Origin of the sequence: Oceanicella actignis (genome assembly GCF_008124525.1) — a bacterium.
Taxonomy (GTDB): Bacteria; Pseudomonadota; Alphaproteobacteria; order Rhodobacterales; family Rhodobacteraceae; genus Oceanicella; species Oceanicella actignis.
In genome coordinates, this window is record NZ_VNHJ01000001.1 from 1 (window position 1) to 57671 (window position 57671).

The following is a 57671-nucleotide window of genomic DNA, read 5'->3' on the forward strand; positions in this document are numbered from 1 at the left end:
GCTGGCGCCGGGCCTGGAACGAGGTCATCCCGTTCCTCGATTACCCGCCCGAGGTCCGCAGGCTGATCTACACGACGAATGCCATCGAGGCCTTGAACTCGAAGATCCGGCGCGCCGTCCGCACCCGGGGCCACTTCCCCAGCGACGACGCTGCGGCAAAATTGATCTATCTGGCGCTAAATGCTACATCGACCGAGTGGAAGCGTTCCGTACGCGAATGGCACGCTGTCAGATCTCAGTTCGCCATCATGTTCGAAGACCGCTTTCCAATGGCCTGACAAATGACGTCAGAGCACAAAATATCTGACAGTCTCCGGCCATCAGACTGCCGCCCGGCGGCGCTTGCGCCGGCCGCGCTTGAGCGTCCTGCGCGCGTCACACGGTCCTTCTGGGCAAGCTGCGCGGGCTTCTTCTTCCAGTCTTCCGGCGCGCCGCCGCCCTTCACGATCGCCCGCTCATCCTCAGTCACCCGCTGGCGCGGGGAGGCGACGATCGAGGCATCGACGATCTGCCCGCTCATCGCCAGATGCCCCGCCGCGCGCAGATGCGCGTCAAATCGCGCGAACAGCCGCTCGACCGCCTTCGCCTGCACCAGAGCCTCGCGAAAGCGACAGGTCGCGTTCGCCGCGGCGCTCGAATCCGTGGCGCGCCGCGCGGCTCACCATCAGGAACTTTGTCGCCGTCATCGATCCCGAGGCCCTCCAAAGCTGCGCCGGTCGAGGATCTGGAACTCCGCCTGTGCGTCCGACAGGTTGGAAAGCGCCTGAAGGACGAGCGCCTTGAACAGTGAGGCCCCGAACGCCATCGGTCCGAGCGAGGGGCCGAACACAGCGTCCATCGGCGGCCGCCCGCCCTTCCTCCCGTCAGACCGCTTCAGCGCCGCATCGAGTTGGGGCCGGAACAGCTCGAAAGCCACCACCGCCGCCAGCCGCTCCAGCGGATCAGCGACCTTCGACAGCGCCGCATGCCGGTCGTCGAGATCGAAGAACCCGCGCTGATCCGCCATCAAGACGCTCCCGTTTTCGCCAGGGCCGGTGAATCACAAGCATCGCCGAAGGGCGAGGGGCCTGCAACGGTGTTCGAATGGCAGCAAGGCAAGGGAGCAACAGTTCCGCCGGCGGGCGTGGCGAGCATCGCCCCTGGCACAAATTTGCGCTGTCGCAGCGCCATGCTTCTGCAAATCCGACCAAGTTTTGGGCATTCTTGCGAAATCTGACTATTTTTAAAGCAACTTCCAGATTCTCTCCAGCCTGTGTGTCGGCGCTGCCTTGCCTGCTCGGGACGCTCCGTTAAGGCTTGGGCCATGGACCGCCCCATGACCGTCATCGTAGTCGAGAGTCACCGCGATCGCGCGCTTGCGATCGTTGATGCGCTGAAAGATGCCGACGACTGCGAGGTCATCGTGATCGGCAGCGACAGCGGACTGGCGCGCAAGATTGCGGCCCATGATCCTGATGTCGTGCTGATCGATGTCCACGACCCCAGCCGCGACAAGATCGAGGAACTGACGCTTGCCTCGGGGCCGTTGGACCGGCCGGTTGCGATGTTCGTGCCGAATGCGGCATCGGCCCTGGCGCGCGCCGCCGTCGAGGCCGGCGTGTCGGCCTATGTCGTCGATGGCATGGCCCCCGAACGGCTGCGCCCGATCCTCGAAGTCGCCATCGCCCGCTTTCAGGTCATGCGCCAGATGCGCGCGGAACTGGAGCAGACGCGACGCGCGCTCGAGGAGCGCAAGATCATCGACCGCGCAAAGGGCCTGTTGATGAAATCCCGCGGCATCGGAGAGGACGAGGCCTATGCCCTGCTGCGCAAGACCGCGATGGACCAGAACCGCCGCCTTGCCGATGTGGCGCAGGCCCTGATCACGGCGGCGGAGCTGTTGTCATGAAACCCGTTGTCCTGCGCGCAGCCTATGTCCCCCTGGTCGATGCCGCGCCGCTGATCGTGGCCGAGGCGATGGGCTTCGCCGCCGCCGAGGGTCTGCAGCTGGACCTGGTGGCCGCGCCCTCATGGTCTGCGGCACGGGACATGCTGATCCTGGGGCAGGTTGACGCCGCGCATCTCCTGTCTCCGATCCCGGTGGCCGGGGCGCTCGGCCTTGGCGGGGTCCGGGCCGAGCTGGCGGCGGTCTCCGTTCTGTCGGTGAATGGCGACGTGATCGGCGTGTCGCGCCGGATCGAGGAGCGCCTGCGCGCAGACGGCTTTGCCTTCGATCTGAACGATGCGCCGGCCACGGCCCGGGCGCTTGCGCGGGCCGCGCCGGGCGGACGCCTGCGCATGGGTGTGCCCTTTCCCTTTTCGATGCACCGGATCCTGCTGGACCTGTGGGCGCGCGGGACAGCGCTGGCCGACATTGCCTTCGACATCCGCACCGTGCCGCCCCCCCTGATGCGGCGCGCACTGGCCGATGACGAGATCGACGCATTCTGCGTCGGCGAGCCCTGGGGATCGGTCGCGGTCGAATCGGGCGTGGGCGCGCTGGTCCTGGCGGGCCGCGCCATCTGGGCCTTCGCACCCGAAAAGGTCCTGGCCATGCGCCGCGACCGAGCCGAGGACCCGTCGCGCAATGCGGGCGCGCTCATGCGTGCGATCTGGGCGGCGGGGCGCTGGCTGTCCCGGCCCGACAGCCGCGATGCGGCCGCGGCGCTCATGGCCCGCCGCGCCCTGATCGACGTGCCCGCCGAACTGATCGAGCGCGCCCTGTCGGGCCAGCTGACGATCCTGCAGACCGGCCAGCAGCGTCACGTCCCCTCATTCGTCGAGTTTCACGCGGGGCTGGCAACCTTTCCCTGGCGCAGCCAGGCGCGCTTCATCGCCGACCGGCTGGCCATCCTGCACGGGCTGGACCGGGCCGAGGCGCGCGATGTCGGCGCGCGGGTGTTCCGGACCGACCTGTATCGCCAGAATCTGGGCCCCATGGGCATCGACCTGCCCGGCGCGTCGGAAAAGGTCGAGGGCGCCATCGCGCATCCCACGCCCGTCGCTTCGCGGCGCGGGGGCATCACGCTTCTGCCCGACCGCTTCTTCGATGGACGCATCTTCGACCCCGCCCTGCCCGAATCCTAGGGGGTGTTGCGGCGCGGCATTCTCCTGTTGCATTGCGGCAAGATTCGCGGCAGCATGATCTCAAATCCGAACTGCAACGGCGCAGTCGGGATCCGCTTCTCCCAAAGTCGGGAAAACCCTGAGCAAGGCCGCTCGCCCCTGCCATGTCCGGCAGGATGGCACGCGGCCTTTTGGTGTTTTGCCCGGCGTCTTTCCCGCCGGGCGAGGGAAGGACGACATGAAACACATCGTGAAATCGCTGCGACTTGCCGTTGGACTGACGGTGCTGGCCATGCCGGGCGCCCGCGCCGAAACGCTGGATGTCGAGAAGGACGAGCTGAAATTCGGCTTCATCAAGCTGACCGACATGGCGCCGCTGGCCATCGCCTATGAGCTGGGCTTCTTCGAGGACGAGGGGCTTTACGTCACGCTCGAGGCGCAGGCCAACTGGAAGGTGCTGCTCGACGGCGTGATCTCGGGCGAGCTGGACGGGGCGCACATGCTGGCCGGCCAGCCGCTTGCCGCGACGATCGGCTATGGCACGCGCGCGCATATCGTCACCCCCCTGTCCATGGACCTGAACGGCAACGCCATCACCGTTTCGAACGCGGTCTGGGAAGAGATGAAGCCGCATCTGGCGCTGGACGACCAGGGCCGCCCGGTCCACCCGATCCCGGCAAGCGCCCTGAAACCGGTGGTCGAACAGTTCCGCGCTCGGGGCGAAGAATTCCGCATGGGCATGGTCTTTCCGGTGTCGACCCACAACTACGAGCTTCGCTACTGGCTGGCCGCCGGGGGCCTGAATCCGGGCTTCTATGGCCCGAATGACGCCAACGGCACCATCGGGGCCGATGTGCTGCTGTCGGTGACGCCCCCGCCGCAGATGCCCGCCACGCTCGAGGCCGGCACGATCCACGGCTATTGCGTGGGCGAGCCATGGAACCAGCAGGCGGTCTTCAAGGGCATCGGCGTGCCGGTGATCACCGATCACGAGATCTGGCGCAACAATCCCGAAAAGGTGTTCGGCCTGACCGCCGAATTCGTCGAGAAATACCCGAACACCACGCTGGCCATCACCAAGGCGCTGATCCGCGCCGCCATCTGGCTGGACGAGAACGACAACGCCAACCGCGCGAAGGCGGTCGAGATCCTGGCGCGGCCCGAATATGTCGGCGCCGACGCCGAGGTCATCGCCAACTCCATGACCGGCTTCTTCGAGTTCGAATCCGGAGACCGGCGGCCAGCGCCGGACTTCAACACCTTCTTCCGCCATTACGCGACCTATCCGTTCTATTCCGACGCGATCTGGTACCTGACGCAGATGCGCCGCTGGGGCCAGATCCCCGAGGCCAGGCCCGACGCCTGGTATGACGAGGTCGCGCGCGAGGTCTATCGACCCGACATCTACCTGCAGGCCGCGCGCCTGCTGGTCGAAGAGGGCAAGGCCCGGCCCGAGGACTTTCCCTTCGACGGCGACGGCTACCGGCCGCCCACCCCGGCCGCGGACATCATCGACGGCATTCACTTCGATGCGCGCCGGCCCAACGCCTACATCGACAGCCTTCCGATCGGCCTGAAGGGCGACCAGCGCGTGACTGGCAGCCGGATCGAGGGCTGAGCCGCCGCGGCACGGCCCCCGCCCGTCCCGAGACAGACATCCAGGGATACCAGAGACATGAGCACCTCCGACCCCACCTTTGCCGCCGGCGCGCGCGCCCGGACGCTTGACCGCATCGCGCGGATCGACACCTGGCTGCGCCCGCTTGGACTGGGCTGGGTGACGCCGATCCTGCGCGCCTGCGCCGGCGACGATCCCGCCCGCCAGATGCGCGCCCTGTGGCGCCAGCTGGGCGTCCCGGCGGCGGCCATCATCGCCTTTCTTGCGCTGTGGGCGGCCGCCGCGCCGCGCGTGCAGACCTCGCTGGGGGCGATTCCCGGCCCTGCGCAGGTCTGGCAGGCGGCGGTCGGCTTGCACGAGGAGGCCCGCCGCGAGGCCGAGAAGGAAGCCGCGTTCCTCGCCCGTCAAAAGGAACGCAACGCCCGCCTGATCGCCGAGGGAAAGGCCGACAAGGTCAAGATCCGCGCCTATACGGGCCGCCCGACCTATTACGACCAGATCCTGACCTCGATCGTCACCGTCTTCACCGGCTTCGCGCTTGCCGCCGTCGCGGCGGTTCCGCTTGGCATCCTTGCCGGCCTGTCGCCGACGGCCAACGCGGCCATGAGCCCGCTGATCCAGATCTTCCGCCCGGTCAGCCCGCTGGCCTGGCTGCCCATCGTGACGATGGTCGTCTCGGCGCTCTATGCCACGAATGACGGGGTCGTGGCCAAATCCTTCATCGTATCGGCGGTGACGGTGACGCTGTGCTCGCTGTGGCCGACGCTGATCAACACCGCGCTTGGCGTGGCGCAGGTCGATCGCGACCTGGTGAATGTCTCGCGCGTGCTGAAGATGACGACCCGCGACAAGATCACGCGCCTTGTCCTGCCCTCGGCGCTGCCGCTGATCTTCACCGGGCTGCGGCTCAGCCTGGGCGTCGGCTGGATGGTCCTGATCGCGGCCGAGATGCTCGCCCAGAACCCGGGCCTGGGCAAGTTCGTCTGGGACGAGTTCCAGAACGGCAGCTCGCAGAGCCTTGCGCGCATCATGGTGGCGGTGCTCACGATCGGCCTGATCGGCTTCGCGCTCGATCGCGTGATGTTCGCGCTGCAATCGATGTTCACCCATTCCGAGACACGCTGAGGAGAACGCCATGCTGGAACTTCACGGAATATTCCACGGCCATGGCAGCGGGCCCACGCGGGTCGAGGTGCTGCGCGACGTCAACCTGAAGGTCGAGGCGGGCGAATTCCTTGTCATCCTTGGCTTTTCCGGCGCCGGCAAGACGACGCTGATCAACCTGATGGCGGGGCTCGACCGGCCCTCGGCCGGGCGGGTCGCCTTCCGTGGCGCCGAAGTCACCGGACCGGGCCCGGACCGGGCGGTCGTCTTCCAGAACTATGCGCTGATGCCATGGCTGAGTGTCGCGGAAAACATCGCGCTGGCCGTGAAGGCCGTGCGTCCCGACCTGTCCCGGGACGAGCGCGCCGCCAGGGTCGAACGGTATGTCCGCCTCGTCGGACTGACCCATGCCGCGACTCGCCGCCCGGCCGAGCTGTCGGGCGGCATGCGCCAGCGGGTCAACCTGGCCCGCGCGCTGGCCATGGATCCCGAGATGCTGCTCATGGACGAGCCGCTCTCGGCGCTGGACGCGCTGACCCGCGCCCGCCTTGCGGGCGAGATCGAAAGCATCCGCGCGGCCGACGCCAAGACCTGCGTCCTGGTCACCAACGACGTGGACGAGGCCATCCTGCTGGCCGACCGGATCATCGTGCTCAAGCCCGACGGAACGCTGAGCGCGCCCTTTGCCGTGGACCTGCCTCGCCCCCGCGACCGCGGCGCCATGAATACCGACCCCGCATTCCGCGACCTGCGCGGCCGGATCACCGGCTATCTGATGGAATGCAACCCTCTGTCGCGTGGCGCGGACAGCGGGCGGCGTCTGCCATCGGTGGCGCCGCTGCATGGCCGGCCCGCCCCGGCCAAGACGACGCTGCCGGCCGCCGTGACGCGCGCCGCGGCCAGCCCCAACAACGACCGCTACCTGGAATTCTCGCAGGTCAACAAGGTCTATGCCACGCCGCAGGGTCCGCTGACCGTGGTCGAGAATTTCGATCTGCGGCTGAGGAAGGGCGAATTCGTCAGCCTGATCGGCCATTCGGGCTGCGGCAAGTCCACGGTGCTGACCATGGCGGCGGGGCTGAACGACATCTCGTCCGGGGGGATCATCCTCGACGGGCGCGAGGTCGCCGGCCCCGATCCCGAACGGGCGGTGGTGTTCCAGTCGCCGTCGCTGTTCCCCTGGCTGACCGCGCGCGAGAACGTCGCCGTGGGCGTGGACCGCGTCTATCCCGACGCCAGCCGGGCCGAACGCCAGGAGGTGGTGGAATGCTACCTGGAACGCGTGGGGCTGGCCGACGCCATGGACCGGCCCGCGGCGCAGATGTCGAACGGAATGCGCCAGCGCGTCGGCATCGCGCGGGCCTTCGCCCTCAGCCCCAAGCTTCTGCTGCTGGACGAGCCCTTCGGGATGCTCGACAGCCTTACCCGCTGGGAGCTGCAGGAAGTGCTGATGGAGGTCTGGGAGACGACCGGCGTCACCGCCATCTGCGTCACCCATGACGTGGACGAGGCCATCCTGCTGGCCGACCGCGTCGTGATGATGACCAACGGCCCGCGCGCCACGATCGGCCGGATCCTCGACATCGACCTGCCCCGCCCGCGTTCGCGCCGCACGGTGATGGCACATGCCGGCTACTACGATCTTCGACAGGCCGTGCTCGATTTCCTGCGCGATTTCGAGCACGGGCGCCAACCGCAACAGACGGACCGCGCAGGCGGCGCGGCCATGGCAGCGGAGTGACCCCCATGAAACGGAAACTTGTCGTCATCGGCGCCGGCATGGCTTCGGGCCGGATGCTGGAACATCTGACCGAAGACGCGCCCGAAGCCTTTGACATCACCCTGTTCAACGCCGAGCCGCGCGGCAACTACAACCGCATCATGCTGTCGCCCGTGCTGTCGGGCGAGAAAACCTATGCCGAGATCGTCACCCATGACGACGCCTGGTATGCCGAACGCGGCATCGCCTGCCGCTTCGGCGAGCATGTCACCCGCATCGACCGGGCGCGCAAGGTGGTGATCGGCCAGCGCGGCGAGGCGCCCTATGACCGGCTGGTGATCGCCACCGGTTCGGCCCCCTTCATCATTCCCGTGCCGGGACGCGATCTGCCCGGCGTCGTCACCTATCGCGACCTTGACGACACCAACGCGATGATCGAGGCGGCAAATCGGGGCGGCGCGGCCGTGGTGATCGGCGGCGGGCTTCTGGGGCTCGAGGCCGCGGCCGGGCTCAAGGCGCGCGGCATGGAGGTGACGGTGGTGCATCTGATGGGCCACCCGATGGAGCGCCAGCTGGACGAATCCGCCGGCTACTTGCTGCAGAAGGATCTGGAATCGCGCGGCATCCGCGTGCTGACGCGGGCCGCGACCAAGGCAATCATCGGCAAGGGCCGGGCCGAGGCCGTCCTGCTCGAGGACGGCCGGACCCTGCCCGCAGACCTCGTGGTGATGGCCGTGGGCATCCGCCCCGAGACCCGGCTGGCCGTGGACGCGCATCTGTCGGTCGCCCGCGGGATCGAGGTGGACGCGGCGATGCGCACATCGGATCCCGACATCCTGGCGCTTGGCGAATGCGTCGAGTTCGACGGCCATCTCTTCGGGCTCGTGGCGCCGCTCTACGATCAGGCCCGGGTCGCCGCCGACACCCTTCTGGGCCGCGAGGCGCGATTCGTCGTGCGCGAGGTCGCGACCAAGCTGAAGGTGACGGGCGTGAACCTGTTCAGCGCGGGCGACTTCGCCGAGCGCGAGGGGCGCGAGGACATCGTTTTCCGCGACCCCGGCCGCGGCATCTACAAGCGGCTGGTGATCGAGAATGACCGGCTGATCGGGGCGGTCATGTATGGCGACGTCGCCGACGGCAACTGGTTCTTCGGCCTGATCCGGGACCGCACCCCCATCGAGGCGATGCGCGAGACGCTGATCTTCGGCCCCGCCGCCGCGCAGGGGGGCGGCGCGCAGGACCCTCTGTCAGCCGTTGCAGCCTTGCCGCCTGAGGCGGAGATCTGCGGCTGCAACGGCGTGTGCAAGGGTGCGATCCAGGCCGCGATCGAGGGCGGCGCCACCGATCTGGGCACGCTGCGCGCCCGCACCAAGGCCAGCGCCTCGTGCGGCAGCTGCACCGGGCTGGTCGAGCAGATGCTTCAGCTTTGCCTTGGCGAGGATTTCAAGGCGCCGACCCGCCAGCCGATCTGCGGCTGCACCGACCTGACCCACGAAGAGGTGCGGCGGCTGATCAAGACCACCCCGCTCAAGAGCCAGGAAGCCGTGTGGCAGGAGCTGGGCTGGAAGACGCGCAACGGCTGCCATGTCTGCCGCCCGGCGATCAACTACTACCTTCTGGCCGACTGGCCGCTGGAATACCGCGACGACCCGCAGTCGCGCTTCGTCAACGAACGCCGGCACGCCAACATTCAGAAGGACGGCACTTTCAGCGTCGTGCCGCGCATGTGGGGCGGGCTGACCAACCCGCGCGAGCTGCGCGCCATCGCCGACGTGGCCGAGAAATACGCCATTCCCACCGTCAAGGTGACGGGCGGCCAGCGCATCGACCTTCTGGGCGTGCGGGCCGAGGATCTGCCCCGCGTCTGGGCCGATCTGAACGCGGCCGGGCTGGTCTCGGGCCACGCCTATTCCAAGGGGCTGCGCACTGTGAAGACCTGCGTCGGCTCGGAATGGTGCCGTTTCGGCACGCAGGATTCCACAGGGCTCGGGGTGCGGCTGGAAAAGCTGCTGTGGGGGTCGTGGACGCCGCACAAGGTCAAGCTGGGCGTCTCGGGCTGTCCGCGCAACTGCGCCGAGGCGACCTGCAAGGATGTCGGCATCGTCTGCGTCGAATCGGGCTTCCAGATCGGCGTCGGCGGCGCGGCGGGCATGGATGTGAAGGCGACCGAGCCGCTGGCCCAGGTCGCGACCGAGGACGAGACCGTCGAGATCGTCACCGCCTTCGTCCAGCTGTATCGCGAGAACGCCCGCTATCTTGACCGGCCCTACAAGTGGCTGGCCAGGGTCGGGCTCGACTGGGTGCGCGCCCGCGTGGTCGAGGACCGCGACGAGCGCGCCCGCCTCATCGAGCGTTTCGAGATCTCGCAATCCGTCTATCGCAAGGATCCCTGGGCCGAGCAGGTGCGCCGTCATGCCGACGACTTCGCGCCGCTCGCCGATCTGAGACTGGAGGCCGCCGAATGAGCTGGATCGACATCGGCCCGATCGAGGCCATCCCACTGCGCGGCGCGCGGCGCGTGCGCACGCCCCATGGCTGCGTCGCGGTGTTCCGCACCGACGCGCAGGAGGTGTTCGCCGCCTCGGCCGCTTGCCCCCATCGCGGCGGCCCGTTGGACGAGGGCATCGTGCACGGCACGCGCGTGACCTGTCCGCTGCACAACTGGGTCTTCGACCTGACCACCGGGCAGGCCGTGGACGAGGACGCCCGCATCGACACTTTCCCCGCCCGGATCGAGGCCGGACGGGTGCTCATCGACCTGACCCGCCTGGCGAACCGGGCGGCCTGAAGCGAAAGGAAACATCCGATGTCCTATGTTCCTCCCGCCGAACTGGCGCGCAAGATGATCGAGGCCGGCGAAGCCAAGGTGCACATGTCGACCAAGGACACGCTGATCCGGGCCTACATGGCGGGCGCCATACTGGCGCTGGCGGCGGCCTTCGCCGTCACGATCGCCGTCAATACCGGCCAGTTCCTGATCGGGGCGCTGTTGTTCCCGGTCGGCTTCTGCATGCTCTACCTGCTGGGCTACGACCTTCTGACCGGCGTCTTCACGCTGGTGCCGCTGGCCTGGATCGCGCGGCGGCCGGGCGTGACGCTGCGCGGACTTCTGCGCAACTGGGGGCTGGTCTTCATCGGCAATTTCGCCGGCGCCATAACCACCGCGGTCTTCATGGCGATCATCCTGACCATGGGCTTCACGCAGGAACCCGACGCCGTGGGCCAGAAGCTGGGCCATATCGGCGAGGCGCGCACGCTGGGCTATGCCGCGGCGGGATTCGGCGGGATGCTGACGCTGTTCGTGCGGGCGGTGATGTGCAACTGGATGGTCTCGACCGGAGTGGTCGCGGCGATGATGTCGGACTCGGTCTCGGGCAAGATCATGGCGATGTGGATGCCGATCCTGGTGTTCTTCTACCTGGGCTTCGAACACTCCATCGTGAACATGTTCCTGTTCCCAGCCGGCATCCTGCTGGGGGGCGAATTCACGTGGGCCGACTATTTCCTTTATAACGAGATCCCCACCGTTCTGGGCAATCTGGTGGGCGGCATCACCTTTGTCGGGGCGATGATCTACGCCACGCATTATCGCGGCGGGCAGGGCGCGGCTGGGCGCGGGACCGCCGCGACCCCGCAACCGGCCGAATGAAGGCGGGGGCCCCGATGACCGCCGATCCGCGCTTCACGACCCCGGCCGTGCGCTCGACCTGCCCCTATTGCGGAGTCGGCTGCGGGGTGCTGCTGGCGCCCGACGGGGCGGGCGGGCTGACGGTGCGCGGCGACCCCGATCACCCGGCCAATCGCGGCGCGCTGTGTTCCAAGGGCGCCGCCCTGGCCGAGACGGTCGGACTCGGGGGGCGGCTTCTGACACCGCGCGTCGGGGGCCGCGCCGCCGACTGGAAAAGCGCGCTGGATCACGTCGCGCGCCGCCTCGGCGAGATCATCGCACGCCACGGGCCGGACTCGGTCGCCTTCTATCTGTCGGGCCAGATGCTGACCGAGGATTACTACGTCGCCAACAAGCTGATGAAGGGCTTCATCGGCTCGGCCAATGTCGACACGAATTCGCGGCTGTGCATGTCCTCGACCGTGGCCGGCCATCGCCGCGCCTTCGGCGCCGACACGGTCCCCGGCGCCTATGAAGACATCGACGAGGCCGATCTGGTCGTGCTGGTGGGCTCGAACCTGGCCTGGTGCCATCCGATCCTGCATCGCCGGCTGATGGCCGCCCGCGCGGCGCGGGGCACGCGGATCGTCGTGATCGATCCGCGCCGCACGGCAAGCTGCGAGGACGCGGATCTGCACCTGCCGATCCGCCCCGGCGCCGATGTCGCGCTGTTCAACCGGCTTCTGGCCGAAAGCGCTGACCGCGGCGCGACGGACGCCGAATTTCTGGTCCATGTCGAGGGGGCCGAGGCCGCCATCGCCGCGGCCCGGGCCGATCGCGCCGATACCGGCCTGACCGAGGCGCAGATCCGCGCCTTCTGCGACATGTGGATCGGCACGACGCGGGTCGTGACGATCTTCAGCCAGGGCGTGAACCAGTCCAGCTCGGGCACCGACAAGGTCAACGCGATCATCAACTGCCACCTGGCGACCGGACGGATCGGGCGGCCGGGCATGGGGCCGTTTTCGGTCACCGGCCAGCCCAACGCCATGGGCGGACGCGAGGTCGGCGGCCTTGCCAACATGCTGGCCTGCCACATGGCGCTTGAGAACCCCGCCCATCGCGCGGCCGTCGCCCGGTTCTGGAACGCGCCCGGCCTCCTGCCCGAGCGGCCGGGACTGAAAGCTGTCGAGATGTTCGACGCCGTGGCCGAGGGCCGCATCCGCGCGATCTGGATCATCCATACCAACCCGGCCGCGACCATGCCCGACGCCGACCGCGTGCGCGCGGCGCTGACGGCCTGCGACCTGGTCGTGGTCAGCGACATCACCGCGCAGACCGACACGGCGGAATGCGCCGACGTGCTGCTGCCCGCGCTGGCCTGGGCCGAGAAGGACGGCGCCGTGACCAATTCCGACCGCACGATCAGTCGGCAGCGCCCGGTCCTGCCCGGTCCGCGCCTGGCCCGCGCCGACTGGGCGATCCTTGCCGATATCGGCCGCCGCCTTGGCTGGCGCGAGGCTTTCGGCTGGGACCGTCCGGCGCAGATCTTCCGCGAACACGCCGCGCTGTCGGGAATCGCCGGGGGCTTCGGGCTGGATTTCGACATCTCGGGCCTGGCCGGGATCAGCGACGCGGAGTATGACGCGCTTGCGCCCACACGCTGGCCCATCTCGGCGGCGCAGCGCGGCGGGCGGTTCTATGGCGACGGGCGCTTTCACCACGCGGATGGCCGCGCCCGCATGGTGGCGCTGACCAGTCGCCCGCCCGCCGACATGCCGGACGCGGAGCGGCCCTTCGTGCTGAACACGGGCCGCGCGCGCGACCACTGGCACACGATGACACGGACCGGCCGCAGCGCGCGCCTGTCGGCCCACATGGCCGAGCCCTGGCTTGACATCCACCCCGAGGACGCGGAGCGCCTTGGCCTTGCCGCGGCCGGGCTGGCCGAAGTGACCAGCGCGACGGGCCGCGCGGTTCTGCGCGTGCGCCTGAACGACGGCCAGCGGCGGGGCGAGGTCTTCGCCCCGATCCACTGGACCGGCCAGACCGCGCCGACGGGCCGCGTCTCGGCGCTTGTCGCGGGGCGGTGCGACCCGGTATCAGGCCAGCCCGAATCCAAGGCCACGCCGGTCGCGATCAGGCCCTTTGCCGCGCGCTGGTTCGGCTTCGCCGTCTCGACCCGGCCCTTCCGCCCCGATTGCGCCTACTGGGCGTTGGCGCGGAGCGCAGGCGGCTGGCGGGCGGAACTCGCCGGAACGGAACCCGTGGCCGACTGGCCGGCCGAGGCACGGCGCCTGTTCGCGCTTGCCGACGCCGATCTGGCCGAAAGCGCGGATCGCGCGCGGGGCGCGTGGCGCGGGGCGCTGACGGAAAACGGACGCCTGGTCGCGGCGCTTTTCGTCGCATCACAGCCCGTCGCCCTGATGCGCGATCACGTCGCCGCCTGCATGGGGCAAGAGGCGCCGCATGTCCTGACCGGCATGGCGCCCGCGGACGCGCCCGACGATGGACCGGTGGTCTGCGCCTGCCTCGGCGTGGGGGCGAACGCGATCGCGCGGGCCATCTTGGACGGGGGCCTGTGTTCGGTTCCGCAGATTGCGGCAGCGACCGGCGCGGGCACGAATTGCGGCTCCTGCCGGGCTGAGATCGCCGCGCTGACCGAGCGCCTGAGCATTCCCCGCCCCGCCGCAGCCGAATAGCCGCCCGATCCGCCCGCGCGCCGGCCACGCCAGCGCACGAGAGGCAAGCTGCACCGATCCCTCCGGAGGCCGATGGCGGCCCTCGCGGGTTGTTCCGGGCCTTGATGCCGTGGCCGGGTATTCCCTGGTGCCATGGCTCTGCTGCACAAATCCGCTGAACGCCGAGGTTCCCATTTCCCCGGACGGACTTATCTCACAGCTTCCGTGACGGGTATGCCGGGCGCGGTGTAGCCGTTCAGGACGGGGATGCGGACCTGGAGCTCGGCGACCTGTCGGTCGAAGTCGCGCGCCATGAGCCGCTGGCCCAGCAGTTCGACACCGTGCATCTTTGTCGCGACGCGGCTCCGGCGGTGGTATCCGCTCCATCGTCGCCAGGGTGCGCGACCCAGGTATTTCGCCGCGCGCAGGGCCTCGTTTCGCGCCACGGCTCCCGCGGTGATCGTCGTCCCGGGCTTCGTGTTCTTGCGGGGCGGGATGACGGGATGGGCGTCGCGGTCAGCGATGGCATCGTGGCATTTGCGTGTGTCGTAGGCCCATCTGCCGTGACGCTGCCGATTTCCTGGTCCGCCGGGATCTGGCCGAGCAGGTCGGGCAAAACCGGTGCATCACCAATGTGGCGCCCCGTGATCTCAACAGCCCGGATCTCCAGCGTTTCCTCGTCGATCCCGAGGTGAATCTTGCGCCAGACGCGACGTTTGGGACCGCCATGCTTGCGTGCGTGCCATTCGCCTTCGCCCTCGACCTTGATGCCGGTGCTGTCCGCTGCCCGGCAGGGTATTGCGCAGCAATGCCCGAGAGGGATCAGCAGGTGGAGCGGCCCCTTGGAACCGCGATACGGGATATTGACGGCCAGCGTCTTCTGGCGGCGCGACAGCGTGCTGTAGTCGGGCGCCGTCCAGTCGAGGCCAACCAGTCGCAGCAGACTTTCGACGAAGCCGGTTGTCTGCCGGAGCGCCATCCCGAACAGCACCTTCATCGAAAGGCACGTCTGTATAGCGGCGTCGCTGTAGATCTGCTGGCGGCCGCGCCTGCCTGTCGGCGCGCCATCTCAGCTCATCTCAGGGTCGAACCAGATCGTCAGCGAACCCCGGCGCTTGAGCGCTTCGTTATAGGCTGGCCAGTTCCTGGTCCTGTAGGTTTTGGGTGTAGGTCTGCTCATGCATCCCAGCTACCACGCTGGATTCACGAGATGAATACCTCGCGCGATTTGTGCAGCAGAGCCCCTGCGAGGCCTACATCGCCAGCCAGCGCTCCGAGGGCTGGGTGCGGGTAGCGGACCGCTATTACGACGGCGGCATCTCGGGCGGCACGCTGGAGCGGCCCGGCCTGCAACGGTTGATTGCCGACACCGAGGACGGGCTGGTTGACGTGGTCGTCGTCTACAAGATCGACCGCCTCAGCCGCTCGCTCGCCGACTTCGCCAAGCTGGTCGAGGTGTTCGACCGGATCGACGTGACCTTCGTCTCCGTCACGCAGTCCTTCAACACCACCACCTCTATGGGCCGGCTGGCGCTGAACATCCTGCTCTCCTTCGCCCAGTTCGAGCGCGAGGTGACCGCCGAACGCATCCGCGACAAGGTCGCCGCCTCTCGGCGCAAGGGCATGTGGATGGGCGGGGTGCCGCCCTATGGTTACCGGGTGGAGAACCGCAAACTGGTGATCGACGACGAGCGCGCCGAGCATGTCCGCTGGATCTTCGCCCGCTTCCTCGAGATCGGATCAGGGACAGAGCTTGCGCGCGAGGTGGAAAAGCGCGGTCTGCGCCCCCAAGGGCCACCGGATCGACAAGAAGTTCCTCTACCGGATGCTGAACAACCGCGCATACATCGGCGAGGCGGTCCACAAGGGCGAAAGCTACCCCGGCGAGCACGACGCGATCATAGACCGCGAGACGTGGGAGGGCGTCCACGCCATCCTGCAGGAGAGCCCTCGGAAGCGCGCAGCCCGCACCCGCGCGGAGACGCCGGCGCTCCTGAAGGGGCTTCTGTTCGGGCCAGACGGCGCTGCGTTCTCGCCCAGCCACACGCGCAAGGGCGACCGGCTCTACCGGTATTACGTCAGCCAGGCCGTGCTGAAGCACGGCGCGGGATCGTGCCCGGTTGGCCGCGTGCCCGCGGGCGATATAGAGACCGCCGTCATGGACCAGCTCCGCGCCGTGTTCCGCCAGCCCGAGATCGTGGCGGGGACGTGGAAAGCGCCAAAGGCACAGGACAGTGGCATCACCGAGTCCGACGCCCGCGCGGCCCTGCAGCAACTCGACCCGCTGTGGGACGAACTCTTCCCGGCCGAGCAGGCGCGGATCGTGGCGCTGCTGATTGAGCGGATCGACATTGGCACCGAGGGGCTCGACATCCGGCTGCGGGTGGATGGGTTGCGCGGTCTTGCGCGCAAGATGCTCGCGGGCGGGAGGGAGGAAGCCGCATGAAACCGGCCGCCACGCCCGACACCATCACCCTGCACGTCCCGTTCCGCGTCGTCAAACGCGGCGGGCGGAAGGAAGTGCAACTCCCCGACGGCGCGCCGGTGCAGCGCCGGACCGACAACACCCTGATCAAGGCACTGGCGCGCGCCTTCCGCTGGAAGCGCACGCTGGAATCGGGCGAGTTCAACACCATCAACGAACTCGCCGAGCACGAGGGCATCGCCCCTTCCTACACGACCCGCGTCTTGCGGCTGACGCTGCTCGCGCCTGACATCGTCGCGGCGATCCTGGATGGCCGGCAGGGGCCGGAGGTGACGCTCGGGCGATTGTTGGAGCCGTTTCCGGTAGAGTGGGAGGTACAGCGCTTGCGAGTTCCTCTGTAATTCTTATACAGCACCAATCTTAGTTGACTCGGTCTAGATTTACCTCTATTCCTCTGTAATTTGCCTAACAGAGGATTCCGCATGCGGCTCTCCGAGCTATCTGACATTCACTCCGGATACACCGCGCGCGGCAGACTCGTGCCGCAGGCTGATGGCGGCACTCCCGCACTGCAGCTGCGCGACGTGAGCGCCAATGGCGATATCCCGGCCGCGGACCTGCGGCGGTACGACTTGGGCGAGCTTCCCGACCGATACTTCGTCACCGGGGGAGAGGTGGTATTCCGTTCGCGCGGCGAGCCCAACACCGCCGTCGCCATCCCCGACGACGTGCCCGAACCCATCGCCGTCATCGTGCCGCTGGTCGTCATCCGCCCCGACCGCGCGCGCATCCTGCCAGACTACCTCGCCTGGGCCATCAATCAGCCGGTCGCGCAGCGTGCGCTTGGGGCGGGGGCGCAGGGGACCAGCCTGAGAATGATCCCAATGCGCGCGCTGGAGCGCCTCGACATCCCGGTGCCGGATCTCCACGCGCAACGGCGGATCGTCACGCTCAGCGCACTGGCGGCGCGCGAAACGCAACTCTTGCAGGACCTCGCCGAAAGACGCACCCAATACATGAGCGCCATTCTTCAACAGGCCGCCCGCGCCGCCGAACACAAGGACATTGCCCGATGACCGACCAGATCACCCAGGACCAGGTGAACAACGCCGCATGGGCTGCCTGCGACACCTTCCGCGGCGCCGTCGATCCGGCGCAATACAAGGACTACATCCTGGTGATGTTGTTCCTGAAGTACATCTCGGACCTCTGGAACGACCACGCCGAAGCCTACCGAAAGCAATACGGCGAGGACGAAGTTCGCATCCGCCGCCGCCTTGAACGCGAACGCTTCATCCTGCCCGAGGGCGCCAGCTTCTACGACCTCTACGGGCAGCGGAACGAGCCCAATATCGGCGAGCTCATCAACATCGCGCTGGAGCGGATCGAGGACGCCAACCGCGCCAAGCTCGAAGGGGTCTTCCGCAACATCGACTTCAACTCCGAGGCCAATCTCGGCCGCCCCAAGGACCGCAACCGCCGCCTCAAGAACCTGCTCGAGGATTTCGCCAAGCCCGAGCTCGACCTCCGCCCCAGCCGGGTCAACGAGGACATCATCGGCGAATGCTACATCTACCTGATCTCGAAATTCGCCTCGGACGCCGGCAAGAAGGCGGGCGAATTCTACACCCCCGCGCCGGTCTCGCGCCTTCTGGCGAAACTCGCCGCCGCCAAACCCGGCAACACCATCTGCGATCCGGCCTGCGGCTCGGGCTCGCTCCTGATCTGGGCCAGCCAGGAGGTCGGCTCGGAAAACTACGCCCTTTTCGGGCAGGAGGTGAACGGGGCGACCTGGGCGCTGGCGCGGATGAACATGTTCCTGCATGCCCGCGACGCCGCCCGCATCGAATGGTGCGACACGCTCAACAGCCCCGCGCTGGTCGAGGGCGATCACCTGATGCGCTTCGACGTGGTGCTGGCCAACCCACCCTTCAGCCTCGACAAATGGGGCCACGAGAATGCCGAGGCCGACCCCTGGGGCCGGTTCTGGCGCGGCATCCCGCCCAAATCCAAAGGCGATTATGCCTTCATCACCCACATGATCGAGACCGCCAAGCGCCAGTCCGGCCGGGTGGCGGTGATCGTGCCCCATGGCGTGCTGTTCCGCGGCGGGGCCGAGGGGCGCATCCGCGAGAGGCTCATCGAGGAAAACCTGCTCGATGCCGTGATCGGCCTGCCCGCCAACCTCTTCACCACCACCGGCATTCCCGTCGCGATCCTGGTCTTTGACCGGGCGCGCGAGGAAGGCGGCGCGCGCGAGGATGTGCGCGACGTGCTCTTCATCGACGCCAGCCGCGAGTTCACCCCCGGCAAGAAGCAGAACCTCTTGGAGGACGCGCATATCGAGAAGATCGTGCGGACGTATCGCGAGCGCGCCGAGGTCGAGCGCTATTCGCACCGGGCAAGCCCCGACGAAATCGCCGTCGAGAACGACTATAACCTCAACATCCCCCGCTATGTGGACACCTTCGAGCCGGAAGAGGAAATCGACGTGGCCGCGGTGCAGAAGGAGATCGACCGGATCGAGGCCGAACTGGCCGAGGTGCGGGCAAAGATGGCGGGCTATCTGCGGGAGCTGGGTGTTGATGCGTGAGGGGTGGCGGGAGGTGCAACTCGGGGAGCTGATCGATCCCAATCGTCCCATCACCTATGGCGTCGTTCAGCCCGGCGAGCACGATCCAAACGGCATTCCTTTGGTAAGGGGGGGAGACTTCTCGTTTGGATGGAAGCCGATTGACGATTATCGAAGGGTTTCTCCGGCTATCGAACGGGCATTTTCGCGTGCTCGGCTCAGAGCGGGAGACTTGGTCATAACGATCAAGGGCGATGTCGGGACCGCTGCGATCGTTCCCGATTTTCTCGAAGGCGCGAATATAAGCCAAACAAATGCGCGGATTGCGGTCAATCCATCAAAGGCACTCGCCGAAATCGTGCTTGCATTTCTCCAATCTCGCGAGGGAAGACGACAGATTTCGGCGGTTACGCAAGTCGGCGCACAGCCGGGCCTCATCTTTCGGGACATTCAAGGATTGCGGCTGTGGCTCCCCCCGCTCCCCGAACAGCGCAAGATCGCCGAGATCCTGCGGACCTGGGACGCCGCGCTGGAGGCCCTCACCACGCTGCGCACCGCCAAGGCGCGGCGGTTCGAGGGGCTGCGGGACAAGCTCGTGGCCGCGGCAAGTCGCGTTGGTCGTCCCGCTCTGTTCGGCGACTTCCTGACCGAAAGCCGCGAGCCGGGAACAGACGGCGCGACAGCACGCAAGATTTCCGTTCGACTCTACGGGAAAGGAGCCGTCGAAAAAATCGACACGCGCGGCGGGAGCACCAGCACACGCTACTATCGGCGCAAGGCCGGCCAACTGATCTGGAGCAAGCTGGACTTCCTCAACGGCGCCTTCGCGCTTCTCGGGCCAGAACTTGACGGCTACGAGTCCACCCTCGATCTGCCGGCGTTTGACCTGTCGGATGCGGTCAATCCGATATGGCTGATCGAATACCTGACGCGCCCGACCTACTACACGAGGCAAATCCATCTTGCCCGCGGGCAGCGAAAGGCCCGGCGCGTGTCGCCAGAGGACTGGCTTGCTTCGCCCGTTCGCCTTCCGGAAAGAGAATTGCAGGACCGGATTGCCGAAATCCTCTCCACCGCCCGGCACGAACTCACCCTCCTCGACGCCGAAATCGAAGCCCTCACCCGCCAGAAACGCGGGCTGATGCAGAAGCTCCTGACGGGGGAATGGCGGGTCAGGACGGGTGAGGAAAAGGGGGCGGCGCAATGAAGTTCATCTATATCGATGAAAGTGGCTCTGCCGGTGAAGGCGATGTTTTCGTCATGTGCGGCCTGATGGTGGACGCCTACAAGCTGCGCAAGAAAACCGCGGATTTCGACAGGATGCTGTCCGGGTTTCTGGCCCGGCATCCGGGCTCAAACACGGAACTGAAAACCAGCAAATTCATCAATGGCAAGGGCGGCTGGAACAAGATCGACCCTGCTGAACGGAAGGCGTTTCTCAGCGAGATGTGTCAACTCGCCGTAGCCAATGGGGGAAAGCTTTTTGGCATCGGTTTGTCGTTTGGCGCTCTTGCCAAGGCTCGCGAGGCCGGTCACGGACATCCATTCGGAGAAAGCTACTGGCTCGCCGGCGGCATGTTCACCTGCGCTCTCGTTCAAAAGAAGATGCAGGGTGCCCAGAAAGGCAAGGGCCTGACCGTTGTCATCATCGACGACAACAAAAAAGAGATGCCCGCTATCTCAGACGGTCTATACGATGCGGACCCCTGGTTTGATGGGCTGTATCAGAGGCGAGGCAGCAAACGTGGAAAGAAGCTGTGGTTGCCGCGCACGCCGGGCGATCGATTCGATCAAATCATTAACACGGCCTTCGCGATAAAGTCGCATCATTCCTCGTTAGTGCAGGTCGCCGACGCAATCTGTTACGTCTATCGCCGTCACCTTGAGCTCTTGGATTGCAATGAGGCCTATCCCGGAGAGCGTGAATTCTATCAGAGCCTGGTCGAGATTCTCGAACCCGCGCGCGAAAAACTCGGTCAATGTCCACAAGCCCCATGCGTGGACTTTTACAGGGCGGCAAAGCATCCTGGGTGGACCCTATGACCTTCAACGCCGCCGAGAAATATCAGTCGCAGATCCCCGCAATGCAGATGCTGGTGGGGCTGGGCTTCACACCGCTCAGCCAGGAAGAGGCGCTGCGGCTGCGCAGCGGGCGGCTGCGCAATGTGGTGCTCGACGATGTGCTGGCCGAGCAGCTGATGAAGATCAACCGTTTCACCTATCGCGGCCGGGAATATTCCTTTGACCTCGAGGACGCGCATGAGGCGATGCGGCGGCTCAAGCCCACGCCCGACCGGCTCAAGGGGCTGCGCGGTACCAATCAGGACATCTACGACGCCCTGATCCTCGGCACCACGATCACCAAGACGATCGACGGCGATTCCAAGAGCTATTCCTTCCGCTACATCGATTGGGAAAACCCGGAGAACAATGTTTTCCACGTCACCGCCGAGTTTTCCGTCGAACGTACGGGTTCAAGCAAGACCAAGCGCTGCGACATCGTCGCCTTCGTCAACGGCATCCCCGTCCTGGTGATCGAGAACAAGCGGCCGACGGAAAGCCTGAAAAAGGCCGATAGCCAGCTGATCGGCTATCAGAACGAGGACAACATCCCCCAGCTGTTCCACTTCGCGCAGCTCTTGATGTCCATGAACCGCAACGAGACGCGCTATGCCACGGTGGGGACGCCGCGCAAGTTCTGGAGCGATTGGCGCGACGAGGAAGACCGCGACGAGGATATCGTCCGCATCGCCAACCGCCCCCTGACCGAGGCGGAAAAGGCCGCGATCTTCTCGGGCGATTTCGCCCCGGCGCGGCGCTATTTCGACGAGGTGGCGGCCGAGGGCGCCCGCGCGGTGACGGCTCAGGATCGCACGATCCACGCACTCTGCCGCCCCGAACGGCTGCTGGATCTGATCCGGCGCTTCACGGTCTTCGATGGCGGCGTGCGCAAGGTGGCACGTCACCAGCAGTTCTTCGGCATCCGGCGGGCGATCGAGACCGTCCGGCAGGTGAACCCCGACGGCTCGCGCAAGGGCGGTGTGATCTGGCACACGCAGGGCTCGGGCAAGTCGCTGACCATGGTCATGCTGGGCCGCGCCCTAGCTCTCGAGCCGAATATCGAGAACCCGCGCATCCTGATCGTCACCGACCGCGACGATCTCGACAAGCAGATCAAGGCGACCTTCAAGTCCTGCGACATGGAGCCGGAGCGGGCAACCAGCGGCGCCAACCTGCTGGATCTGATCCGCAACCGGACGCCGCTGGTCACGACAATCATCAACAAGTTCGACACCGCGCTGCGGAACAGCGACTTCGCCGACGATGACCCGAACATCTTTGTCCTGGTTGACGAAAGCCACCGCAGCCAGACCGGGCGCCATGGCGGTCACAGCCAGTTCGCCACAAAGATGCGCCGCCTGCTGCCGAAGGCCTGCTATCTGGGCTTTACCGGCACGCCCCTGTTGAAAAAGGAAAAAAACACGCTGTCGACCTTCGGCCGACTGATTCATCACTACAAGATCGACGAGGCAGTCGCCGATGGCGCGGTCGTCCCGCTGCTTTACGAGGGCCGGCTGGTCGAACAGCAGGTGAGTGGCGGCGTGATCGACAAGTGGTTCGAAAAGATCAGCGAGGGGCTGACCGACAGCCAGAAGGCCGACCTCAAGCGCAAATATTCCCGCATGGACGCGCTGGCCAAAACCGACCAGGCGATCCGCGCCAAGGCCTTCGACATCTCCGAGCATTTCCGCAAGCACTGGCAGGGAACCGGGTTCAAGGCGCAGCTTGTGGCCCCGTCCAAGGCCGCGGCGGTAAAGTTCAAGGAGGTGCTGGACGAGATCGGCCATGTGACGAGCGAGATCATCATTTCGCCGCCCGATGACAACGAGGGCAACGAAGAAGTCGATCAGGAGTCGAAGGACTTGGTTCGCCGCTTCTGGTCGCGGATGATGGACCGTTACAAGTCCGAGGAGGAATACAACCGCCAGATCATCGAAGCCTTCAAGGGCTCGGGCGATCCCGAGATCCTGATCGTCGTCTCGAAGCTTCTGACCGGCTTCGACGCCCCGCGCAACACGGTGCTCTACGTCTGCAAGTCCCTCAAGGAGCACAACCTTCTTCAGGCCATCGCGCGCGTGAACCGGCTCTACGAGGAGGACGGCGTCGAGAAGCAATTCGGCTTCATCATCGACTACGAGGGACTTCTGGGCGAGCTCGACAAGGCGCTGACGACCTACAGCGCCTTCGAGGGCTATGATCCGAACGATCTTGCCGGATCGGTCCACGACATCAAGAAAGAGATCCGCAAGCTGCCGCAGCTTCACGACCAGCTGTGGGATCTGTTCAAGCCCGTGCGCAACAAGAAGGACATGGAGCAGTTCGAGCAGCTGCTGGCCGACGAGGCGCTGCGACAGGACTTCTACGCTCGCCTCAAGGCCTTCAGCCGTTGCCTGCACATCTCGCTTTCGTCCGACAAGCTCTACGACGTGTTCGACGAGGCGAAGATCGATGCGCTGAAGCGGGACTGGAAGCAGTTTTCCGAACTCAAACGCTCGGTTCAACTGCGCTACCAGGAAACCGTCGATGTCCGCGAGTTCGAGCCGAAGATCCAGAAACTGCTCGACGATCACGTCGTGGCGATGCCGGCCGAAACCATCATAGAGGTCGTGAATATCAACGATCCCGACGCCTTGCAGGCGGTCGTCGAGGAAACGGGCGTCTCCGAGGCTTCCAGGGCTGACCGCGTCGCCAGCGCGACCCGGCGGGTGATCAGCGAGCGGATGGATGAGGATCCGACGTTCTACAAACAGTTCTCGGAGTTGCTTGAAGACACGATCCGCGCCTATCGCGAGAAACGCCTGTCCGAGCGCGACTATCTGAACAGCGTCGTCGATCTGGCCAGCAAGGTGGCCCGCAAGGAGCGTGGCAGGGACGTCCCCGAAAGCATTCGCGGCGACGAGGATGCGCAGGCGTTCTTCGGCATTCTCGAGGGGCTGTTGCAGACAAAGGACGGGGAGCAAGTGCCCGAAAGGGAGGTGGCCTCCGTCGCCCTCGCGGTCATAGACATCATCAGGTCGCACCTGATCGTCGGCATCTGGTCCAACGACGTCGCCCAGAACAATCTGCGCAACGCCATCGACGACTATTTCTTCGATGTCCTGCGCGACGAGAAGGGCGTCGAACTCCCGGTCGAGACGCTCGACGAGATCGAGCTGAAAATCATGGACCTGGCCCGGGCCCGGTTTCGCGCATGAGACGCGAACGGCACTGCCTGCGCTATGGCACGCAGGAAATCGCCTATGAAATCGTGCGCCGACCCAGGAAGACGCTGGAGATCGCCGTGGAGCCCGATACCACGGTGGTGATCGCGGCCCCGGAGGACGCTCCGCTGGAAGCGATCGAGGCCAGGCTGCGCAAGCGTGCGGCCTGGGTGACGCGGCAGCAAAAATACTTCGCGCAGTTCCTGCCGCGCACGCCCGAACGCCGGTTTGTCGCCGGCGAGACCCACCTGTATCTCGGGCGCCAGTATCGGCTCAAGGTCGTCCCGCATGTTCAGGAAGGCGTGAAGCTGATCCGGGGGTTCATCGTTGTGCAGACGCACCGGCCGAACAGGCCCGAGGCGACGCAGGCTCTGGTGGAAGCCTGGTATCGCGAACGCGCCCATATCAGGTTTCCGGAACGGATCGAGCATTGTCTGGGGTACTTTCCGGACCCCGAGGCGTTCCGCCCAAGGGGGCTGATCGTTCGGAAAATCCGTCAGAGGTGGGGCTCCATGTCGCCCGCCGGCCGCCTGCTGCTCAACCTGCGCCTCATTCAGGCGCCGGTCGACGCCATCGACTACGTGATTACCCATGAGCTCTGCCACATCGCCGAGCCGCATCACGGCCCCGCGTTCTTCGAACTCCTCACGCGCGTGATGCCGGACTGGGAACACCGAAAGTTGCGCCTGGAACGAGCCTTGGCATGAGAACGTCCGACCCCGGTCGTTTCTCCGGTGGCGCGACCGTCCTCGAAGTGTTCAGGTTGCGTTACAGATTTTTCGCGCTTAATCAGTGGCTTGCGGAAAACTCAGCAAATCCGCGCAGTCAACAGGTTCAGAGAATATCGGCCCGGAGAGACCGATTTTGGCCTTCCCGCGCCGGGCAAGGTGAACAGCCCCAACCGCATAACCCCCGAATACAACGGAAAAATCCGGCCGCAGCCGGATCGGGAGAAACATTCCTCAGTGGCAAGTGGCGGAGACGAAGGGATTCGAACCCTCGAAACGGTTGCCCGTTTACTCCCTTAGCAGGGGAGCGCCTTCGACCACTCGGCCACGTCTCCGAGGCGGGAAATACCAACAAAACCGGGGCCGCCACAACCCCCAATTCGCCGCCATTCTAGACTTCCGCGTTGACTGAACCATCTGGACGGTATATCGCGCCCGCCATGACGATTCCGCATCGCGACAAGCAGGCGGCTCAGGCCGGGGAGACGCGCGCGCGCATTCTGGACGCGGCCGCGCGCATCGCGCGCGAGCGCGGCGCGCGTCACGTCACCATCGACGCAGTCACCGCGGCGAGCGGCCTCAGCAAGGGCGGCGTGCTCTATCACTTCCCCTCGAAGGCCGCGCTGCTTGCGGCCCTGATCGCGCGCGAGGTCGAGGCCTTGCGCGCACGTTGCGACGCCCATCGCGAGGCGGCGCGCGGCGCGCCCAATCCCACCTTGCGCGGGTTCCTCTCGGCGCTCGAGCAGATGATGGATGAGGGCGACCGCCTGCCCATGGCGATTCTCGCCGCAAGCGCCGAGGATCCGGCGCTGCTCGACCCCGTGCGCGCCGAGTTCCGCGCGCGCTGGGCGCGGATCGCGGCGGAAACCGCCGCGCCCGACCGCGCCTTCGCCATCTGGAGCGCGATCGAGGGGCTGCGCCTGTTCGACATGTTCGCCGCCGCGCCCGAGGGCAGGGCGCAGATCCGCGCCGCCTTGCCCGAGCTGCGGCGGATGATCGAGGCCCTTCCGGGCAAGGAGCCGACCGATGACCAGTGATCGCCGCCGGCGCGCCGCGCCGGGGGCCGTTCTGGCCCTGATCGCCGCGTCATGCATTCTGGCCGCGCCGGCGCGCGGCGCCGAAACCGTGTCCGAGCCGGCCGCGGGCCCCGCCGCCGAGGCGCCCATTCGCGTCGAAGTGGTGCGCGCCCAGCCGCGCCCGGTGCGCCGCGTTCTGGCCTTGACCGGCGAGATCGCCCCGCGCGACAGCCTCGACGTCGCCTTTCCCATGGGCGGCCGGGTGCTGTCGGTCAGCCGCGACAAGGGCGAGCGCGTGCGCGCCGGCGAAGAGCTGGCGCGCCTCGACGCCATCCAGCAGGAGCAGGCGCTGCGCGCCGCGCAGGCCGCGCTCGAGGCGGCCGAGGCCGACCATCGCCGCGCCCAGACCGAGTTCCGCCGGCAGGAGGCGCTGCTCGAGCGCGGCGCATCGACGCGCGTGCGCCGCGACGAGGCCAGGCGCGCCTATTTCGTCGCCCGCGCCGGCCTCGAACGCGCCCGGGCCGAGCTCGACCGCGCGCGCAAGGCCCTGTCCGACGCCGTGTTGCGCGCGCCCGCCGACGGGCTGGTGATCGAGCGCCTCATCGAGCCGGGCGAGGTGGTGGGCGCCGCGCGGCCCGTCATGACGCTCGCGCTTGGCGACGCGATCGACGCGGTGTTCCAGGCGCCCGAAACCGCCCCCACCGGCGTGCCCGAGGCGCTGGAGGTGACGCTGCATCCGCTGTCCGATCCCTCGATCCGCCATGCGGGCAAGGTGCGGCGCATCTCGCCGCTGGTCGATCCGCGCACCGGCACGGTCGAGGTGAAGGTGGCGGTCGAGCCGCCGCATCAAGGGCTGGGCTTTGGCGATCCGGTGCGCGCCATCGTCTCGCAGACCCTGCCCGAGCGCATCTCCTTGCCCGCTTCGGCGCTGTCGGCCCTTGGGCGCTCGGCGGCGGTGTGGGTCGCGGATCCGGCAAGCGGCCGCGTCGCGATCCGGCCCGTGGCGCTGTCGGGCTTCGCCGATGGGCGCATCATCCTCGAATCGGGCGTCGAGCCGGGCGAGCTGGTCGTGGTCGCGGGCGCGCAGCTGCTTTATCCGGGCCGCAGGGTCGTGCTCTCGGAGGTGACGGAATGACCCCCCGCAAGGCGAATCCCCCGAAGACGCCCTCCGGCGACTCCCTCTTCGCCACGGCCGGTCCGCGCCTTCGCGGCGCCTGCGCGGCCGCGATGCTGGCGCTGGCGCTGAGCGGCGCCGGGGCGCGCGCCATGTCGCAAGGCCCCGCGCCCGCGCCCGAGCAGGCGCCGCCGCGTCCGGTGCTCAGCGTCATCGTCGGCGCCGAGGCGGCCGGGCGGCGCGACTTCGTCGGCGCGGTGGTCGCGCGCGTCGAGACGGACCTGGCCTTTCCGCTTTCGGGCGTCGTGGCGGCGCGGCCGGCCGATGTGGGCGACGAGGTGCGGGCGGGGCAGGTTCTGGCGCGGCTCGATCCCGAGGCGCTCGAGGCCGACGTCTGGGCGGCCCGCGCCGGCGTGATTGCGGCCGAGCAGGAGCTGCTGTCGGCTCGGGACGCGCGCGATCGCGAGGCCGAGCTGGTCGCGCGCGGGGTCGAAAGCGCGGCGCGGCTCGAGGATGCCGAGCGTCAGCTGGCGGCGGCGCGCGCGCGTCTCGAGCAGGCCCGCGCGGCGCTGGCCCAGGCGCAGGACCGGCTCGACAAGGCGACGCTGCGCGCGCCCCATGACGGGGTGGTCACGCAGGTCTTCGTGGAACCGGGCGCGGCGGTCTCGGCGGGGGCGCCGCTGCTGCGCGTCGCCGCGGTCGAAGAGCGCGAGGTGGTGGCCGATCTGACCGAGGCGGACCTGACCCTGTTCGCCGGCGACGCGCCGGCCCGCGCGCGGCTCGCCGCGCTGCCCGAGGTTCGGACCGATCTGCGCCTGCGCCGGGTCGATCCGGTCGCCGATCCGCGCACCCGCACCCGGCGCGCGCGCTTCGCCATGACCGACGCCCCGCCCGAGTTCCGCATCGGCGCGCTGGCCTTCGTCGCGCCGCCCCCCGTCAAGGCCGGGCCGCCCAGCATTCCCGCCGAGGCGCTCACGCGCGGCCCCGACGGGCCGGCGGTGTGGGTCGTCGCCCCGCCCGAGCGCCGCGCGCAGCTGCGCCCGGTGCGCGTGGGCGCGCGCATCGACGGGCGCGTCGTGATCCTGTCGGGGCTGAGCGCGGGCGAGGAGGTGGTCGTGAAGGGCGTGCGCTCGCTGACCGAAGGACAGAGGCTTGGGCCGAGGATGCCGCGATGAGCGAAGGTTTCAACCTGTCGGACTGGGCGCTGCGCCGCCGTTCCTTCGTCTGGTATCTGATGGCGGTCAGCATGATCGCCGGCGTTATGTCCTATCTGAACATCGGCCGGCAGGAAGACCCGGACTTCACCATCAAGACCATGGTCATCACCGCCGCGCTGCCCGGCGCCACGGTGCAGGAGACGCTGGACCAGGTCACCGACCGCATCGAGAAGAAGCTCGAGGAGCTGGACGAGCTGGACTTCACCCGCTCGGTCACCTGGCCCGGGCGCACCATCGTCTATGTGAACCTCGAGCCGACCATCCGCGGCCCGGCCATTCCGCGCGTCTGGCAGCAGGTGCGCAACATGATGAACGACATCCGCGCCGAGTTCCCGCCCGAATTCGCCGGCTTCGGATTCAACGACCGCTTCGGCGACGTGTTCGGCAACCTCTACGCCTTCATCGCCGACGGCTATTCCCCGCGCGAGCTCAAGGACATGGCCGAGGAGCTGCGCCGCGACATCCAGCGCCTGCCGGATGCGGGCAAGGTCATCATCTTCGGCGACCGCAAGGAGGTGGTGCATCTCGAGTTCGCCCCCGAGAAGATGGCCGCGCTGGGCGTCACGCTCGAGCAGGTGCGCGCCACGCTCGCCGCCCAGAACGCCATCGTGCCCTCGGGCGTGATCGAGGCCGGCGCGCAAAGCGTGCTGGTGCGCGTGGGCGGGCAGTTCCTGGACGCCGACGGCCTGGCCGGGGTGAACCTGCGCGTGGGCGACCGCTTCTTCCGCCTGACCGACGTCGCCACGATCCGCCGCGGCTACGAGGAGCCCCCCTCCGAGCTGTTCCGCTACAACGGCCAAGAGGCGCTGGGCCTGGGCGTGGGCATGCGCAAGGGCGCCGACATCCTCAAGTTCGGCAAGGCGCTGGACCAGGTGGTGGACGCGGCCCGCGCGCGCCTGCCGGTCGGGGTCGAGATCGTCAAGATCGCCGACCAGCCCGCCAGCGTCGAAGAGGCCGTGGGCCATTTCACCCAGGCGCTGTTCGAGGCGGTGGCCATCGTCATGATCGTCAGCTTCATCTCGGTCGGGCTGCGGGCGGGCGTGGTGGTGGCGCTGGCCGTGCCCCTGGTGCTGGCGATCACCTTCGTGTTCATGGAGCATGCCGGCTTCACCCTGCAGCGCATCTCGCTGGGCGCGCTCATCATCGCGCTGGGGCTGCTGGTGGACGACGCCATGATCGCGGTCGAGACCATGATCACCCGCCTCGAGCTGGGCGAAAGCCGCCGGGCGGCCGCCTCCTACGCCTGGCGCACCATCGCCTTTCCCATGCTGACGGGCACGCTCATCACCGCGGCCGGCTTCATTCCCATCGGGCTCAACAGCTCGGCGGCGGGCGAGTTCACCTTCTCGCTCTTCGTCGTGATCGCCGTGTCGCTGCTGGTCTCGTGGGTGGTGGCGGTGCTGTTCACCCCGGTGCTGGGCGTGACGCTGCTGCCCGCGCGCTGGGCGCATGACGCGCACAAGCCCGGCCTGTCGCGGCGCATGTTCCGCGCCGTTCTGACGGGCGCCATGCGCATGCGCTGGCTGACCGTGGCGCTGACGGCGCTGGCCTTCGCGGCCTCGCTGTGGGGCATGCGCTTCGTCGAGCAGCAGTTCTTCCCCGATTCCGACCGGCGCGAGCTTCTGGTCAACGTCACGCTGCCGCAGAACGCCTCGATCGAGGCCACCTCGGCCGCGCTGGCGCGCATCGAGGCGCATCTGAAGGACCGCGACGAGGCGCTGTTCTGGACCGCCTATGCGGGCCGTTCGGCGCCGCGCTTTCTTCTGCCCTCCGAGCCCAAGACCCCGTCGCCCAATTTCGGCCAGATCGTGATCCAGACCCCCGGCATCGAGGCCCGCGACCGACTGCGGACCGAGCTCACGGCCCTTGCCGCGCGCGAGCTGCCAGGGGCCGACGTGCTGGTCAAGCTGCTCGACATCGGCCCTCCAGTGGGGCGTCCGGTGCAGTATCGCCTGTCGGGGCCCGACATCGACAAGGTGCGCGATCTGGGGCGCGAGCTGGCCGCCGTCGTCGCCACCGATCCGCGCCTGACGGCGCTGGCGCTGGACTGGAACGCCCCCGCGCAGGTGGTCCGGCTCGAGCTTCTGCAGGACAAGGCGCGCCAGCTGGGGCTGACGGCGCCGGACGTGGCCTCGGCGCTGGCGACGATCTATGACGGCGCGCGCATGACCAGCCTGCGCGACGGCGAATATCTGATCGACGTCACCGCGCGCGGCCGCCCCGAGGCGAGCAGCTCGGTCGAGGCGCTCTACAACCTTCAGATCAGCCTGCCCGGCGGGGGCGCGGCGCCGCTTTCGGCCATCGCCGCCTTCCGCTTCGAGACCGAGCAGCCCATGGTCGTGCAGCGCAACCGCATGCCCACCGTAACCGTCGAGGCCGCCGTCGCCACCGACGACCAGCCCGCCACCATCGTCAAGGCGCTGGCGCCGAAGATCGCGCGCTTCGCGCAGGACCTGCCGGCGGGGTATGCGGTCGAGCTGGGCGGCTCGGTCGAGAAAAGCGCCGAGTCCCAGGCGCCCATCGCCGCCGTCGCGCCGCTGATGGTGCTGATCATCATCACCCTCGTGATGGTGCAGATGCAAAGCTTCCGCCTTGCGCTGATCGTGCTTTCGGTGGCGCCGCTGGGACTGACCGGCGTCGTCGCGGCGCTGCTTTCGGCCGGGGCGCCCATGGGCTTCGTCGCCATTCTGGGCGTGCTGGCGCTGGGCGGCATCCTGATCCGCAACTCGATCATCCTGGTGGACCGCATCGAGGCCCTGCGCGCCGAGGGGCTGGACCCCTGGTCGGCGGTGCGCGAGGCCACCGAGAGCCGCGCGCGTCCGATCGTGCTGACCGCCTCGGCGGCCAGCCTGGCGCTGATCCCGATCTCGCATCAGGTGTTCTGGGGGCCGATGGCCTATGCGCTGATGGGCGGCATCGTCGCGGGCACGGTGATCACGCTGCTGTTCGCGCCGGCCCTTTACCTGATCGTGTTCCGCGTCAAGGCGCCCGCGCGCGGCGCCTGACGCCCGCCCCGCCCCCGCCCGGTCCTGCGGAATGGTCGGGCGGGGCAGGCGGCGCGCTCTGGCGCCCGCCCGCGCGCGCGTCTAGAAGGGGCGGGCGAAGCGACGCAGGAGGCGGCCATGAAGATCGACGGCGTTCACTATCGTTCCATCTGGCGCGACGCCGGCGGCGAGGTGCGGATCATCGACCAGCGATGGCTGCCGCACGAGCTGCGCATCGTCGCGCTGCGCACGCTTCAGGACTTCGCCCGCGCCATTTCCGAGATGTGGGTGCGCGGCGCGCCGCTGATCGGCGCGACGGCCGCCTGGGGCGTGGCGCTGCGCATGCAGGAGGATCCCTCGGATCAGGCCCTTGCCGACGCGCGCGCCCGGCTGCTGGCGACGCGGCCCACGGCGATCAACCTGCGCTGGGCGCTCGACCGCATGCACGCCGCGCTGGCGCCGCTGCCCGCGGCGCGGCGCGCCGAGGCGGCGGCGGCCGAGGCGGCGGCCATCTGCGACGAGGATGTCGAGATCAACCGCCGCATCGGCGAGCACGGCCTGGCGCTGCTGCGCGAGGCGGCGGCGCGCAAGGGCGGCGGGCGGGTCAACGTGCTGACCCATTGCAACGCGGGCTGGATCGCGACGGTCGACTGGGGCACGGCGACCTCGCCGATCTACCAGGCGGTCGAGGCCGGCATGGACGTGCATGTCTTCGTCGACGAGACGCGCCCGCGCAATCAGGGCGCGCAGCTGACGGCGTGGGAGCTGGCCGGCCATGGCGTCTCGCACGAGCTTGTCGTGGACAACGCCGGCGGCCATCTGATGCAGCGCGGCGAGGTGGATCTGGTCATCGTCGGAACCGACCGCGTGACCGCCCGCGGCGATGTGTGCAACAAGATCGGCACCTATCTCAAGGCGCTGGCGGCCAGGGCCAACGGCGTGCCCTTCCATGTCGCGCTGCCCTCGCCGACCATCGACTGGACGGCGACCGACGGGCTGAGCGAAATCCCGATCGAAGAGCGCGACCCGCGCGAGGTCACCCATGTGCAGGGGCTGGACCCCGAGGGGCGCATCGTTCAGGTGCGCATCTGTCCCGAGGCCACGGGCGCGCGCAACCCCGCCTTCGACGTCACGCCCGCCGAGCTGGTCAGCGGGCTGATCACCGAGCGCGGCCTGTGCGCCGCAACGCCCGAGGCGATGCGCGCCCTGTTCCCCGATCTGGCGGGCGGCTGAGCGGCGCGCGACAGGCCCCCCCCGGTCGGCTTGGCGCCCGAGCCTGGCAAGGCGGCGCCCATGGCCGACGGGCGGGCGCGGCGACGCCCGACCCGCCGCCGCCCGGCCCGCGCCGGACGAGCGCCTCTTGCGCCCGGACCCCTTCCCCCTGGCTGGCGCCGCGCAGGCCCAGCCTTCGCCGCCCCACCAACCCTTGGTCAGACCATGGCCCGAGCGGGCCATGGCGCCCCTCGGCCCGGTCCTGGCAAGGGGGGGCGCGCCAAGGGCCCCAGCGGGTCCGGCCCATGCGCCGCGCAGAGACGGACGCACCCTCGGCGCAGCGTTCATGGCAGCGCCGGCGGCCCCTGCGCGGCGGGCGATCGGGCGGATGGGCGCCGGGGCCCGGAAAACCCGGGCGGGGCGGGTGCGGGCGGGCGCATGCCGGGCGCAGCGTCTGCAGGCGCGTCGTCGGCCCCTGCGCGGCGTGCGATCGGCCGGATGCGTGCCGGGGCCCGGCAATTCCGCGCGAGGCCAGGGGGCGGCCGGCCGCGCCCGGCCCAGCCAGGCGCCGCCATGAGGCGCGGCGCTCAGCCTTCGGGCGCAGCGCCCCAGCCGAGGGCGCGCGTCTCGGCGGCCAGCTGCGGCGCGATCTCGATGGCGTTCGTCGGATGGGGCAGAGAGGTCGTGCTCACCACCCGCGCGGCGCCCGCGGCCATGATGACCTCGAGCGCATCGCCCGCGAAGATCGCGTGCGTCACCACGCAGACCGGAGCGCGCGCGCCCGCTTCGCGCAGCAGCGCCACGGCCCGCGCCATGGTGCGCCCGGACGAGGCGATGTCGTCCACCACCACCGGCGTGTGCGTGCGCGCCAGCCTTGCGCTGGGCGCGCTCAGCGTCACCTCGAAATCGCCCGAGCGGCGCTTGGTCAGCACCTCGAAGGGCAGACCCGCAAGGCGCGCCGCCTCGCGCACCCACTGGCCGCTTTCGCCGTCGGGGCCCAGCAGCGCCGCGTCGGGCACGTTCGCCGCCACCCAGCGCGCGATGGCGGGCGCCGCGACGGCGCGGCGCGCGGGGATCGAGAACAACGCATCGAGCGAGGGGATGCGGTGCAGGTGCGGGTCCAGCGTGGTCAGCCAGTCGACGCCTTCCTCGAGAAAACGGGCGAAGATCGGCGCGCTGACGGCCTGCCCGGGCGCAAAGCGCGCGTCCTGGCGCATGTAGGCCATGTAGGGCGCGATCAGCCCGACCCGGCGCGCGCCCAGCTCGCGCGCCGTGACGGCGGCGAAGCGCAGCGCCAGCGCCTGCCGGTCGGGGTCGCGCAGCCCGACCAGCAGCGCCGCGTCGCGCCCGTCCAGATCCGGGGGCAGGGCGACCAGCGTCTCGCCGTCGGGAAAGCGGTGCAGCGCGACCGGCGCGCGCTCGGCGTCCAGTTCGGCGGCCAGCGCGGCGGCCAGCCGCTCCATGCCCGGAAAGACCAGCAGAAACGGCTTCATGCCTCGGCCTCGATGCGGAAGGGATGCGCGCGCGCGCCGGCATATTCGGCGGCCCACTCCAGCTCGCCCGGCGTCTCGGCGTGGATCTCGTAGAGCGGATCGCCCTTGTCCACCCTCTGGCCCAGGCTCGCGTGCAGCAGCACCCCGGCGTTCTTGCGCCCCGGCGCGCCGGCCAGCTTGGCGATGCGCGCGATGCGCCGGTTGTCGATCTGCGCCACCGCGCCGGCATGCGGCGCGCGCTCGACGCGCCGATGGGCCGCGCGGCCCGGTTCGGAAAATCCGCCCTGCGCGGCGCAGATGGCCATGAACTTCGCCTCGGCCGCGCCCGAGTCGAGCAGGGCCTGCGCCGTCTCGCGGCCCTGCGCGGCGGGGCCGCCCTCGGCCTCGGCGGCCATGTCCAGAAGCGCCCCCGCGATGTCCAGCGCGCGCTCGCGCAGATCCTGCGGCGCGTGGGGCGCGCGGCGCAGCACGGCCAGCACGTCATGGGCCTCGAGCGCGGGACCGATCCCGCGCCCCACCGGGCCCGACCCGTCGCTCAGGCGCACCCGCGCGTTCAGGCCCAGCGCCTCGGCCGTCGTCAGGAGCCGCGCCTCGAGCATGTGCGCCGCCGCGCTCGAGCGCACCTTCGCCGTCGGCCCCACGGGCATGTCGATGAGCACATGCGTCGAGCCGGCCGCCGCCTTCTTGGACAGGATCGAGGCCACCATCTGCCCCTCGGAATCGAAATCGAGCGGGCGCTCGACCCGGATCAGCAGATCGTCGGCCGGCGCCAGGTCCAGCCCGCCGCCCCAGACCACGCAGCCGCCCTCGGCCTCGACCACCTTGCGCATCGCCTCGGCCGACAGCGCGACCGGCGCCATGGTTTCCATCGTGTCGGCCGTGCCGGCGGGCGAGGTGATGGCCCGGCTCGACGTCTTGGGAATGCGCCGCCCCGAGGCCGCCACGATGGCGACCACGATCGGCGTGGTCCGGTTGCCCGGCAGGCCGCCCACGCAGTGCTTGTCCAGCACCATGCCCTCGCCCCATTCCAGGCGCCGGCCGGTCTCGACCATGGCGCGGGTCAGGGCCACGGTTTCCTCGGCGTCCAGCCGGTCGCCCGCGCAGGCGGCGACGAAGGCCGCCAGCTCAAGCTCCGACAGCCGCCGCCCGACGATGTCGCGCACGATGTCGCGAAAGGCCGCCTGGTTCAGCCGCCGGCCATAGACCTTGGCGCGGATGGCGTCGGCCGAGACGGGCGGCTCGGGGTGCGAGAAGCTGGCCATCGCGCCCGGCTCGGGCGAGAGCGCCTCCCACGCCGCTTCGCTCAGCGCCGCCGCGCCCGGCGGCAGCCATGCGCCTTCGGTCACCACGTTGAGCGTGGCCACGATGCTGCGCGCGCCCAGCGTGATCTCGACCCGCGCCAGCGACGAGAACCCCTCGGACCGGCACAGGTCGCAATCGGCGCGCATGTAGACGACGGGCTGGCGATAGGTGTCGATCCCGGCGCGGATCAGGGCGAGGCGTTTGCTTCGGTGCGGCATGCGGGCTCCGGTCGGTTGCGGGCGTTCGGGTCGCGGCATTGTGGCCGCCGCGGTCCGGGCGCGCCAGCGGATTATGTCCTCCGGCGCGGCCGGGGCTTGCCCGGTCCGGCAAGCCGCGCCACTCTGCCCCAAGATGCGAAGGAGCCGATCATGACCGCCTCATCCCGCGATCGGGCCGACGGCGCGCGCCCCGCGGCGCTGCGCCGCGGCGAGTTGGCGCGTCTTGCGGGCTGCAACGCCGAGACCGTGCGCCATTACGAGAAGGTCGGCCTGTTGCCCGCGCCCCCGCGCGACGCGGCCAACTGGCGCGTCTACGACCAGGGGCATGTGGCGCGGCTGCGCTTCATCCTGCGCGCGCGGGTTCTGGGCTTTGCGCTGGACGAGATCGCCGAGCTTCTCGCCCTGTCCGAAAGCGGCGGGCGCAGCTGCGCCGAGGCCGCGCGGCTGGCCTCGCGCCGCCTTGAGGACGTGCGCGCGCGCATCGCCGATCTGCGCCGCATGGAGGCCGCGCTGGCCGACACGCTGGCGCTTTGCGCCGAGGGCGAGGCGCGCGGATGCCCGATCATCGACGCGCTGCGCGGGCAGGACTGACGGGCCCGCCCCGCGCCTCAGATCACCGCGCGCTCGCGGATCGGGCGCCCGGCCTCGATGCGCTCATAGCCGAAGGGCGACAGGTCCAGGCTGCGATAGGCCCCGTGCACGATCATCTCGGCCAGGCCGCGCCCCATGGCGGGCGCCTGTTGCAGCCCATGGCCGGAAAAGCCGTTGATGAAGTGAAAGTTGCCCACCCGCGGATGCGGTCCGATCACCGCGTTGCGGTCGAGCAGGTTCATCGTATAGTGCCCCGCCCAGCAATGGGTCTGGCGTATGGCCTCGAAGCGCGGAATGCGCCGCGCCAGCGCCGGCCAGACGCGCTCTTCCCACATGGCGTGGTCCATCTCGAAATCGTCGGGATCGACGGCCTCGTCGGGCTCGGGCGCGGCGCCGCACATATACGTGCCGCCGCCGTTCTCGCGCACATGCACCCCCGAGGGGTCGATGGTCAGCGGCAGGTCGCGCTCGAGCGGACGCTCGGCCTTGAAGATCTAGGTGAAGCGCTTGCGCGGCTCGACCGGCAGGTCGATGCCCGCCATCGCCGCGACCCGCGCCGCCCGCGGGCCCGCCGCGTTCACGACGCAGCCGCAGGCGACCCGCGCGCCCGACGCGAGGCGCACCGCCTCGACCCGCGCGCCCGAGGGCGCAAGCTCGAGCGCCGCCGCCTCGTCGGCGACGAACTCGGCCCCCGCGGCGCGCGCGCCCCGCCGCAGCTGGTCGAACAGCGCCGCGCCGTCGAACCAGCCCTCGTCGCGCGTGTTGATCGAACCCAGCACCACGTCGTCCAGCGCATAGAACGGATAGCGGGCCGCGATCTCGTCGGGGCTCAGCAGCTCGGTCCCGGCGCCGGCGGCGCGCTGCACCCGCCAGTTGGCGCGCAGCGTTTCGGCGAAGGCCTGGTCGGCGGCCAGATACAGATAGCCGAAATTGCGGATCGACAGCCGCGGCACGTCCGGGTCTCCCCCCATGCGCTCGTGCAGGGTCTTCACGAACTCGGCCCCGAATTGCGAGATGCGCACGTTCAGCTCGGTCGAGAATTGCTGGCGCATGCAAGAGTTGGTGTGCGCGGTCGAGCAGCGCTCATAGGCCGGGTCGCGCTCGACCACCAGCACCGAGCCGTCGAAGTCCGGGTCGCGGGTCAGGAACCACGCCGCGGCCGAGCCCATGATCGCGCCGCCGATGATCACCACGTCATAGGACGAGCGCGCGGGGGCCGAGGCGAAGCCGGGCGGAAGCATGGCGAACACTCCTGCGGACAAGCGATCGGGGCCACAGTGCGGCGGCCGGGCGCGCAAGTCCAGTCCGGACCCGCGCCGCGTCGGGCGGATGGCGCGGCGGCGCGCCCGCGGATGGCGAGGGCGCGCCCGGGCGCGCGCCATCGGCGCGCGGGGCGGCGGGCCGGGGCGCGCGCGCCGCGCGGTCCTTGCGCCGCGGGGCGGGCGTCGGGGCGCCCATGCCCCCCCCGGCGGGGGCGGCCTGCGCGCCGTCTCGCGCCGGGCGAGCGGGCGGCGGCGGCGGCGCTTGCGCGAGGGGCGCGCGCGGGCAAGGATGCGCGCATGACCGCGAAACAGCCTTCTTCCGCCCCGATGCCGGCGCTGCGCATCCGGGTCGTCTTCGCCCAGGGCGCCATGATCGGGCCCGGCAAGGCCGAGCTGCTCGAGCGCGTGGACCAGACGGGTTCGATCGCCGCGGCGGGCCGCGCCATGGGCATGAGCTACAAGCGCGCCTGGCAGCTGATCGAGACGCTCAACCGCATGTTCGAACGTCCGCTGGTGACGCGCGCGCGCGGCGGCCGCGGCGGCGGCGGCGCGCATCTGACCGAAACCGGGCGCGCCGCGCTCGAGGCCTACCGCGCCGTCGAGGCCGCCGCGCGCCAGGGCGCCGCCGCGCCGCTGGCGCGCCTTGCCGCCCTGGCGCCCGCCCCGCCGGCGGGCGCGGAGGAAGAGCAGGGTTGACGCGGCGCCGGGCGCCACGGATATGGTCGAGCGGAAATAACGCTCGAGGTCACATGCTCCGCCGCCGCCTTCGCATCGCGCTCGTCGCCCTCCTGGCCGCAATGGCTGCCGCGTCCGCGCCCGGCGCGCGCGCCCGGCAGGCGGACCCCGAGGCGCTGGTGGCGGCCGCCTCGGACCTGCAATTCGCCTTTCCCGAGCTGGCCGCCGCCTTCGCCGCCGAGGGGCGCGGCCGGGTGCGGGCGGTGTTCGGCTCGACGGGCAATTTCGCGCGCCAGCTGCGCCAGGGCGCCCCTTACGAGCTGTTCATGGCCGCGGATGAAAGCTTCGTGCGCGCGCTGGCGCGCGATGGCGTCCTGCCCGACGAAGGCGCGCCCTATGCCGAGGGCCGCCTGGCCCTGCTCGTGCGGCGCGGCGGGCCCCTGGCGGCGGATGGCGCGCTCGAGGACCTGGCCGCGGCATTGCGCGAAGGGCGGGTGCGCCGCTTCGCCATCGCCAATCCCGAACATGCGCCCTACGGCATGCGCGCGCGCGACGCCCTGCGCGCGGCGGGTCTGTGGGAGGCGCTCCAACCCGTGCTCGTGATGGGCGAGAACGTCGCCCAGGCCGCGCAGTTCGTGGCCTCGGGCGCGGCGCAGGGCGGCGTGGCGGCGCTGTCGCTGGCCATGTCGCCGCGCATCGCCCGGCAGGTCGATCATGCGCCGATCCCGCCCCACATGCACCCGCCGCTGATCCAGCGCATGGCGCTGACGCGCCGCGCGGGCCCCGCGGCGCGGGCGTTCTTCGCCTTCGTGCGATCCGAGCGGGGGCGGCGCATCCTGGCCGCGCACGGCTTCGCGCCGCCGGCGGACTGACCATGGATTGGGAGGCGCTGGCCCTTTCGCTGAAGCTGGCGGCCGCGACGACGGCGGCGCTCTTGCCCGTTTCGGTGCTGGGCGGGCGGGCGCTGGCGCGCGGCGAGTTTCGCGGCAAGCGGCTGATCGAGGCGGCGCTGATGCTGCCGCTGGTGCTGCCGCCCACGGTTCTGGGCTATTACCTGCTGGTGGCGATGGGCGCCGGCTCGCCGCTGGGCGAGGCGTGGGAAAGCCTGTTCGGCCGCCCGCTGGCCTTCACCTTCGAGGGCATCCTCTTGGCTTCGATCCTGTTCAACCTGCCCTTCGCGATTCAGCCGGCCCAGCGCGGCTTCGAGGCCGTCGCGCCCGAGCTGCGCGAGGCCGCCGCATGTTGCGGCATGTCGCCCGCGGCCGCGCTCTGGCGCGTCGAGCTGCCGCTGGCCTGGCCGGGCGTGACCACCGCCATGGCGCTGACCTTCGCCCACACGATCGGCGAGTTCGGCATCGTGCTGATGGTCGGCGGCGCCATTCCGGGCGAGACCCGCACCGTCGCCATCGCCATCTACGACCGCGTGCAGGCCTTCGATCTCGAGGCCGCCGGGGCCATGTCGGCGACGCTGGTCGCGGTCAGCCTGGCGGCGCTTTATCTCACGCATCGGCTGGGCGCGCGCGCGCCCGCGGGGGCGCGATGACGCTCGAGGTCGAGGCGCGCCTTGACGGGCCCGCGGCGCTGGACGCGGCCTTCGCGGCGGCGCCGGGGTCGCTGCTGGCGCTGGTCGGCCCGTCCGGGGCGGGCAAGACGACGCTGCTGCGCGCCATCGCCGGGCTGACGCGGCCCGCCGCGGGGCGCATCGCGGCGGGCGGCGAGACCTGGTTCGACGCGCGCGCCGGGGTGGATGTGCCCGCCCATCGCCGCCGCGTGGGGATGGTGTTTCAAAGCTACGCGCTCTTCCCGCACATGAGCGCGGCGCGAAACGTGGCCGCGGCGCTTGATCTGCGCCCGCGCGCGGCGGCGATGGCCGAGGCGCGCCGCCTGCTGGCGCAGCTCGGGCTGGGCGAGCTGGCCGAGCGCCGCCCCGACCGCATGTCGGGCGGCCAGCGCCAGCGCGTGGCGCTGGCCCGCGCGCTGGCGCGGCGGCCGCGCGCGCTGCTGCTGGACGAGCCCTTCTCGGCCGTCGATCGGGCGGCGCGCGCGCAGCTTCACGCGCGCGTCGCGGCGCTGCGCGACGAGCTGGGCGCGCCGATCGTGCTGGTCACCCACGATCTGAACGAGGCGCAGCTGCTGGCCGACCGGATGGCCGTGCTGGCCGAGGGGCGGATCGTGGCGCAGGGGCCGACCGACATCGTCATGGCCGACCCCGCGGCCATGCGCGCGCTGGGCCTGCGCGAGGCGGCGGCGCTGCTGCCCGCGCGGGTCGCCCGGCACGAGGCCGACGGGCTCACGCGGCTCGAGGCGGCGGCGGGGCCGCTCTGGCTGCCGCGCATCGACGCTCCCGAGGGAGCGCGGGTGCGCGTGCGCATCATGGCTCATGACGTGATCGTCTCGCGCGCCCGCCCCGAGGGGCTTTCGGCGGCGAACATCCTGCCGGCCACGGTGCTCGAGATCCGTCCGGGCGAGGGGCCGGGCGCGCTTGTGACGCTGGACCTGGCGGGCGACCGCATCCTGGCGCGTCTCACGCGCCGCGCGGTCGCGGCGCTGGCGCTGGCGCCGGGAACGCATGCGCATGCGGTGCTCAAGGCGATGTCCGTGGCGCGCGATCACGTCGCGCTTGCGCGCGATTGAGCCGCGGCTGGCGCCATGACGGCCGACGCATGGCCGAGGCTATCGACGGCCGCCGCGGCGAGGTGCGCCAAGCGGCCGGAAGCGCAGCCGGCGGGCATCGGCTCGGACGATGCGCGCCATGAAGACCGCCGCGCCGCCGCGCGGCGGGGCGCGCGATCGCCGCGCCGCGCGCTTGCCCTGCCCGCAGGCGCGCGCCGCAAGTTCGCCGCTCGGCGGCGCGATCCGGGCCCGACGCCGTGTCGCGGGCGCCGTTCGGCGGGCGCAGGTCGGCGCGCGTCGTGCGCGCGGGGCGCCGGCGTCGTTCCGACTGGTCCTGCGCCCGGTCCCGCATCCGGCCCACCTTGCGGCGCGTTCAGGCGCAGCGGGCGCTCGCGCAGGGCTCGTTCTCGTCCTCGATCTGGATGGTCACGTGGTCGATGCCATGGCGGCGGCGCAGCTCTTCGGCGATGCGGGTCAGGAAACCGGGCGCGGGCGGGCGGGCCATGACCAGATGCGCCGTCAACGCCGTGCGCGTCGCGCTCAGCGCCCAGATGTGCAGATCGTGCAGCCCGCGCACGCCCGGCTGCGCGGCCAGCCATGCGCGCACCTCCTGCGCGTCCACCCCCTCGGGCACGCCGTCGAGCGACAGCCGCAGCGACGCGCGCAGCAGGTCGAAGGCCGAGAAGGCGATGACCGCGCCGACCCCCAGCGCGGCCGCCGGATCGAGCCAGCGCCACCCGGTCGCCATCATCCCCAGCGCCGCCAGCGTCACCGCCAGCGAGACCGCGCCGTCGGCCAGCATGTGCAGATAGGCGCCGCGCGCGTTCAGGTCCGAGCGGCTGTCGCGCCGGAACAGCAGCGCCGTGCCGAAATTCACCCCGATGCCGAGAAGCGCGACGATCGCGATGGCGGCGGGGGGCGTGTCGATCGGGTCGCCAAGGCGGCGGACCGCCTCCCACGAGACGGCGCCGACGCCGACCATGATCGCGATGGCGTTGAGCAGCGCCGCCAGCACCGTCGCGCGCCCAAGCCCGTAGGTGTAGCGGGCGGTGGGCGCGCGCCGCGCCAGCTCGGCCGCCGCCCAGGCCGCCAGCAGGCCGGCCACGTCGGTCAGGTTGTGCGCCGCGTCGGCCAGCAGCGCCAGGCTGCCGATCAGCAGGCCGGCCGCGGCCTCGATCAGCACATAGGCGGCGTTCAGCCCCACCGCCCAGCGGAAGGCGGGGGTGAGGTCGCGCGCGCTCAGCTCGACCGGGCCGTGGGCGTGGCCGAAGCCATGGCCATGGCCTGATGCATGAGCGGAACCGGCGTCGTGGTCGTGGGGCATCGTCGCCTCGGCAGCCTTCGCGTCGGACTCGCCCGCGCCCGGCCGGCGGCGCGAGGCGGGCGCGCTCAGGCTAGCCCCGGGCCCGCCGCGCGGCAAGGGCGGGGCTACTCGACCGCGCCCTCTTCGGGATGGTGGCAGGCGAAGGCGCGGCCCTCGCCCTTGAGCGGCGGGCGCGTCGCGCGGCACTCGTCATCGGCGCGCCAGCAGCGCGGCGCGAAGGGGCAGCCGGGGATGACGTCGAGCGGCGAGGGCAGCTCGCCCGTCAGCTTGATGCGCTTGCGCCCCGAGTTGGGCTGCGCGCGCGGCGTGGCCGAGATCAGCGCCTTGGTGTAGGGGTGGCGCGGGGCGGCGAACACCTCGCGCGCGGGGCCCGTCTCGACCGCGCGGCCCAGATACATCACCATCACGTCGTCGGCGAAATGGCGCACCACCGACAGATCGTGCGAGATGAACAGATAGGCCAGGCCCAGCCGCTCCTGCAGGTCGATGAGCAGGTTCAGGATCTGGCTCTGGATCGACACGTCCAGCGCCGAGATCGGCTCGTCCAGCACCAGCACCGCCGGGTCCAGCATCAGCGCCCGCGCGATCGAGATGCGCTGGCGCTGCCCGCCCGAGAACATGTGCGGGAAGCGGTCGTAATGCTCGGGGCGCAGGCCGACCAGCGCCAGCTTCTCGCGCGCCAGCGCCTCGCGCTCGGCCGCGCTCATCCGCGGGCGGTTGATCTTGAGCGGCTCCTGCAGGATCGTGCCCACGCGCTGGCGCGGGTTGAGCGAGCCGTAGGGGTCCTGGAACACGATCTGCACGATGTCGCGCAGCGCGCGCCAGCGGTCGGGCGTCGCCGCCTGGCCGCGGATGCGCAGCTCGCCGGCGCTGGGGGGCTCGATCATCGTCACCAGGCGCGCCAGCGTGGACTTGCCGCAGCCCGACTCGCCCACCACGGCCAGCGTGCGGCCGGGGCTGAGCGCGAAGCTGACGCCCGACAGCGCGCGCAGCTCGGCCGGCGGGCGCAGCAGGCCCTGGCGGATTTCGTAGCGGCGTTCCAGGTCGCGCGCGACCACGATCGGTTCGCTCATGTCGTCACCATCCGTTGAGGCTGCATGACGCCGTTTCCATCCGCGGTCAGCGGCGTGTGGCAGCGCGCGCGGCCCATCTCGGGGCCCAGCGGCTCGGGGCGTCGGGCGCGGCAGATGTCGCTGGCGTGGCGGCAGCGCGGGGCGAACAGGCAGCCCGCCGGCCGGTCGAACTGGCCGGGCACGACGCCGGGAATGGTCGGCAGCCGGCGCGAGGTCGCGCGCTCGGGCAGTGCGGCCAGAAGCGCGCCGGTATAGGGGTGGAAGGGACGGGCGAACAGCCCCTCGACGGGCTGCTCCTCGACCTTCTGGCCGGCATAGTGCACGGACACGCGCTCGGCCGTCTCGGCGACCACGCCCATGTCGTGGGTGATCAGCGCCAGCGCCATGCCGTTGCGCCGGCGCAGGTCCAGCAGCAGGTCCAGGATCTGGGCCTGGATGGTGACGTCGAGCGCGGTGGTCGGCTCGTCGGCGATCAGCAGCTTGGGATTGCAGGCGATCGCCATGGCGATCATCACGCGCTGGTTCATCCCGCCCGACATCTGGTGCGGATAGGCCTTGAGCCGCCGCTCGGGCGCGGGAATGCCGACCTGCTCGAACAGCTCGACGGCGCGGGCGTGGCGCGCCTTGCGGTCAAGGTCGGTGTGCTGGCGCAGCGCCTCCTTGATCTGGAAGCCGACGGTGAAGCACGGGTTGAGCGAGGACATCGGCTCCTGGAAGATCATCGCCATGTCCTTGCCGATGATCTTGCGCCGCTGCGCGGGCGAGAGCTCGCGCAGGTCGCGCCCCTCGAAGGCCATGCGGTCGGCGGTGACCGTCGCCGTCCAGGGCAGCAGGCCCATGATCGCCAGCATCGAGACCGACTTGCCCGAGCCGCTTTCGCCGACGATGGCCAGAACCTCGCCCTTTTCGAGCGTCACGTCCACGCCCTCGACCGCGCGGAAGGGGCCGGCGGCGGTGGCGAACTCGACGGTCAGGTTGCGGATGTCGAGAAGACTCATCGCTCAGCTCCGCTTCAGCTTCGGGTCCAGCGCGTCGCGCAGGCCGTCGCCCATCAGGTTGATGGACAGAACCGTGATCAGGATCGCCAGGCCCGGAAAGGTGACCACCCACCACGCGCGCAGGATGAACTCGCGCGCCTCGGCCAGCATCGTGCCCCATTCGGGGGTCGGCGGCTGCGCGCCCATGCCCAGAAAGCCCAGCGCCGCCGCGTCGAGGATCGCGGTCGAGAAGGACAGCGCCGCCTGCACGATGATCGGCGCCAGGCAGTTGGGCAGCACGGTGACGAACATCAGCCGCGGCAGCCGCGCGCCGACCACCCGCGCGGCGGTGACGTAATCCTTCTGCAGCTCGCCCAGCGCCGAGGCGCGCGTCAGGCGCACGTAATGCGGCTGCGCCACCAGGGCGATGGCGATCATGGCGTTGGTCAGCGACGGCCCCAGGATGGCCACCAGCACCAGCGCCAGCAGCAGCGAGGGAAAGGCCAGGATGATGTCCATCACGCGCATGATCGCCGCGTCCAGCCATTTGGGCGAAAAGGCCGAGATCAGCCCGATCAGCACGCCCCCCGCGGCCGAGACGGTGACCACCACCACGCCGACGAAGAAGGAATAGCGCGCGCCGTGCAGAAGGCGGCTGAGCATGTCGCGCCCCAGCGGATCGGTGCCCAGCGGGAAGGCCCAGCTGCCGCCCTCGACCCAGGCGGGGGGCGTCAGCGCATGGTCGCGGAACTGCTCGGCCGGGCCGTAGGGCGCGATCCAGGGCGCGAAGGCGGCGACGAAGACGAAGCCGGCGAAGATCCACATGCCGAACACCGCGCCGCGGTTCTCGGCGAAATAGTGGAAGAACTCGCGCAGCGCGCTGGGCCGCGCGGGGGCCGCGAGCGGGGCGGGGGCGGTCTCGGTCATCAGCGCCTCCGGATCTTGGGGTTGATGAAGCCGTAGAGCACGTCCACGGTCAGGTTCACGATCATCACCATGGTCGCGATCAGCAGAAGGCCGCCCTGCACCACGGGGTAATCGCGCCGGAAGATGGAATCGACCATCCACTTGCCGATGCCCGGCCAGCTGAAGATCGTCTCGGTCAGGATGGCGCCGGCCAGCAGCGTGCCGACCATCAGCCCGATCACCGTCACCACCGGGATCAGCGCGTTGCGCAGCGCGTGCACGCCGTTGACGCGGGCGGGCGACAGGCCCTTGGCGCGGGCGGTGCGGATGTAGTCCTCGCCCAGCACCTCGAGCATGGCCGAGCGCGTCTGGCGCGCGATCACCGCCAGCGGGATGGTGCCCAGCACCACCGTCGGCAGCGCCAGGTGCGACGCGGCCGAGGCGAAGGCGCCCTTCTGCCCCGACAGCAGGCTGTCGATCAGCATGAAGCCCGTCACCGGCTCGAAATAGTAAAGCAGGCTGATGCGCCCCGACACCGGCGTCCAGCCCAGCATGCCCGAGAACAGGATGATCAGCAGAAGCGCCCACCAGAAGATCGGCATCGAATAGCCCACCAGCGCCGCCGACATCAGCGCCCGGTCGGGCAGCTTGCCGCGGTTGACCGCGGCGATCACGCCCGCCGGCAGGCCCAGCGCCACGGCGAAGATCATCGCGCAGATCGACAGTTCGAGCGTGGCGGGAAACAGCGAGAAGAACTCGTCCCACACCGGGCGCTTGGTCACGAAGGACTGGCCCAGATCGCCGTGTAGCACGCCCCACAGATAGTCCAGATATTGCTGGAACACGGGCTTGTCGAAGCCGTATTGGCGCACCAGCTCCTGATAGCGTTCGTCGGTCAGGCCGCGCTCGCCCGCCATGACGATGATCGGATCGCCCGGCAGCGCGCGGATGAAGCTGAACGAGATCAGCGTCACCCCCAGAAAGGTCGGGATGAAGGTCAGCAGGCGGGACAGGACGAATCCGAGCATCAGCGGCCCACGATCATGAGTTCCTTGGGAAAGCGCGTCAGCGCCCTGGCGCCGTCCGCTTCGATCAGCACGTCGTCCTCGATGCGGACGCCGAACGCGCCGGGTGCATACAGCCCCGGCTCGACCGTGTAAACCGTGCCCGGCGCCATCGGCTCGTGCACGCCGCGCATGATCCACGGGGCCTCGTGCACCTCGCGCCCCAGGCCGTGGCCGGTCTTGTGGCGGATGCGCTCGGCGAAGGGCGAGGCTTCGAGCACCGTGGTCGCCGCGTCGTCGACCTGGTGGGGCGTGGCGCCGGGGCCGCCGGCGGCGATGCCGCGGCGGTTGGCTTCGAGCACGGTCTCATACACCGCCCGCGCCTCGTCCGAGGCGTGGCCGACGAAGACGGTGCGGGTGATGTCGGCGCACATGCCGTCCTTCGTCGCGCCGAAGTCGAACAGCAGCGCGTCGCCCGGCCGCAGCGCATGATCGGGCCGGGCCTTGGCGTGGGGGCGGGCGGAATTGTCGGCCGCGGCGACGATGGGCGCGAAGGCCAGCCCGTCGGCGCCTTCGTCGAACAGGGCGCGGATCAGGGCGCGCTCGACCTCGGCCTCGGTCATGCCCGCGCGCACGGTCTCGAGCGTGCGGGCCAGCGCGCGCTCCGAGACGTCGATGGCGGCCTGCAGGGCGGCCAGCTCGTCGGCGGTCTTGACGATGCGCAGGGCCGAGATCTCGCGCTCGGCGTCGATGATCTCGAGCGCGGGCGCCGCCGCCTTCAGGGCGTGATGCACGAAGACCCGCATCACCTGACCCTCGACCGCCAGGCGGCGCATGGGCAGGCGTTCGGCCAGGGCGCGGAAGGCGTCCATGTAGCCCTGCTGGTCGGTCCAGGCGAAGACGTCGCCGGCAAAGCCCGTCAGCTCCCAGCTTTGCAGCTCCAGCGCGGGCACGATGGCCGCCGGGCGTCCCTTGGCGGGGATGACGGCGAGGAAGGGGCGCTCGTGGCTCATGAAGGCGTGGCCGAAGGCGCGGGTGAAGTTCGGCCCGGGCACGAGCGCGACCGCGTCGGCGTCGAGCGCGCGCGCGACGTCGGCATGGCGCGCAAGGCGCTCGGCAAGGGCGGCTTCGGAGCTGCGGGCGGGGGCGTTCATGGCGGCTTTTCCTGGCGTTTCGCGTCGTCTTGCGCTGCGGGCGCCGTCGCGCGGCCTGCGGCGCGGTGTTCGGTTTGCGCCGTCTGCGGCGCGGGTTTGGTTTGCGCCGTCTACGGCGCGGGGATCGGTTGGCGCCGTTTGCGGCGCGGGTTCGGTTTGCGTCGTCTGCGACGCGGGGCTCGGCCTGCGCCGTTTGGCGCGGGAGTTGTCCGCGCGGGCTGCGGCGCGGGTTCGGTTTGCGCCGTCTGCGGCGCTGGGCGCGTCGCGGGCGCGAAGCGGCGGGGCCGCCCGGTGGGCGGCCCCGCTTGGTCGTTCAGTTCTCGAGGCTCACGCCGTAGAAGATGTGGCTGCCCAGCGGGTGGACCTTGTAGCCCTTCACCTCGGGGCGGATGGGCATGTAGACCACCGAGTGGGCGATGGTCGCCCAGGGCGCCTGCTCCTTGAAGATGACCTGGGCCTCCTTGTAGAGGCGCGTGCGCTCGGCCTTGTCGGTCAGGGTCCGGGCCTTCTTGATCAGGTCGTCGAAGGGCTTGTGGCACCACTGCGCGCGGTTCGAGGCGCCGACGCCGTCGCAGCCCAGCAGCACGCCCAGGAAGTTGTCCGGGTCGCCGTTGTCGCCGGTCCAGCCCAGCAGCACCGCGCCGTCGCGGTCCAGATCCTTCGAGCGCGACAGATACTCGCCCCACTCATACGAGACGATCTCGACCTTGACGCCGATCTTGGCCAGGTCGGCCTGGATCAGCTCGGCCATGCGGCGCGCATTCGGGTTGTAGGGGCGCTGCACGGGCATGGCCCAGACCTTCATGCTCAGATCCTTGACGCCCGCTTCCTCGAGCATCTTGCGCGCGGCCTCGGGATCGTAGGGATCGTCCTGCACCTCGTCGTTGTAGGACCACATGGTCGGCGGGATCGGGTTCTTGGCGATCTGGCCCGAGCCCTGGAAGACGACGTCGATGATGGCCTGCTTGTCGATGGCCATGTTCAGCGCCTTGCGCACCTTCGGGTTGTCGAAGGGCTTCTGAAGGGTGTTGTAGGCCAGGTAGCCGACGTTCAGACCCTCCTGCTCAAGCACGACCACGCCGGGGTCGGCCTTCATCGCGGCCACGTCCGCCGGGTTCGGATAGGGCATGACGTGGCACTCGCCGGCCTTGAGCTTCTGATAGCGCACCGAGGCGTCGGGGGTGATGGCGAAGATCAGGTTGTCGATGTCGGCCTTGCCGCGCCAGTAGTCCGGGTTGGCCTTGTAGCGGATGACCGCGTCCTTCTGGTAGGCGACGAACTGGAACGGGCCGGTGCCGATGGGCTTGGTGTTCAGCTTTTCCGGCGTGCCGGCGGCCAGCATGGCGTCGGCGTATTCCTTGGACATGATCGAGGCGAAGTCCATCGCCAGGTTGGCGACGAAGGGCGCCTCGGGGCGGTTGAGCACGAACTTGACCGTGTGATCGTCGACGCGGACGATGTCCTTGATCAGGTCGGCCATGCCCATGCCCGAGAAATACTCCCAGGTGCCGCCCGAGACCTTGTGGTAGGGGTTCTCGGGGTTCATCTGCCGATCGAAGGTGAAGATGACGTCGTCGGCGTTGAACTCGCGCGTCGGGGTGAATTCGTCGTTGGCGTGGAACTTCACGCCCTTGCGCAGGTGGAAGGTGTATTCGAGGCCGTCATCCGAGACGTCGACGCTTTCCGCCAGGCCCGGGATGACGTTGGTCGTGCCGGTCTCGAACTCCATCAGCCGGCTGTAGATCGGCTGGGACGAGGCGTCGAAGGTCGTGCCCGAGGTGAACAGCGCGGGGTCGAAGCCCTCGGGCGAGCCCTCGGAGCAGTAGATCAGGTTGCCCCCGGCGCTGGCGGCCGAGGCGCCCAGCACAAGCGCGGCGGCGCCGGCGAGCAGGGTGGATTTGAGTGACATCAAGATGGTCTCCCTGTTGGATTCCGCCCCGTTTTCGGGGCCCGGAGGGGCCGCCGCGCCGCTTTCCGGCGCGTTTCGGCCCGTCCCGGATGGGGTCCAGCTATGAAGGGCGGCGCGCCACTGTCAAGGCGAAACGCCCCGCGGCGGGTTCCGGGCGGGCGGCGACGTGGCGTCCGGCGCCCCGGGGCGGGCGCGCGCCGGGGGGCGTTGGGCGGCGGTTTCGGGCGGCGGTCGGCGGGGGGCGGGACGGCCCGCGCCCCGGGCCGGCGGATCCCGGCGGGCGGGCGGTCATGGCGCGGCGGCGCGCGATGCCTTGCGCCGGCGTGCGGCGGCGCACCGCCCGTGCCGGGGCGCGTCGTCCGCCGGGGCTGGCCCGGGGCGCGGCCCGCGGCGGCCGGCTCGCGGCGCCGTCGGGCGGAAAAAGCCGGCGGGCGGAAGAATCGTCCCCCGCCGACCGCGGCGTGCGCGGCCTGGGCCATGCCCCCGGCGCGGGGCGCGGCGGCGCGTGGGGGCGGGGCGGCGAAGGGCGCCCGCGCGCCCCTCACCAGGGGTCGATGCCCGGCGGCGGCGGGCGGCGCGGGGCGCGCGGGGGCATGGCCGCGTCGGCGCGCAGAATCCATTCGCGCGTCTCGGCGGGGTCGATGACGGCGTCGATCTCGACGCAAGAGGCCAGCGACACCGCCTTGCCGATCTCGCGATGCCGCTCGAGCAGGGACTCGAACAGCGCGGCGCGGCGCTCGGGGTCGGTCTCGGCCTCGAGCTCGCGGCGAAAGCCCAGCCGCACCGCGCCCTCGAGCCCCATGCCGCCGAACTCGCCCGTGGGCCAGGACGCGGTCAGCACGCTTTCGCGAAAGCCGCCGCCGGTCATGGCCATGGCGCCCAGCCCGTAGCCCTTGCGCAGGACGATGGCGTGGATGGGCGCGCGCATGGCCGCCCCGGCGACGAACATGCGGCAGGCGCGGCGCACCAGACCCTGGCGCTCGGCCTCGGGGCCGACCATGAAGCCGGGCGTGTCCACCAGCGAGATCAGCGGCAGGCCGAAGGCGTCGCACAGGCGCATGAAGCGGCTGGCCTTGTCGGCGGCGGGGGCGTCGATGGCGCCGCCCAGATGCATCGGATCGTTGGCGATGAGCCCGAAGGGCCGCCCGTCGACGCGCACCAGCGCGGTGACCATGCCGGGCGCGTAATCGGCGCGCAGCTCCATCACGGCGCCCTCGTCGGCCAGAAGGCGGATGGCGTCGCGCACGCGATAGGCGCGGCGGCGGTTCTCGGGCACGACCTCGCGCAGGGCGCGCTGATCGGCGACGGGGCCGGGAGGCAGCGCGCCCTGGAACCAGGACAGGTAGCGCTTGGCCGCCGCGCAGGCCTCGGCTTCGTCCGCGACCAGCAGATCGACCACCCCCGCGCGCGCCAGCTCGGGGGCCGGGCCGACCTGTTCGGGGCGGAAGCTGCCCAGCCCGCCGCCCTCGATCATGGCCGGGCCGGCCATGCCGATCGTCGCGCCGCGGTCGGCGATGACCACGTCGCAGCAGCCCAGCAGCGCCGCATTGCCCGCAAAGCACCGCCCCGAGGCCACGCCGACCAGCGGAACCTTGCCCGACAGCGCGGCGAAGCGCGCGAAGGTGGGGCCGTCCAGCCCCGCGACGGTCAGGTGCTCGGTGTCGCCGGGGCGCCCGCCGCCGCCCTCGGCCAGAAGGATGACCGGCAGGCTGCGCTCGTCCGCCAGGGCGAAGAGCCGGTCCATCTTCTGGTGGTTGCGCTGGCCCTGCGTGCCCGCCAGCACCGTGTCGTCCGAGATGGCGAAGGCGCAGCGCGCGCGCTCGGGGCCGAACAGCGCGCCGTTGACCGCGCCGATTCCGGTGATGATGCCGTCGCCGGTGGTGTTCTCGATCAGATCCTCCAGCGAGCGCCGCGCCCGCTGCGCCGCCAGCGCCAGCGCGCCGTATTCCACGAAGCTGCCCGGATCGCACAGATCGGCCAGGTTCTCGCGCGCGGTGCGGGCGCCGCGGGCGCGGCGGCGGGCGACGGCGCGCGGGCGGTTGGCGTCCTGCCCCGCGGCCAGGCGCCGGCGCAGCTCGGCCAGCTCGGGGCGGATGCGGTCGGGGTCCGGGGGCGGGGCGTCGTCCTCGGCCGCGGGCTCGGCGTCGTCGCCGCCCTCGACCCGGCGCAGCGCCAGAAGGGGCGCGCCCTCGGCCGCCGCCGCGCCCGGCGCGCTCAGCGCCGCGACGACGACGCAGGCGTGCGGGGCGGGTATGACATGCTCCATCTTCAGCGCCTCGAGCACCGCCAGCTGCGCGCCGGCGGGCAGGCGCGCGCCCACGGGCGCCAGCTCGACCACTGCGCCGGACATGGGCGCGGCGAAGAGCTCGGCCCCCTCGGGAAGCTCGGCGGGCGGCGCGGCGCCGGGGGCGGGTTCGGCCTCATTCGCGCCGGGCGGGGCCTCGTCGCTCGCGCGTTCGGCCGCAAGGCGCGCGGCGGCCTCGGCCAGCGCGGCGCCGTGGGTCTCGATGAAGCGCGTGTCCACGTCCCAGGCGCGCACCCGCTCGTGCCGGACCAGCGCGCGCAGCCAGTCGAGATTGGTCTCGACCCCCTCGATGCGGAAATCGGCCAGCGCGCGGTCGAGCCGCGTCAGCGCCGCGGGCAGATCGGCCGCGGCGCCGGGCCAGCGGATGATCGCCTTGGCCAGCAGCGTGTCGTAGCGCCCCGACACGCGCCAGCCGGCGCGCGCGAAGCCGTCGATGCGCACGCCCGGACCCGAGGGCGGCTCGACCGCGCGCAGCAGGCCGGAGGCCGGGCCGGCGCCGCCGGCGGCGGTCATGCGCTCGGCGCAGATGCGCGCCTCGATCGCGAGGCCGCGCGGGGCGGGGATGGCGTCTTGCGTCAGGCCCAGCGACTCCAGCGTCGCGCCGCCGGCGATGCGGATCTGCAGCTGCGCCAGATCAAGGCCCAGGACCTCTTCGGTCACGGGGTGCTCGACCTGGATGCGGGGGTTGACCTCGATGAAGAACAGCCGCGCGCCCTCGGGCGCGTCCAGATCCAGAAGGAATTCGAAGGTGCCCAGCGACAGGTAGCGGCACTCGCGCGCCATGCGCAGCGACCAGTCGGCCAGCTGCGCGCGCTCGTCCGCGGTCAGGGAGGGGCTGGGGGCGATCTCGATCACCTTCTGGCGGTCGCGCTGCAGGGTGCATTCGCGCTCGTGCAGATGCGCGACGGCGCCGGTTCCGTCGCCCAGCACCTGCAGCTCGACATGGCGCGGGCGCGCGACGAGGCGCTCGACGAACAGCGCGCCGTCGCCGAAGGCGCCCTCGGCCTCGGCGACGCAGCGGGGCCAGGCCTCGGCCAGCTCGGCGGGCGTGCGCGCGGGGCGCATGCCGCGCCCGCCGCCGCCGGCCGCGGCCTTGATCATCACCCCCGCGCCGGGAGGCTGGGCGGCGAGGAAGGCCTGCGCCTCGTCCAGCGAGCAGGGCCCCTCGAGCCCCGGCGGCGTCGGCACGCCAAGCGCGCGCGCCAGGCGCCGGGCCGAGAGCTTGTCGCCCAGAAGGGCCAGGGTCTCGGGGCGCGGGCCGACGAAGGTCAGCCCGGCTTCGGTCACGCGGCGGGCGAAGTCGGCGCTTTCGGACAGGAACCCGTAGCCCGGGTGCAGCGCGTCGCAGCCATGCGCGCGCGCCGCGGCGATCAGCGCGTCGGGGTCCATGTAGGCGCGCGGGCCCTGGCCGGGCAGCGGGGCGGCGGCGTCGGCGCCGCGGGTCCATGGCCCGCCCTCCTCATCGGCGGCGAAGACGGCGACGGCCTGCGCGCCGGTTTCGGCGGCGGCGCGGACGAGGCGGGCGGCGATCTCGCCGCGGTTGGCGATGAGGATGCGGGCTGGCGCCATGCGCGGCCTCCTTGCGGGGCGGCGCGCGGGCCGCCGCGGGTTGATGATCAGGGAAACTGACCATCGCCGCGCGCGCACGTCAACGCCCCGAGCGGGCGCGCCGAAGGCCGGGCCTCGATCGGGCCGCGGACGGGATCGGCGATCGGGTCGGGGATCCGACCGGCGATCTGGCGCGGGGCATGGGTCTGGCCGGGGCCGAACGCGCCGAAGGGGGGGCGCGCGCGGAGGGGCGGCTCCGCCTTGGGTGAGCGCGCGACAAGCGGCGCGATTGCGCGCGGCGCGGCGACGGTGCGGCGCGGCGGCCGAGGCGCGGCAGGGGGCGTCGCACGGGGCGGCCCGGGCGCGCGGGGCGCGGGCGCGAAGCTGTGGCGAGCAAGCGCGGCGGAAGGAGCGGCGCGGCCGGGCGGGGGCGTGGCTGGGGCGGCGCGGCTGGGGGCGTCGCACGGGGCGGCCCGGGCGCGCGGGGAGGTGGCGCGAAGCTGTGGCGAGCAAGCGGGGCGGAAGGGGGGCGCGGGCGCGCGCCTGCGGGGGAGGGGGCCGGCGCCGCGCGGCGCTGCGGCGGGCGGGCGAGCTCTGGCGCGGTCGGTGCGCGCCGCTCTCCGCCAGCGCGCGCCGGGCCGCGCGGGCCTTGCGGGGCCCGGCCGGCGGTGCGCGCAGGTTGCGGGCCGACCTTCGTCATTGCGCGCGGTTTGGCCCGCGCGATGGCGCGCGGCGCGGGCGCGTCCGGTCCGAAACGGGGCCGTCGGGCCCGCCGGAGCGGCGGCGCGGCGCTCTGGGGGCTGGACAGCGGCGCAAAAAGCCTTAGGCAAGAGCGCGAGCGAGTTGCGCCAAGACGGAGAAAGAACGGTGTCCCTTTTCCTGATCGCGGCATTGCCCTTTCTCGGGGCGGTCCTGCCGGCCCTTCTGGTGCGCGCCAGCCGCAACGCGGCGGCGGGAACGGCGGCGGGCGCGACGGCGCTGGCGCTGATCGGCGTCCTGACCCACGCGCCCGCGGTCATGCGCGGCGAGGTTCCCATGGCGCGCGCGCCCTGGGTTCCGTCGCTGGGGCTCAACGCGAATCTGATGCTCGACGGGCTGGGGCTGCTGTTCGCGCTGCTGATCCTCGGGATCGGCCTGCTCATCATCCTCTATGCGCGCTTCTACCTGACCCGGCGCGACCCGATGGGCAAGTTCTACGCGCTCCTGCTGCTGTTCCAGGGCGCGATGCTGGGCATCGTGCTGTCGGACAACATCCTGATGCTGCTGATCTTCTGGGAGCTGACCTCGCTCAGCTCGTTCCTGCTGATCGGCTACTGGAACCATCTTCCCGAGGGCCGGCAGGGCGCGCGCATGGCGCTGACCGTGACCGGCGCGGGCGGGCTGGCGATGATCGCCGGGGCGCTGCTGCTGGGGCAGGCGGCCGGGTCGATGGAGCTGAGCGACATCATCGCCCGGCGCGAGGCGGTGCAGGCCTCGGAGCTGTATCTGCCGGCGCTGATCCTGATCCTGGCGGGGTGCTTCGCCAAGTCGGCGCAGTTCCCCTTCCACTTCTGGCTGCCGCACGCCATGGCCGCGCCGACGCCGGTGTCGGCCTATCTGCACTCGGCGACCATGGTCAAGGCGGGGCTGTTCCTGATGGCGCGGCTGTGGCCCGCCCTGGCGGGGACCGACGCCTGGTTCCTTCTGGCGGCGAGCGTGGGCCTGATCACCATGGTCCTCGGCGCGGTCACGGCGCTGTTCAAGGATGATCTCAAGGGGCTGCTGGCCTATTCGACGGTCAGCCATCTGGGACTGGTGACATTCCTGCTCGGGCTGGGCACGCCGGCGGGCGCCGTGGCGGCGGTGTTCCACATCATCAATCACGCCACCTTCAAGGCCGCGCTGTTCATGACCGCCGGCATCGTCGATCACGAGACCGGCACGCGCGACATCCGCCGCCTGGGCGGGCTGGCGGCCTTCATGCCCGTCACCTTCCTGATCGGCGCCGTGGCGGCGCTGTCCATGGCGGGGGTTCCGCCGCTCAACGGCTTCCTGTCGAAAGAGATGATGCTGCACGAGGCCGCGCACACCGCCTGGCTGGGCTCGGAGCTGGCGCTGCCGGTCCTGGCGGGGCTGGCGGCGCTGTTCTCGGCGGCCTACTCGTTCCGCTTCGTGGCGCATGTGTTCCTGGGCAAGCCGCGGCTGGCCCATGCCGAGCCGCCGCACGATCCGGTCGTCTGGTTCTGGCTGCCGCCGGCGATCCTGGCCTCGCTGACGGTGCTGATCGGCCTGTTCCCGCAATCCATGGCCGGCGAGCTGGTGCGCGCGGCGGCGGGCGCGGTCACGGCCGGGGCGGCGCCCGAGATCAAGCTCAAGCTCTGGCACGGCGTGAACGAGGCGCTGATGATCTCGGCCGCGGCGCTGGCGGGCGGGGCGGCGGCGCTGGCGCTGCACGGGCCCTTGGCGCGCGTCTGGGCGGTTGTCGCGCCGCCGGCGGCCAAGCGGGCGTTCGATGCGCTGGTCGGCGCCGCGACGGCCGCCGCGCGCCGCCTGACCGACGCGCTGCATGACGGCGATTTCGGCCGCAGCGCCGCCATCTTCTCCGTGTTCGCCGCGGGCCTGGGCGCATGGGCGTGGACCGCGGGCGGAGCGGCGCCCCTGGGCGCGTTCCCCGCCGCGCTCGGTCCGACGCCGCCGATCCCGCTCATCGGCTGGGTCTGCCTGGTCACGGCGACGCTGACGCTGACGGCGCTGCACCGGCATCGCCTGCTGGCGCTGGTGCTGATCGGGGTGACGGGGCTGATGGTCTCGCTGACCTTCAGCTACTTCTCGGCCCCCGACCTGGCGTTGACGCAGATCTCGGTCGAGGTGGTCAGCATCATCCTGCTGCTGCTGGCGCTGAACTTCATGCCGCGCGAGACGCCGCGCGAAAGCTCGGCGGCGCGGCGCGCGCGCGACCTCGCGGCGGCGGCCGCCGCGGGCCTGGGCGTGGGGGCGGCGATCTACGCGATCCTGGTCGGGGACTTCGCCTTCGCGCCGATCTCGGAGTTCCACCTGGCCAACTCCAAGACCGGGGGCGGCGGCGAGAACGTGGTGAACGTGATCCTCGTCGATTTCCGCGGCTTCGACACCTTCGGCGAGATCACCGTTCTGGGCATCGCGGCGGTGCTGATCTATGCGCTGACCGAAACCATCATGGCCGGGCCGGTGCGGGCGCGTCTGCTCAACCGCCGGCCGGCCGAGCCGCAGGCGGGCGACGCGCATCCGATGATGATGGTCGTGGCCACGCGCGTGCTCATGCCCATCGCGCTGACGGTGGCGGTCTACATCTTCCTGCGCGGGCACAACGCGCCGGGGGGCGGCTTCATCGCCGGGCTGATCGTCTCGGTCGCCTTCGTGATGCAATACATGGCCAGCGGCTTTTCCTGGGCGGCGGCGCGCCAGCGCTATCCCTACCATGCCTTCATCGGGCTGGGCGTGCTGGTGGCGGCGGCCACGGGCATGGGCGCCTGGTTCAACGGCAAGCCCTTCCTGACCAGCGATTTCGGCTATGTGAAGCTGCCGGGGCTGGAGAAGTTCGAGCTGGCCACCGCGGCGCTGTTCGATCTGGGCGTGTTCCTGACCGTGCTGGGCGCGGTGCTGCTGGCGCTCGAAAGCCTTGCGCGCTACGCGTGGCGGCCCAACATCGCCAGCGCGCATCCGATGGACATCGATCCCACGCGCGACGAGGCCGCGCAGCGCGAGGAGGGACGCTGAGATGGAGCTGCTTTTCGCCTCGGCCGTCGGGCTGCTGACCGCCTGCGGCATCTATCTGATCCTGCGCCGGCGCAGCTTTCCGGTCATCATCGGGCTGTCGCTTCTGTCCTATGCGGTGAACCTGTTCCTGTTCGCCAGCGGCCGGCTGGCGGTGAACAGGCCGCCGCTGCTGCACGAGGGCGCCGCGGGCTACACCGACCCCATCCCGCAGGCGCTGGTGCTGACGGCGATCGTGATCTCGTTCGGCATGACGGCGGTCATCGTGATGATCGCGCTGAGCGACCACCTGACCTCGCGCGACGACCGGGTGGACGCGCCGGCGGGCGGCGCGGCGGATGACGGCGTCGAGGCGCCCGCGGCGCAGGAGGACGCGCGATGAGCCATCTGCCGGTTCTGCCCATCGTCCTGCCCGCGGCGCTGGCGGCCTTCATCCTGATGACCATGCGCCACCATCTGGAGCTGCAGCGCATCTTCTCGATCGCCGGTTCGGTCGCGCTGACCGCGATCGCGGCGCTGCTGGTCGCGCGCGCCTCGGACGGGCAGGTGCATGTCTACGAGCTGGGCGACTGGCCCGCGCCTTTCGGCATCGCGCTGGCGCTCGACCGGCTGTCGGCGATGATGGTGGCGCTGACGGCGCTGCTGCTGCTGGCGGTCACGCTGTATGCGGTCGGGGCGGGCTGGGATGCGCGCGGGCGCCATTTCCACGCGCTGCTGCAGTTCCAGGCCATGGGCGTGTGCGGCGCCTTCCTGACCGCCGACGCCTTCAACCTGTTCGTGTTCTTCGAGATCCTGCTGATCGCCTCTTACGGTCTGATGATCCATGCCGGCGGCGCCGAGCGGCTGCGCGCGGGGTTCCAGTATGTGGCCTACAACCTTCTGGGCTCGACGCTGTTCCTGTTCGCGATGGGCGCGCTCTACGCGGCGACGGGCACGCTCAACATGGCCGATCTGGGCGTGCGCATCGCCCAGCTGCCGGCCGAGCACGCGGCGCTGGCGCGGGCGGGCGCGGCGCTGCTGATCCTGGTCTTCGCGGTCAAGGCCGCGGCGCTGCCGGTGCATTTCTGGCTGCCGGGGGCGTATGCGGCCGCGCCGGGCCCCTCGGCGGCCATGTTCGCGATCCTGACCAAGGTCGGCGTCTACGCCATCTTGCGCATGCGCGCGACGGCCTTTCCCGAAAGCGCCCCGGCGCTGGCCGGGCTGTCCGAGGCGTGGCTGCTGCCCGCCGCGCTGGCCACGGCGCTGATCGGCGCGGCCGGCGTGCTGGGCGCGCGCGGCATG

Annotated in this window: 42 protein-coding genes, 1 tRNA gene and 3 pseudogenes (1 of these 46 running past the window's edge); 31 read left to right on the plus strand and 15 right to left on the minus strand. The window is 70.5% G+C overall.

Annotated features, from left to right (window positions below; translation table 11 throughout):
• Positions 1–278, plus strand: a 278-nt coding sequence (locus tag LY05_RS00005) for a transposase (RefSeq protein WP_148921644.1), incomplete at its 5' end; no start/stop codon positions are given.
• Here LY05_RS00005 and LY05_RS00010 read toward each other — a convergent pair.
• Entirely contained in the window at positions 236–592 is a 357-nt protein-coding gene (locus LY05_RS00010) for a hypothetical protein (protein ID WP_148921645.1), read from the minus strand. The two genes, LY05_RS00005 and LY05_RS00010, sit on opposite strands and share 43 nt — an antisense overlap.
• 90 nt (positions 593–682) lie before the next feature.
• The gene (locus tag LY05_RS00015) at positions 683–1006 is read right to left on the minus strand and encodes a hypothetical protein (protein WP_148921646.1); all 324 of its coding nucleotides are present in this window, start codon (positions 1004–1006) and stop codon (positions 683–685) included.
• A gap of 297 nt (positions 1007–1303) precedes the next feature.
• Between LY05_RS00015 and LY05_RS00020 the strand changes: the two genes are divergently transcribed.
• From LY05_RS00020 to LY05_RS00060, 9 genes are all read left to right on the plus strand, one after another.
• The gene (locus LY05_RS00020; protein WP_148921647.1) at positions 1304–1888 is read left to right on the plus strand and encodes an ANTAR domain-containing response regulator; all 585 of its coding nucleotides are present in this window, start codon (positions 1304–1306) and stop codon (positions 1886–1888) included.
• Positions 1885–3066, plus strand: a complete 1182-nt coding sequence (locus LY05_RS00025) for an ABC transporter substrate-binding protein (protein ID WP_148921648.1) — start codon at positions 1885–1887, stop codon at positions 3064–3066. The genes LY05_RS00020 and LY05_RS00025 overlap by 4 nt, the downstream gene beginning before the upstream one ends.
• A gap of 271 nt (positions 3067–3337) precedes the next feature.
• Entirely contained in the window at positions 3338–4663 is a 1326-nt protein-coding gene (locus LY05_RS00030) for a CmpA/NrtA family ABC transporter substrate-binding protein (RefSeq protein WP_249041835.1), read from the plus strand.
• Positions 4664–4720: 57 nt separating this feature from the next.
• Positions 4721–5788, plus strand: coding sequence for an ABC transporter permease (locus LY05_RS00035; protein ID WP_148921650.1), 1068 nt, complete (start codon positions 4721–4723; stop codon positions 5786–5788).
• A gap of 10 nt (positions 5789–5798) precedes the next feature.
• Positions 5799–7508, plus strand: coding sequence for an ABC transporter ATP-binding protein (locus tag LY05_RS00040; protein WP_148921651.1), 1710 nt, complete (start codon positions 5799–5801; stop codon positions 7506–7508).
• A 5-nt stretch (positions 7509–7513) separates the two neighbouring features.
• Entirely contained in the window at positions 7514–9952 is a 2439-nt protein-coding gene (gene nirB / locus LY05_RS00045; RefSeq protein WP_148921652.1) for a nitrite reductase large subunit NirB, read from the plus strand.
• On the plus strand, positions 9949–10275 hold the full coding sequence (nirD, locus tag LY05_RS00050) for a nitrite reductase small subunit NirD (protein ID WP_148921653.1): 327 nt from the start codon (positions 9949–9951) through the stop codon (positions 10273–10275). The genes nirB and nirD overlap by 4 nt, the downstream gene beginning before the upstream one ends.
• An 18-nt stretch (positions 10276–10293) precedes the next feature.
• Positions 10294–11136 (plus strand): formate/nitrite transporter family protein, encoded by an 843-nt coding sequence (locus tag LY05_RS00055; protein WP_148921654.1) that lies wholly within the window; start codon positions 10294–10296, stop codon positions 11134–11136.
• Positions 11137–11150: 14 nt separating this feature from the next.
• Positions 11151–13796, plus strand: a complete 2646-nt coding sequence (locus tag LY05_RS00060; RefSeq protein WP_148921655.1) for a nitrate reductase — start codon at positions 11151–11153, stop codon at positions 13794–13796.
• A gap of 188 nt (positions 13797–13984) precedes the next feature.
• Here the strand turns inward: LY05_RS00060 and LY05_RS00065 are convergent.
• Positions 13985–14955: pseudogene (locus tag LY05_RS00065) on the minus strand (IS5 family transposase).
• A gap of 59 nt (positions 14956–15014) precedes the next feature.
• On the opposite strand from LY05_RS00065, the pseudogene LY05_RS00070 reads away from it, so the two are divergent.
• The 8 genes and pseudogenes from LY05_RS00070 to LY05_RS00105 form a co-directional block, all read left to right on the plus strand.
• Positions 15015–16221 (plus strand): annotated as a pseudogene (locus tag LY05_RS00070) (recombinase family protein); the annotation flags it as partial.
• On the plus strand, positions 16218–16601 hold the full coding sequence (locus tag LY05_RS00075; RefSeq protein ID WP_148921656.1) for a hypothetical protein: 384 nt from the start codon (positions 16218–16220) through the stop codon (positions 16599–16601). The pseudogene LY05_RS00070 and the gene LY05_RS00075, both read left to right, overlap by 4 nt.
• An 81-nt stretch (positions 16602–16682) precedes the next feature.
• Positions 16683–17276: a restriction endonuclease subunit S domain-containing protein gene (locus tag LY05_RS00080; protein WP_148921657.1), complete on the plus strand. Its 594-nt coding sequence runs from the start codon at positions 16683–16685 to the stop codon at positions 17274–17276.
• The gene (locus LY05_RS00085) at positions 17273–18793 is read left to right on the plus strand and encodes a type I restriction-modification system subunit M (protein ID WP_148921658.1); all 1521 of its coding nucleotides are present in this window, start codon (positions 17273–17275) and stop codon (positions 18791–18793) included. Before LY05_RS00080 ends, LY05_RS00085 begins: the two co-directional genes overlap by 4 nt.
• Positions 18786–19979, plus strand: a complete 1194-nt coding sequence (locus tag LY05_RS00090; protein WP_148921659.1) for a restriction endonuclease subunit S — start codon at positions 18786–18788, stop codon at positions 19977–19979. The genes LY05_RS00085 and LY05_RS00090 overlap by 8 nt, the downstream gene beginning before the upstream one ends.
• Positions 19976–20815, plus strand: a complete 840-nt coding sequence (locus LY05_RS00095; RefSeq protein ID WP_148921660.1) for a DUF3800 domain-containing protein — start codon at positions 19976–19978, stop codon at positions 20813–20815. The genes LY05_RS00090 and LY05_RS00095 overlap by 4 nt, the downstream gene beginning before the upstream one ends.
• Positions 20812–24027: a type I restriction endonuclease subunit R gene (locus tag LY05_RS00100; protein WP_148921661.1), complete on the plus strand. Its 3216-nt coding sequence runs from the start codon at positions 20812–20814 to the stop codon at positions 24025–24027. Before LY05_RS00095 ends, LY05_RS00100 begins: the two co-directional genes overlap by 4 nt.
• Positions 24024–24740, plus strand: coding sequence for a M48 family metallopeptidase (locus LY05_RS00105; protein ID WP_148921662.1), 717 nt, complete (start codon positions 24024–24026; stop codon positions 24738–24740). Before LY05_RS00100 ends, LY05_RS00105 begins: the two co-directional genes overlap by 4 nt.
• Positions 24741–25006: 266 nt before the next feature.
• Here the strand turns inward: LY05_RS00105 and LY05_RS00110 are convergent.
• Positions 25007–25096, minus strand: a tRNA-Ser gene (locus LY05_RS00110).
• Positions 25097–25201: 105 nt separating this feature from the next.
• Here LY05_RS00110 and LY05_RS00115 point away from each other — a divergent pair.
• From LY05_RS00115 to mtnA, 5 genes are all read left to right on the plus strand, one after another.
• Positions 25202–25798, plus strand: a complete 597-nt coding sequence (locus tag LY05_RS00115; protein ID WP_148921663.1) for a TetR/AcrR family transcriptional regulator — start codon at positions 25202–25204, stop codon at positions 25796–25798.
• On the plus strand, positions 25788–26912 hold the full coding sequence (locus LY05_RS00120; protein ID WP_148921664.1) for an efflux RND transporter periplasmic adaptor subunit: 1125 nt from the start codon (positions 25788–25790) through the stop codon (positions 26910–26912). The genes LY05_RS00115 and LY05_RS00120 overlap by 11 nt, the downstream gene beginning before the upstream one ends.
• Positions 26909–28066, plus strand: coding sequence for an efflux RND transporter periplasmic adaptor subunit (locus tag LY05_RS00125; protein ID WP_148921665.1), 1158 nt, complete (start codon positions 26909–26911; stop codon positions 28064–28066). The genes LY05_RS00120 and LY05_RS00125 overlap by 4 nt, the downstream gene beginning before the upstream one ends.
• Positions 28063–31113, plus strand: a complete 3051-nt coding sequence (locus LY05_RS00130; RefSeq protein ID WP_148921666.1) for an efflux RND transporter permease subunit — start codon at positions 28063–28065, stop codon at positions 31111–31113. Before LY05_RS00125 ends, LY05_RS00130 begins: the two co-directional genes overlap by 4 nt.
• Before the next feature lie 117 nt (positions 31114–31230).
• Entirely contained in the window at positions 31231–32325 is a 1095-nt protein-coding gene (mtnA, locus tag LY05_RS00135) for an S-methyl-5-thioribose-1-phosphate isomerase (protein ID WP_148921667.1), read from the plus strand.
• A gap of 566 nt (positions 32326–32891) precedes the next feature.
• Here the strand turns inward: mtnA and LY05_RS00140 are convergent.
• Together LY05_RS00140 and LY05_RS00145 are read right to left on the minus strand one after the other, a co-directional pair.
• Positions 32892–33797, minus strand: coding sequence for a ribose-phosphate diphosphokinase (locus LY05_RS00140; protein ID WP_148921668.1), 906 nt, complete (start codon positions 33795–33797; stop codon positions 32892–32894).
• Positions 33794–35317, minus strand: a complete 1524-nt coding sequence (locus LY05_RS00145) for a thymidine phosphorylase family protein (protein ID WP_148921669.1) — start codon at positions 35315–35317, stop codon at positions 33794–33796. Before LY05_RS00145 ends, LY05_RS00140 begins: the two co-directional genes overlap by 4 nt.
• A gap of 150 nt (positions 35318–35467) precedes the next feature.
• On the opposite strand from LY05_RS00145, the gene LY05_RS00150 reads away from it, so the two are divergent.
• Complete coding sequence (locus tag LY05_RS00150; RefSeq protein WP_148921670.1) at positions 35468–35908, plus strand: MerR family transcriptional regulator; 441 nt, start codon at positions 35468–35470, stop codon at positions 35906–35908.
• A 17-nt stretch (positions 35909–35925) separates the two neighbouring features.
• Here the strand turns inward: LY05_RS00150 and LY05_RS00155 are convergent.
• Positions 35926–37149 (minus strand): annotated as a pseudogene (locus LY05_RS00155) (NAD(P)/FAD-dependent oxidoreductase).
• 318 nt (positions 37150–37467) lie between these two features.
• Between LY05_RS00155 and LY05_RS00160 the strand changes: the two are divergent.
• The 4 genes from LY05_RS00160 to modC all read left to right on the plus strand — a co-directional run bounded on the left by LY05_RS00160 (position 37468) and on the right by modC (position 40479).
• Complete coding sequence (locus tag LY05_RS00160; RefSeq protein ID WP_148921671.1) at positions 37468–37866, plus strand: winged helix-turn-helix domain-containing protein; 399 nt, start codon at positions 37468–37470, stop codon at positions 37864–37866.
• Positions 37867–37967: 101 nt separating this feature from the next.
• Positions 37968–38717, plus strand: coding sequence for a molybdate ABC transporter substrate-binding protein (gene modA / locus LY05_RS00165; RefSeq protein WP_211356248.1), 750 nt, complete (start codon positions 37968–37970; stop codon positions 38715–38717).
• A 2-nt stretch (positions 38718–38719) separates the two neighbouring features.
• Positions 38720–39388, plus strand: coding sequence for a molybdate ABC transporter permease subunit (gene modB / locus LY05_RS00170; protein WP_148921673.1), 669 nt, complete (start codon positions 38720–38722; stop codon positions 39386–39388).
• Positions 39385–40479 (plus strand): molybdenum ABC transporter ATP-binding protein, encoded by a 1095-nt coding sequence (modC, locus tag LY05_RS00175; RefSeq protein ID WP_148921674.1) that lies wholly within the window; start codon positions 39385–39387, stop codon positions 40477–40479. Before modB ends, modC begins: the two co-directional genes overlap by 4 nt.
• Positions 40480–40831: 352 nt before the next feature.
• Here the strand turns inward: modC and LY05_RS00180 are convergent, their stop codons facing one another.
• From LY05_RS00180 to LY05_RS00215, 8 genes are all read right to left on the minus strand, one after another.
• Positions 40832–41782, minus strand: coding sequence for a cation diffusion facilitator family transporter (locus LY05_RS00180; protein WP_148921675.1), 951 nt, complete (start codon positions 41780–41782; stop codon positions 40832–40834).
• 104 nt (positions 41783–41886) lie between these two features.
• Positions 41887–42855 (minus strand): dipeptide ABC transporter ATP-binding protein, encoded by a 969-nt coding sequence (locus LY05_RS00185; protein ID WP_148921676.1) that lies wholly within the window; start codon positions 42853–42855, stop codon positions 41887–41889.
• The gene (locus LY05_RS00190; RefSeq protein WP_148921677.1) at positions 42852–43853 is read right to left on the minus strand and encodes an ABC transporter ATP-binding protein; all 1002 of its coding nucleotides are present in this window, start codon (positions 43851–43853) and stop codon (positions 42852–42854) included. The genes LY05_RS00185 and LY05_RS00190 overlap by 4 nt, the downstream gene beginning before the upstream one ends.
• Positions 43854–43856: 3 nt before the next feature.
• Complete coding sequence (locus tag LY05_RS00195; RefSeq protein ID WP_072746496.1) at positions 43857–44759, minus strand: ABC transporter permease subunit; 903 nt, start codon at positions 44757–44759, stop codon at positions 43857–43859.
• Positions 44759–45766, minus strand: a complete 1008-nt coding sequence (locus LY05_RS00200; protein ID WP_072746495.1) for an ABC transporter permease subunit — start codon at positions 45764–45766, stop codon at positions 44759–44761. Before LY05_RS00200 ends, LY05_RS00195 begins: the two co-directional genes overlap by 1 nt.
• Entirely contained in the window at positions 45766–46896 is a 1131-nt protein-coding gene (locus LY05_RS00205) for a M24 family metallopeptidase (protein WP_148921678.1), read from the minus strand. Before LY05_RS00205 ends, LY05_RS00200 begins: the two co-directional genes overlap by 1 nt.
• Before the next feature lie 313 nt (positions 46897–47209).
• Positions 47210–48805 (minus strand): ABC transporter substrate-binding protein, encoded by a 1596-nt coding sequence (locus LY05_RS00210; protein ID WP_148921679.1) that lies wholly within the window; start codon positions 48803–48805, stop codon positions 47210–47212.
• Between the two features lie 541 nt (positions 48806–49346).
• Positions 49347–52679, minus strand: coding sequence for an acetyl-CoA carboxylase family protein (locus tag LY05_RS00215; protein ID WP_148921680.1), 3333 nt, complete (start codon positions 52677–52679; stop codon positions 49347–49349).
• 846 nt (positions 52680–53525) lie between these two features.
• On the opposite strand from LY05_RS00215, the gene LY05_RS00220 reads away from it, so the two are divergent.
• The 3 genes in view from LY05_RS00220 to LY05_RS00230 are tightly spaced (at most 1 nt apart) and all read left to right on the plus strand, a layout consistent with a single transcriptional unit that may run on beyond the window.
• Positions 53526–56393, plus strand: a complete 2868-nt coding sequence (locus LY05_RS00220; RefSeq protein WP_148921681.1) for a monovalent cation/H+ antiporter subunit A — start codon at positions 53526–53528, stop codon at positions 56391–56393.
• Between the two features lies 1 nt (position 56394).
• Complete coding sequence (locus tag LY05_RS00225) at positions 56395–56772, plus strand: Na+/H+ antiporter subunit C (RefSeq protein ID WP_148921682.1); 378 nt, start codon at positions 56395–56397, stop codon at positions 56770–56772.
• Positions 56769–57671, plus strand: partial view of a monovalent cation/H+ antiporter subunit D gene (locus LY05_RS00230; protein WP_148921683.1) — the 5' portion only. The gene runs 651 nt beyond the window's last position; 903 of the gene's 1554 nt are visible here — the first part of the coding sequence; the start codon lies at positions 56769–56771; its stop codon lies beyond the right edge, outside the window. Before LY05_RS00225 ends, LY05_RS00230 begins: the two co-directional genes overlap by 4 nt.

Coding starts and splice junctions, on each gene's coding strand:
- LY05_RS00015 (WP_148921646.1), bottom strand. CDS start 1,006: ATGGCGGATCAGCGCGGGTTCTTCGATCTCGACGACCGGCATGCGGCG.
- LY05_RS00020 (WP_148921647.1), top strand. CDS start 1,304: ATGGACCGCCCCATGACCGTCATCGTAGTCGAGAGTCACCGCGATCGC.
- LY05_RS00025 (WP_148921648.1), top strand. CDS start 1,885: ATGAAACCCGTTGTCCTGCGCGCAGCCTATGTCCCCCTGGTCGATGCC.
- LY05_RS00030 (WP_249041835.1), top strand. CDS start 3,338: ATGCCGGGCGCCCGCGCCGAAACGCTGGATGTCGAGAAGGACGAGCTG.
- LY05_RS00035 (WP_148921650.1), top strand. CDS start 4,721: ATGAGCACCTCCGACCCCACCTTTGCCGCCGGCGCGCGCGCCCGGACG.
- LY05_RS00040 (WP_148921651.1), top strand. CDS start 5,799: ATGCTGGAACTTCACGGAATATTCCACGGCCATGGCAGCGGGCCCACG.
- nirB (WP_148921652.1), top strand. CDS start 7,514: ATGAAACGGAAACTTGTCGTCATCGGCGCCGGCATGGCTTCGGGCCGG.
- nirD (WP_148921653.1), top strand. CDS start 9,949: ATGAGCTGGATCGACATCGGCCCGATCGAGGCCATCCCACTGCGCGGC.
- LY05_RS00055 (WP_148921654.1), top strand. CDS start 10,294: ATGTCCTATGTTCCTCCCGCCGAACTGGCGCGCAAGATGATCGAGGCC.
- LY05_RS00060 (WP_148921655.1), top strand. CDS start 11,151: ATGACCGCCGATCCGCGCTTCACGACCCCGGCCGTGCGCTCGACCTGC.
- LY05_RS00075 (WP_148921656.1), top strand. CDS start 16,218: ATGAAACCGGCCGCCACGCCCGACACCATCACCCTGCACGTCCCGTTC.
- LY05_RS00080 (WP_148921657.1), top strand. CDS start 16,683: ATGCGGCTCTCCGAGCTATCTGACATTCACTCCGGATACACCGCGCGC.
- LY05_RS00085 (WP_148921658.1), top strand. CDS start 17,273: ATGACCGACCAGATCACCCAGGACCAGGTGAACAACGCCGCATGGGCT.
- LY05_RS00090 (WP_148921659.1), top strand. CDS start 18,786: ATGCGTGAGGGGTGGCGGGAGGTGCAACTCGGGGAGCTGATCGATCCC.
- LY05_RS00095 (WP_148921660.1), top strand. CDS start 19,976: ATGAAGTTCATCTATATCGATGAAAGTGGCTCTGCCGGTGAAGGCGAT.
- LY05_RS00100 (WP_148921661.1), top strand. CDS start 20,812: ATGACCTTCAACGCCGCCGAGAAATATCAGTCGCAGATCCCCGCAATG.
- LY05_RS00105 (WP_148921662.1), top strand. CDS start 24,024: ATGAGACGCGAACGGCACTGCCTGCGCTATGGCACGCAGGAAATCGCC.
- LY05_RS00115 (WP_148921663.1), top strand. CDS start 25,202: ATGACGATTCCGCATCGCGACAAGCAGGCGGCTCAGGCCGGGGAGACG.
- LY05_RS00120 (WP_148921664.1), top strand. CDS start 25,788: ATGACCAGTGATCGCCGCCGGCGCGCCGCGCCGGGGGCCGTTCTGGCC.
- LY05_RS00125 (WP_148921665.1), top strand. CDS start 26,909: ATGACCCCCCGCAAGGCGAATCCCCCGAAGACGCCCTCCGGCGACTCC.
- LY05_RS00130 (WP_148921666.1), top strand. CDS start 28,063: ATGAGCGAAGGTTTCAACCTGTCGGACTGGGCGCTGCGCCGCCGTTCC.
- mtnA (WP_148921667.1), top strand. CDS start 31,231: ATGAAGATCGACGGCGTTCACTATCGTTCCATCTGGCGCGACGCCGGC.
- LY05_RS00140 (WP_148921668.1), bottom strand. CDS start 33,797: ATGAAGCCGTTTCTGCTGGTCTTTCCGGGCATGGAGCGGCTGGCCGCC.
- LY05_RS00145 (WP_148921669.1), bottom strand. CDS start 35,317: ATGCCGCACCGAAGCAAACGCCTCGCCCTGATCCGCGCCGGGATCGAC.
- LY05_RS00150 (WP_148921670.1), top strand. CDS start 35,468: ATGACCGCCTCATCCCGCGATCGGGCCGACGGCGCGCGCCCCGCGGCG.
- LY05_RS00160 (WP_148921671.1), top strand. CDS start 37,468: ATGACCGCGAAACAGCCTTCTTCCGCCCCGATGCCGGCGCTGCGCATC.
- modA (WP_211356248.1), top strand. CDS start 37,968: ATGGCTGCCGCGTCCGCGCCCGGCGCGCGCGCCCGGCAGGCGGACCCC.
- modB (WP_148921673.1), top strand. CDS start 38,720: ATGGATTGGGAGGCGCTGGCCCTTTCGCTGAAGCTGGCGGCCGCGACG.
- modC (WP_148921674.1), top strand. CDS start 39,385: ATGACGCTCGAGGTCGAGGCGCGCCTTGACGGGCCCGCGGCGCTGGAC.
- LY05_RS00180 (WP_148921675.1), bottom strand. CDS start 41,782: ATGCCCCACGACCACGACGCCGGTTCCGCTCATGCATCAGGCCATGGC.
- LY05_RS00185 (WP_148921676.1), bottom strand. CDS start 42,855: ATGAGCGAACCGATCGTGGTCGCGCGCGACCTGGAACGCCGCTACGAA.
- LY05_RS00190 (WP_148921677.1), bottom strand. CDS start 43,853: ATGAGTCTTCTCGACATCCGCAACCTGACCGTCGAGTTCGCCACCGCC.
- LY05_RS00195 (WP_072746496.1), bottom strand. CDS start 44,759: ATGACCGAGACCGCCCCCGCCCCGCTCGCGGCCCCCGCGCGGCCCAGC.
- LY05_RS00200 (WP_072746495.1), bottom strand. CDS start 45,766: ATGCTCGGATTCGTCCTGTCCCGCCTGCTGACCTTCATCCCGACCTTT.
- LY05_RS00205 (WP_148921678.1), bottom strand. CDS start 46,896: ATGAACGCCCCCGCCCGCAGCTCCGAAGCCGCCCTTGCCGAGCGCCTT.
- LY05_RS00210 (WP_148921679.1), bottom strand. CDS start 48,805: ATGTCACTCAAATCCACCCTGCTCGCCGGCGCCGCCGCGCTTGTGCTG.
- LY05_RS00215 (WP_148921680.1), bottom strand. CDS start 52,679: ATGGCGCCAGCCCGCATCCTCATCGCCAACCGCGGCGAGATCGCCGCC.
- LY05_RS00225 (WP_148921682.1), top strand. CDS start 56,395: ATGGAGCTGCTTTTCGCCTCGGCCGTCGGGCTGCTGACCGCCTGCGGC.